45 protein-coding genes and 1 riboswitch are annotated in these 48,198 nt (G+C 61.9%); of the genes, 28 read left to right on the plus strand and 17 right to left on the minus strand.

The window, feature by feature from the left end; all coding sequences use genetic code 11:
• The 3 genes from gltX to VFI82_11885 all read left to right on the plus strand — a co-directional run.
• Positions 1–1,461 (plus strand): glutamate--tRNA ligase (gene gltX, locus VFI82_11875; GenBank protein ID HET7185376.1); only part of this gene is annotated, 1,461 nt, incomplete at its 5' end.
• A gap of 177 nt (positions 1,462–1,638) precedes the next feature.
• Entirely contained in the window at positions 1,639–3,357 is a 1,719-nt protein-coding gene (locus VFI82_11880) for a glutamine--tRNA ligase/YqeY domain fusion protein (GenBank protein ID HET7185377.1), read from the plus strand.
• Positions 3,358–3,581: 224 nt separating this feature from the next.
• Positions 3,582–6,965, plus strand: coding sequence for a diguanylate cyclase (locus VFI82_11885; protein HET7185378.1), 3,384 nt, complete (start codon positions 3,582–3,584; stop codon positions 6,963–6,965).
• 29 nt (positions 6,966–6,994) lie between these two features.
• Here the strand turns inward: VFI82_11885 and ispF are convergent, their stop codons facing one another.
• The 3 genes from ispF to VFI82_11900 form a co-directional block, all read right to left on the minus strand.
• Positions 6,995–7,570 carry a 2-C-methyl-D-erythritol 2,4-cyclodiphosphate synthase gene (ispF, locus tag VFI82_11890; protein ID HET7185379.1) on the minus strand — a complete coding sequence of 192 codons (576 nt, stop codon included), beginning with the start codon at positions 7,568–7,570 and terminating at the stop codon, positions 6,995–6,997.
• An 81-nt stretch (positions 7,571–7,651) separates the two neighbouring features.
• Positions 7,652–8,380: a 2-C-methyl-D-erythritol 4-phosphate cytidylyltransferase gene (ispD, locus tag VFI82_11895; GenBank protein HET7185380.1), complete on the minus strand. Its 729-nt coding sequence runs from the start codon at positions 8,378–8,380 to the stop codon at positions 7,652–7,654.
• Positions 8,381–8,548: 168 nt separating this feature from the next.
• Positions 8,549–9,667, minus strand: coding sequence for a PIN domain-containing protein (locus VFI82_11900; protein ID HET7185381.1), 1,119 nt, complete (start codon positions 9,665–9,667; stop codon positions 8,549–8,551).
• Positions 9,668–9,919: 252 nt separating this feature from the next.
• Between VFI82_11900 and VFI82_11905 the strand changes: the two genes are divergently transcribed.
• The 4 genes from VFI82_11905 to VFI82_11920 all read left to right on the plus strand — a co-directional run bounded on the left by VFI82_11905 (position 9,920) and on the right by VFI82_11920 (position 13,643).
• Positions 9,920–10,603: a zinc ribbon domain-containing protein gene (locus tag VFI82_11905; GenBank protein ID HET7185382.1), complete on the plus strand. Its 684-nt coding sequence runs from the start codon at positions 9,920–9,922 to the stop codon at positions 10,601–10,603.
• Positions 10,604–10,736: 133 nt separating this feature from the next.
• Positions 10,737–11,294 carry a bifunctional pyr operon transcriptional regulator/uracil phosphoribosyltransferase PyrR gene (gene pyrR / locus VFI82_11910; GenBank protein ID HET7185383.1) on the plus strand — a complete coding sequence of 186 codons (558 nt, stop codon included), beginning with the start codon at positions 10,737–10,739 and terminating at the stop codon, positions 11,292–11,294.
• Between the two features lie 95 nt (positions 11,295–11,389).
• Positions 11,390–12,238 (plus strand): aspartate carbamoyltransferase catalytic subunit, encoded by an 849-nt coding sequence (locus tag VFI82_11915; GenBank protein HET7185384.1) that lies wholly within the window; start codon positions 11,390–11,392, stop codon positions 12,236–12,238.
• Between the two features lie 34 nt (positions 12,239–12,272).
• Complete coding sequence (locus VFI82_11920) at positions 12,273–13,643, plus strand: dihydroorotase (protein ID HET7185385.1); 1,371 nt, start codon at positions 12,273–12,275, stop codon at positions 13,641–13,643.
• A gap of 42 nt (positions 13,644–13,685) precedes the next feature.
• On the opposite strand, the gene queA is transcribed toward VFI82_11920, so the two are convergent.
• Positions 13,686–14,825 carry a tRNA preQ1(34) S-adenosylmethionine ribosyltransferase-isomerase QueA gene (gene queA / locus VFI82_11925; GenBank protein ID HET7185386.1) on the minus strand — a complete coding sequence of 380 codons (1,140 nt, stop codon included), beginning with the start codon at positions 14,823–14,825 and terminating at the stop codon, positions 13,686–13,688.
• A 186-nt stretch (positions 14,826–15,011) separates the two neighbouring features.
• On the opposite strand from queA, the gene VFI82_11930 reads away from it, so the two are divergent.
• The 5 genes from VFI82_11930 to VFI82_11950 all read left to right on the plus strand — a co-directional run bounded on the left by VFI82_11930 (position 15,012) and on the right by VFI82_11950 (position 17,481).
• The gene (locus tag VFI82_11930; protein ID HET7185387.1) at positions 15,012–15,848 is read left to right on the plus strand and encodes a class II aldolase/adducin family protein; all 837 of its coding nucleotides are present in this window, start codon (positions 15,012–15,014) and stop codon (positions 15,846–15,848) included.
• A 145-nt stretch (positions 15,849–15,993) separates the two neighbouring features.
• Positions 15,994–16,293: an ethanolamine utilization microcompartment protein EutM gene (eutM, locus tag VFI82_11935; protein ID HET7185388.1), complete on the plus strand. Its 300-nt coding sequence runs from the start codon at positions 15,994–15,996 to the stop codon at positions 16,291–16,293.
• Between the two features lie 93 nt (positions 16,294–16,386).
• Positions 16,387–16,716, plus strand: a complete 330-nt coding sequence (locus VFI82_11940; protein ID HET7185389.1) for a EutN/CcmL family microcompartment protein — start codon at positions 16,387–16,389, stop codon at positions 16,714–16,716.
• Positions 16,717–16,786: 70 nt separating this feature from the next.
• Positions 16,787–17,188, plus strand: coding sequence for a EutN/CcmL family microcompartment protein (locus VFI82_11945; GenBank protein ID HET7185390.1), 402 nt, complete (start codon positions 16,787–16,789; stop codon positions 17,186–17,188).
• Positions 17,185–17,481 carry a EutN/CcmL family microcompartment protein gene (locus tag VFI82_11950; protein ID HET7185391.1) on the plus strand — a complete coding sequence of 99 codons (297 nt, stop codon included), beginning with the start codon at positions 17,185–17,187 and terminating at the stop codon, positions 17,479–17,481. The genes VFI82_11945 and VFI82_11950 overlap by 4 nt, the downstream gene beginning before the upstream one ends.
• Here the strand turns inward: VFI82_11950 and VFI82_11955 are convergent.
• The 5 genes from VFI82_11955 to VFI82_11975 form a co-directional block, all read right to left on the minus strand.
• Complete coding sequence (locus VFI82_11955) at positions 17,446–18,156, minus strand: ATP-binding protein (GenBank protein HET7185392.1); 711 nt, start codon at positions 18,154–18,156, stop codon at positions 17,446–17,448. The genes VFI82_11950 and VFI82_11955 overlap by 36 nt on opposite strands.
• A 42-nt stretch (positions 18,157–18,198) precedes the next feature.
• Positions 18,199–20,391, minus strand: coding sequence for a TonB-dependent receptor (locus VFI82_11960; protein HET7185393.1), 2,193 nt, complete (start codon positions 20,389–20,391; stop codon positions 18,199–18,201).
• A 117-nt stretch (positions 20,392–20,508) separates the two neighbouring features.
• Positions 20,509–20,702: riboswitch (cobalamin riboswitch) on the minus strand.
• Positions 20,703–20,762: 60 nt separating this feature from the next.
• Positions 20,763–21,470, minus strand: coding sequence for a lysophospholipid acyltransferase family protein (locus VFI82_11965; protein HET7185394.1), 708 nt, complete (start codon positions 21,468–21,470; stop codon positions 20,763–20,765).
• Between the two features lie 105 nt (positions 21,471–21,575).
• Positions 21,576–22,844, minus strand: a complete 1,269-nt coding sequence (locus tag VFI82_11970; GenBank protein HET7185395.1) for an ABC transporter permease — start codon at positions 22,842–22,844, stop codon at positions 21,576–21,578.
• Positions 22,837–23,742 (minus strand): ATP-binding cassette domain-containing protein, encoded by a 906-nt coding sequence (locus VFI82_11975; GenBank protein HET7185396.1) that lies wholly within the window; start codon positions 23,740–23,742, stop codon positions 22,837–22,839. The genes VFI82_11970 and VFI82_11975 overlap by 8 nt, the downstream gene beginning before the upstream one ends.
• A 235-nt stretch (positions 23,743–23,977) precedes the next feature.
• Here VFI82_11975 and VFI82_11980 point away from each other — a divergent pair, with 235 nt between their 5' ends.
• Positions 23,978–24,430 carry a hypothetical protein gene (locus VFI82_11980; protein ID HET7185397.1) on the plus strand — a complete coding sequence of 151 codons (453 nt, stop codon included), beginning with the start codon at positions 23,978–23,980 and terminating at the stop codon, positions 24,428–24,430.
• A 161-nt stretch (positions 24,431–24,591) separates the two neighbouring features.
• Here VFI82_11980 and fabF read toward each other — a convergent pair whose 3' ends face one another.
• From fabF to VFI82_11995, 3 genes are all read right to left on the minus strand, one after another.
• Positions 24,592–25,833: a beta-ketoacyl-ACP synthase II gene (fabF, locus tag VFI82_11985; protein ID HET7185398.1), complete on the minus strand. Its 1,242-nt coding sequence runs from the start codon at positions 25,831–25,833 to the stop codon at positions 24,592–24,594.
• Between the two features lie 91 nt (positions 25,834–25,924).
• Entirely contained in the window at positions 25,925–26,173 is a 249-nt protein-coding gene (gene acpP, locus VFI82_11990; GenBank protein ID HET7185399.1) for an acyl carrier protein, read from the minus strand.
• Between the two features lie 144 nt (positions 26,174–26,317).
• Complete coding sequence (locus tag VFI82_11995) at positions 26,318–27,184, minus strand: hypothetical protein (protein HET7185400.1); 867 nt, start codon at positions 27,182–27,184, stop codon at positions 26,318–26,320.
• A gap of 253 nt (positions 27,185–27,437) precedes the next feature.
• On the opposite strand from VFI82_11995, the gene VFI82_12000 reads away from it, so the two are divergent.
• Entirely contained in the window at positions 27,438–29,018 is a 1,581-nt protein-coding gene (locus tag VFI82_12000) for an FAD-dependent thymidylate synthase (GenBank protein HET7185401.1), read from the plus strand.
• A gap of 6 nt (positions 29,019–29,024) precedes the next feature.
• On the opposite strand, the gene VFI82_12005 is transcribed toward VFI82_12000, so the two are convergent.
• Positions 29,025–29,582: a YdcF family protein gene (locus tag VFI82_12005; GenBank protein HET7185402.1), complete on the minus strand. Its 558-nt coding sequence runs from the start codon at positions 29,580–29,582 to the stop codon at positions 29,025–29,027.
• Positions 29,583–29,881: 299 nt separating this feature from the next.
• Between VFI82_12005 and recA the strand changes: the two genes are divergently transcribed.
• The 7 genes from recA to VFI82_12040 all read left to right on the plus strand — a co-directional run bounded on the left by recA (position 29,882) and on the right by VFI82_12040 (position 38,054).
• Positions 29,882–30,973 carry a recombinase RecA gene (gene recA, locus VFI82_12010; protein HET7185403.1) on the plus strand — a complete coding sequence of 364 codons (1,092 nt, stop codon included), beginning with the start codon at positions 29,882–29,884 and terminating at the stop codon, positions 30,971–30,973.
• Positions 30,974–31,142: 169 nt separating this feature from the next.
• Complete coding sequence (coaD, locus tag VFI82_12015) at positions 31,143–31,718, plus strand: pantetheine-phosphate adenylyltransferase (GenBank protein ID HET7185404.1); 576 nt, start codon at positions 31,143–31,145, stop codon at positions 31,716–31,718.
• On the plus strand, positions 31,718–32,923 hold the full coding sequence (locus VFI82_12020; GenBank protein ID HET7185405.1) for a pyridoxal phosphate-dependent aminotransferase: 1,206 nt from the start codon (positions 31,718–31,720) through the stop codon (positions 32,921–32,923). Before coaD ends, VFI82_12020 begins: the two co-directional genes overlap by 1 nt.
• A gap of 167 nt (positions 32,924–33,090) precedes the next feature.
• Complete coding sequence (locus VFI82_12025) at positions 33,091–34,131, plus strand: type I phosphomannose isomerase catalytic subunit (GenBank protein HET7185406.1); 1,041 nt, start codon at positions 33,091–33,093, stop codon at positions 34,129–34,131.
• 4 nt (positions 34,132–34,135) lie between these two features.
• Positions 34,136–35,242: a mannose-1-phosphate guanylyltransferase gene (locus tag VFI82_12030; protein HET7185407.1), complete on the plus strand. Its 1,107-nt coding sequence runs from the start codon at positions 34,136–34,138 to the stop codon at positions 35,240–35,242.
• Positions 35,243–35,382: 140 nt separating this feature from the next.
• Positions 35,383–36,819, plus strand: a complete 1,437-nt coding sequence (locus VFI82_12035; protein HET7185408.1) for a phosphoglucomutase/phosphomannomutase family protein — start codon at positions 35,383–35,385, stop codon at positions 36,817–36,819.
• Between the two features lie 56 nt (positions 36,820–36,875).
• Positions 36,876–38,054 carry a M48 family metallopeptidase gene (locus VFI82_12040; GenBank protein HET7185409.1) on the plus strand — a complete coding sequence of 393 codons (1,179 nt, stop codon included), beginning with the start codon at positions 36,876–36,878 and terminating at the stop codon, positions 38,052–38,054.
• A gap of 358 nt (positions 38,055–38,412) precedes the next feature.
• On the opposite strand, the gene kdsB is transcribed toward VFI82_12040, so the two are convergent.
• The gene (gene kdsB, locus VFI82_12045; GenBank protein HET7185410.1) at positions 38,413–39,141 is read right to left on the minus strand and encodes a 3-deoxy-manno-octulosonate cytidylyltransferase; all 729 of its coding nucleotides are present in this window, start codon (positions 39,139–39,141) and stop codon (positions 38,413–38,415) included.
• A 47-nt stretch (positions 39,142–39,188) separates the two neighbouring features.
• The gene (locus VFI82_12050) at positions 39,189–39,545 is read right to left on the minus strand and encodes a cytochrome c (GenBank protein ID HET7185411.1); all 357 of its coding nucleotides are present in this window, start codon (positions 39,543–39,545) and stop codon (positions 39,189–39,191) included.
• Positions 39,546–39,606: 61 nt separating this feature from the next.
• Between VFI82_12050 and VFI82_12055 the strand changes: the two genes are divergently transcribed.
• The 3 genes from VFI82_12055 (at position 39,607) to VFI82_12065 (ending at position 41,276) form a co-directional block, all read left to right on the plus strand.
• On the plus strand, positions 39,607–40,035 hold the full coding sequence (locus tag VFI82_12055) for a DUF488 family protein (protein HET7185412.1): 429 nt from the start codon (positions 39,607–39,609) through the stop codon (positions 40,033–40,035).
• 1 nt (position 40,036) lies between these two features.
• Positions 40,037–40,840: a DUF3891 family protein gene (locus VFI82_12060; protein HET7185413.1), complete on the plus strand. Its 804-nt coding sequence runs from the start codon at positions 40,037–40,039 to the stop codon at positions 40,838–40,840.
• A gap of 88 nt (positions 40,841–40,928) precedes the next feature.
• Positions 40,929–41,276: a hypothetical protein gene (locus tag VFI82_12065; protein HET7185414.1), complete on the plus strand. Its 348-nt coding sequence runs from the start codon at positions 40,929–40,931 to the stop codon at positions 41,274–41,276.
• 3 nt (positions 41,277–41,279) lie between these two features.
• Here VFI82_12065 and dacB read toward each other — a convergent pair whose 3' ends face one another.
• On the minus strand, positions 41,280–42,875 hold the full coding sequence (dacB, locus tag VFI82_12070; GenBank protein HET7185415.1) for a D-alanyl-D-alanine carboxypeptidase/D-alanyl-D-alanine-endopeptidase: 1,596 nt from the start codon (positions 42,873–42,875) through the stop codon (positions 41,280–41,282).
• A 202-nt stretch (positions 42,876–43,077) separates the two neighbouring features.
• Between dacB and folP the strand changes: the two genes are divergently transcribed.
• Complete coding sequence (folP, locus tag VFI82_12075) at positions 43,078–43,974, plus strand: dihydropteroate synthase (protein HET7185416.1); 897 nt, start codon at positions 43,078–43,080, stop codon at positions 43,972–43,974.
• A 24-nt stretch (positions 43,975–43,998) separates the two neighbouring features.
• On the opposite strand, the gene dtd is transcribed toward folP, so the two are convergent.
• The gene (gene dtd / locus VFI82_12080) at positions 43,999–44,448 is read right to left on the minus strand and encodes a D-aminoacyl-tRNA deacylase (GenBank protein HET7185417.1); all 450 of its coding nucleotides are present in this window, start codon (positions 44,446–44,448) and stop codon (positions 43,999–44,001) included.
• A gap of 126 nt (positions 44,449–44,574) precedes the next feature.
• Here dtd and VFI82_12085 point away from each other — a divergent pair, with 126 nt between their 5' ends.
• The 3 genes from VFI82_12085 to VFI82_12095 all read left to right on the plus strand — a co-directional run.
• Complete coding sequence (locus VFI82_12085) at positions 44,575–45,918, plus strand: amidohydrolase family protein (GenBank protein ID HET7185418.1); 1,344 nt, start codon at positions 44,575–44,577, stop codon at positions 45,916–45,918.
• Positions 45,915–47,243 carry an amidohydrolase family protein gene (locus VFI82_12090; GenBank protein ID HET7185419.1) on the plus strand — a complete coding sequence of 443 codons (1,329 nt, stop codon included), beginning with the start codon at positions 45,915–45,917 and terminating at the stop codon, positions 47,241–47,243. The genes VFI82_12085 and VFI82_12090 overlap by 4 nt, the downstream gene beginning before the upstream one ends.
• Positions 47,244–47,392: 149 nt before the next feature.
• Positions 47,393–48,198, plus strand: an 806-nt coding sequence (locus VFI82_12095; protein HET7185420.1) for a polysaccharide deacetylase family protein, incomplete at its 3' end; no start/stop codon positions are given.

A 48,198-nucleotide genomic window follows, 5' to 3' on the forward strand; every position in this document is an offset into this window, starting at 1 on the left:
ATGCTCCGCGTTCGCTTCGCGCCGTCGCCCACCGGCTTTCTGCACGTCGGCAGCGCGCGCACTTTCATCTTCAACTGGCTTTATGCCCGCCATAACCAGGGCACCATGATCCTCCGCGTGGACGACACCGACGTGGAGCGCAACACGGAAGCGTCGCTCACCTCGATCTTCGAAGGCCTGACCTGGCTTGGCCTTGGCTGGGACGAGCAATATCGCCAGTCCGAACGACTCGCGCTGCATAAGCAGGTGGCGGAAGCCATTTTTCAGAAGGGCCTCGCCTACCGCGATTTTACCCCGGCGCACGCCGGCGACAGCCCCAAGCCGAGCGAGCAGGGGGCGTGGCTCTTCAACCCCGGCGCGCGCGAACTCTCACGCCAAGAAAGCGACGGCCGCGCCGCCGCCGGCGAGCCCTTCGCGCTGCGTTTCCGCGTGCCGCGCGACTCCGAGCGCATCGTTCGCTTCGACGACGCGGTTTACGGCGAGCAGGCAAAGTCCACCGCCGACATCGAGGATTTTGCCCTCCTGCGTTCCGACGGCATGCCGACCTATCACATGGCGTCGTGCGCCGATGATGCCGACCTGCGCATCAGCCACATCATCCGCGGCCAGGACCACCTCACCAATACCTTCAAACACGTGCTGATCTTTGAAGCCGCCGGCGCCGCGCCGCCGCAGTTCGCGCACCTGCCGCTGCTGGTCGCGCCCGACGGCACCAAGCTCTCCAAGCGCAAACACGGGCCCGTGGTGAGCGTCACTACCTATCGTGACGCCGGATTTCTGCCCGAGGCGTTCGTCAACTTCCTGTGCCTGCTCGGCTGGTCGCCCAAGAATGACCGCGAGTTCCTGACACGCCAGGAACTGGTTGGCCTGTTCTCATTGGAGGGCATCAACCGCGCCAACGCGGTGGTGAATTTTAAAGAGCCCGCCGCGACGCCGGAGGAGACCTTCGATCCCAAGGCGCTCTGGCTCAACGCCGAGCACATCCGTGCCCTACCCATCGAAGACCTATGCACGCGCTTGCTGACGGTTGTGCGCGAAGCCGGCTTCAGCGTCTCCCTTGAAGAGATGGCCAAGATTACGCCCCTGGTACGCGAGCGCATCAAGCTGCTGAAAGACGCGCTCGGGGTCGCCGATTTCTTCTTCGTGGAGCAGCTTCCGCCCTACGACCCCAATGAACTTGTCCCGCAGAAGGGCGACAAGGAGATGGCGCTCAGGGCGCTGCAGAAGGCGCGAGAGGTGCTGGGCAATATTCCAGCCGGCGAGTTCCGGCACGACCCGCTCGACGCTGCCCTCCGCGCCGCCGCCCAGGAGCTGAAGCTGAAAGCCGGGCAGATGTTCCAGCCTATCCGGGTTGCCGTCTGCGGCCGCAAGAATGCCCCGCCGCTGTTTGAAACCCTGGAAGTGCTGGGGAAAGAGAAAACACTGGCGCGAATCGAGCAGGCGATCGAGAAACTCAAGTAGGGGCAGCCGTCCGCGGCGTAACTTTCAGTTGGACGAGGTACCTCAGCGGCTAAAACCGGCTCATCTTGCTGCTGTTAATTCGCAGGCCTGAAGGCCTGCGCCACCCCAGCCCCGGATCGCGCACCGATTCGCGAAATCCACTAAAATGATGGATTCGGCATAGATTCTTAGTCAATCATGGCAACTCACCCTAAGCCTGGTGTCAACGCGCCCGATCCCGCGCCCGCCGCGTCGAATTTTCTGCGCGAGCGGATTGTCGAAGACCTGCGCACCAAGAAATTCGGCGACGCGGTCGTGCAGACGCGCTTTCCTCCCGAACCCAATGGCTACCTGCATATCGGGCACGCCAAGGCCATCTGCATCGACTTCGGTCTGGCTGACGAGTTCGGCGGGCGCACCAACCTGCGCTTCGACGACACCAATCCCGAAAAGGAAGAGCAGGAGTATGTGGATTCCATTCAAGAGGACGTGCGCTGGCTCGGCTTTGAGTGGGACGGCCTCTACTATGCCTCCGACTACTTTGACCAGCTCTACGAATGGGCCGTCAAGCTGATCCAAGACGGCAAGGCCTACGTTGAGGATCTCTCCGCCGACGAGATCCGCGAATACCGCGGCACCCTGACTGAGCCCGGCCGCGAAAGCCCTTATCGCAATCGAAGCGTTGACGAGAATCTCGACCTCTTCACGCGCATGAAGAATGGCGAGTTCCCCAATGGCGCGAAATGCCTGCGCGCCAAAATTGACATGGCGTCACCGAACATGAACCTGCGCGACCCGGTGATGTACCGCATCCTGCACTCATCGCATCACCGCACCGGCGACAAGTGGTGCATCTACCCGATGTACGACTACGCCCATGGGCAGTCCGACTCCATCGAAAAAGTCACGCACTCCATGTGCACACTGGAGTTTGCCGACCATCAGCCACTCTACCGCTGGTACATCGAGAACCTCGGCATCTTCCCGTCGCAGCAGATCGAGTTCGACCGCCTGAACCTGACTTACACGCTCCTCAGCAAGCGCAGGCTGCTGCAGTTGGTCAATGAAGGGTACGTAAGCGGCTGGAACGATCCCCGCATGCCCACCATCTCCGGCATCCGGCGCCGCGGCTATACGCCTGAGGCGATCCGCAACTTTGTGTGGTCGGTCGGCGTGTCGCGCACCAACGGCATCGTCGATCTGGCCATGTTGGAGCACTTCGTCCGCGAAGACCTGAATAAACGCGCCCCGCGCGCCATGGCCGTGCTGCGCCCGCTCAAGGTCGTGATTGATAACTACCCCGAAGGGCAGAGCGAAGAGCTCGACGCGGTCAACAACCCCGAGGACCCCGGCGCGGGCACGCGCAAGGTGCCCTTTTCGCGCGAGATCTACATTGAGCAGGACGACTTCCGCGAGGTGCCGCCGCCCAAGTACTTTCGCCTCTCTCCCGGACGCGAGGTCCGGCTGCGCTACGCATATCTGATCACCTGCACCGGGGTGGTGAAAAATGCGCAGGGTGAGGCGGTTGAAGTCCACTGCACTTACGATCCGGCCACGCGCGGCGGCAACACGCCTGACGGCCGCAAAGTGAAGTCCACCATTCACTGGGTGTCCGCTTCGCACGCTGTCGAGAGCGAAGTTCGTCTCTACGAGACGCTCTTCAACAAGGAAGATCCCAGCCAGGTCGAACCGGGCAAAGATTTCACTTCCAACATCAACCCCAACTCGCTGGAGGTCGTCAGCAGCGCCAAGCTGGAGCCGTCTCTGTCGGGCAGCGCTCCCGGCAGCCGCTACCAGTTCGAGCGGCTCGGCTACTTTTGCGTCGATCCGGACTCTACGCCGGGCAAGCCGGTCTTCAACCGCACCGTCGCCCTGAAGGACACTTGGGCCAAGATCGAGAAGCGCTCTTCGGGCTAGCCCATTTGCGCTTTTGCAAGTGACCTAAGTTACCTGTGCTTATGCATTTACCTCATTGACCGGCCCGGTCAAACCTCATATATTTGCGCCACCTTTAGCCGGCAAGGCGATTGGACCAGGTCGGAGCCGAAGGTGCGCCCCGCCTGGTTCGATCCACAGGATTGAACCTTGCCTGCTGGGCGCGTGAAACCGCCCAGCGATTCGAACGAGCAGCAGAGCGCGCCATGGACAACGTATTCATCGGGATTGTCATTGTCCCGGGCATCTTTGCCCTGCTGTTTTTCTTTGTCTTCAGCTATCTCTACGGGCAGGCCCGGGAACGTTATTTCCGCGCTTGGCAGTATGCCTGGGGCGCCTATTGCCTGCAGTACGCGGTGCTGGCCTGGACTTTTTTCGGTCACGAGAGTGTGTACGCCTACCTGGCTTCGAAGCTGCTGTTCTGCGGCGTAGCTTTTGCCATCTACATTTCTACTCGCCTGGTGCAGGAGGACGACCGTCTCCACTGGTCCGACGCACTGTTTGCCGCCGGCGCCATCCTGCTCATCGTTCACGACGTGCTCGCGCATTTCGACAACGGTCACTTTCAGGCCGCCGCGCGACCGCACCTGGAACTGGAAGCTGGCCTTGCCTTCGTGCTGGCGTTCAGCGCCGTCCGCTTTTACCGGCTGGGATCGCAGCGTGACGCGCTAGGGCTGCGACTGCTGGCGGCGTCGCTGTTGCTGTGGGTGCCGCTGCTGGTGGTGCGCCAGTTCCAGACTTTCTTCGAAGGCTACTTCGGCCGCGCCGGTCATTTCCTCGGCACCATGCCGCAGATGCTGGTCGGCGTCGCCATGATCATTGTGCTGTTCGAGCACGAACGCCGCCTGGTGCAGGAGAACGCGCTGGTCTTCTCGACACTCGACGTGGACAACACATCGTTGCTCAGTCCGGCGGAAGCTTCGCCGGCGATGCTAAAAGTGTTGGACCGCCTGATGCGGTTGTGCCACAGCGATCGCGCCGCGATGTATATCTCCGAGCGCTGGCGGACGGTGCTGCCGTCGGTCGCTCAAGGCTTCGATCCGCAATTCATGGCTGCCTTGGAGAACGACGGCACCGGCGAATATCTCAGCGACGTGGCCTTTCGGCGCGGCGGTCTTGCTACCTTTCGCGACATCGCAAAAATGAGTGAGCCGCTTCCGGCCGGCTCTCCCCGACGTTTCGAGCGCTGCCAGGAGTTGCTGCAAGGTTACGGAGTGCAGAGCGCCAGCGCCGTCAGCTTGCAGACCCGCAACCATAACTTCGGCGTCGTCGTGATTCCCCATCAATCGCGCAAGATGCTGGGCACCTCGCTGGTGCGGCTGTTGCTCGGCGTGACCATGCAGATCGGGCTGACCCTGGAAAATTACGTGGTCATGAACGACGCCAAGCGGCGTACCCGCGAGTACGAACTGCTCACCCAGATGGGCCAGGTCATCAGTTCACGTCTCGATCCCGACGAGGTTCTCCGCTCCATCCACAAGGAACTGGGTCTCCTTTTCGACACCGAGACCTTCTACGTCGCATTCCTCGACGGGGACGAAGTGCGTTTCGACTTCGAGTGTGTCAAGGGAGAGATTCGCCCCAAGCGCTCGCGCAAAGTCGGCAATGCCCTGCCCGACTCCGTAATCCGCAGTGGCCAGCCTTTGTTGGTCCGCTCTGACATGGAAACGGTTCGCGCTCGCCTCGGGCTCACCTTTGTGCCCGACATCCCGGCAAAAAGTTGTTGCGCGGTCCCCATCTTCACCAACAACCGCTCGGTTGGGATGATGGCGGCAGTGAACTTTGAGCGCGAGTTCGTTTACGAGCAGCGCGACCTCGAACTGCTCCAGACCGCGGCCGGCCAGGTCGCCGTCGCCATGGAGAACGCGCGCTTGTTCAAGGAAGAGCAGCGCCGCTCACGGTATCTCGACTTTCTGAACACTGTCTCCAAAACTGCCATTTCCAGCGAGGACGCCGAACAGATGCTGGCCGAGATGGCAGGCGAGATCCATAAGAACTTCGATTTCGAGCATATCGGCATTGGCATGCTCGATTATGTGACCAAGGAGATCGAGATTAAGGTGGAGGCGGGATCCACCGCGTCCTGCGCCGGCCGCCGCATCCCGCTGGGCGCCGGCATCATCGGCCGTTGCGCGCGCAGCAGCGAGATGATTCTCATCCAGGACGGAGACGCCAAGCACGCCGGCATCCTGCCCGACGCACGCTCTATTCTTTGTCTGCCGCTGACCTACGGCGAGAGCCTGCTCGGCATTCTGAATATCGAGGCACACCGCCCGAAGGCCTTTGCTGACCAGGAAGTGCTGATCCTCCGAACCCTCGCCGACCTGCTGGCCACTGCGCTGCATAATGCGTTCGTGTTCCAGAAACTGCAGCAGCAATCGATCACCGACAGCCTCACGGGCATCAAGACGCGCCGCTTCTTCCTAGAGAACCTGCAGACGGAGTGGAAACGCGCCTCGCGTTCCGGACGCCCCTTCTCGGTGGTGCTGGTTGACCTCGATAAGTTCAAGGAGGTGAACGACACCAGCGGCCACCTGGAAGGCGACCTCGTGCTCGCGAGAGTGGGCCGCTTGCTGGAGCAGAAGTCGCGACAGTCCAACGTCGTCGCCCGCTACGGCGGCGATGAATTCGTTATCCTCATGCCGGAAACCGGCGTCGAGCAGGCCCAGATTCTTTCCGAGCGCCTGCGCCTGTGGCTTGCAACGGATCCCATGCTGATGGAGCGCAACATTACCGGCAGCTTCGGCGTTGCCAGCTTCCCGCTACACGGCGCCTCCGCCGAGGAAGTGCTGCGCGTGGCCGACGCCGGCATGTATGTCTCCAAGCGCGGAGGCGGAAACTGTGTTTCGATCGCCGAGGAATTTCTCGGCGCCGGCAGCGCCGTGGCGCAACGGCAACTGCTCACCGCTTACATCGAAGGCTTTTTACAACGCGAGCACAGCGGGCCGGAGTCGGTCCAGGAACTGACCGCCACGCTGAAAAAGATGTGCGCTGCGGCTGAAAGCCGCGAATCGCTGATGGACGCGCTGTTTGCCCTCAGCCGGGCTTCGGAAGGACGCGAAGTGCACGCCTCCGGTCTCGGCGAGGCCTGCGCGCGCGAGGTCGAAGCCTTGGGACGCGAACTCGGCATGAGAGAGGACGAACTGATGGACGTCGTCTATGCCGCCCGCGTCCACGATCTCGGCAAACTCATCTTGCCGGAAAAGATTCTCTGCAAGCCCGGCCCGCTCACCGAGGACGAGTTCTACCTGGTGAAGATGCACTCGCAGGTCGGCGCAGAAATCCTCTCCAGCATCCCAGACAGCGACCGCCTGCGGGAGATCGTCAAGCACCATCATGAGCGCTTCGACGGAACCGGTTATCCCGACGGATTGCGCGGGGAAGAAATTCCTCTCGGATCGCGCATGTTGTCGGTAGTCGATGGTTATCTGACCATGATGACCGATCGGCCTTTCGCGCCTCGCTTGTCGCATCCGGAAGCCATGGCGGAACTGGAACGCTGCAGCGGCACCCAGTTCGACGGCATGCTGGTGCGGCTCTTCCTGTCACAGTTGCGGGGGAAGAGGAAATCGGTCGCCAGCAGCCAATAGCTGCCTTGGCAGGGCGCAGTGCAGCAGAATTATTTCTTCTTCCGCTGCGTGGACGCGCTTTCCACCAGCTCTTCCGCCACCGAATCCACTACCGGCTGCGGCACTGCCTCCATCGCTTCGGCGTGGCGGCGGCGTTTTCCAGGCTCCTTCGTAAGCAGCACGATGACGTGCGCGATGGCCGCGTTCTCCGTGCCCATGCCCTCCGGCGTCTTGGCTTTCACCCCGACCGAGTCGGAAGCAATGCCCAACAGTTCCGCAACCCGGCGTTGGATCAACGCCGCGTGCGGCCCAATCTTCGGCTCCTGCAGGATCAGCGTCGAATCCACGTTGGCGATCGAGTAGCCCGCCCGCCGCACGTGTTCGAGCGCCGTCTGCAGGAACACGCTGGAGTCGGCGCCCTTCCATCGCGCATCGGAGGGCGGGAAGTAGGTGCCGATGTCGCCGGCTGCGATCGCCCCCAGTAACGCGTCGGTGAGCGCGTGCAGCAACACATCACCGTCGGAGTGTCCCGCCAATCCCTTGGGGTGAGCGATGTTCACTCCGCCGATCCGCAGCGGGATGCCGTTCTTGAATTCGTGCGAATCCCAACCGTATCCAATACGCATGGCTAAGAAGAAACAACCGCGGATTTCCGCTGATTCGCGCGGATTTTTTTCTTTCGTTCTCTAATCCGCGAAGATCTGCGGTTAAGCCTTTGTTTTTTCCTGTTCGATGAAGAACTCCGCCAGTTCCAGGTCCGCCGGCGTGGTGATCTTGATATTTCGCGGCGACCCCATCACCACCACCACGTCGTGCCCGGACCGCTCCACCAGCGACGCCTCATCCGTCCCGGTGAATCCATCCGCGGCAGCTTCCTTGAAAGCTTGCTTGAGCACTTCGTAACGGAAGCCCTGCGGGGTCTGCGCCATCACGATCTGCGCCCGCGGAATGGTCGCCCGGACCACCGCACCTTCGGGCGTCCGTTCCACCTGCTTAATTGTGTCCACCGCGGGAACGCCGGCGATCGCTGCCCCGTGTCGCGCCGCCGCATCGATGACGTTGAAAATGATTTCTTCATCCACGAATGGGCGCACCGCGTCGTGCACGAGGATGATGTCGTCGGCCTTGGCCTGCACGGCGGCCAGCGCGTTCGCTACCGACTCCTGCCGATGCTCGCCGCCCTCGACCACGCGCACCGGTTTGCCCAGCCTCTCTTGTGCCAGCCGACCCTCGAAAACGGCGGCTTCCGGTTGTCGTAACGCCAGGTAGATTTCCCGCACCTGTGGTGCACCCGCGAACTTACGAAGGGTGTGGATCAGGATCGGTACACCGTCTAACTCCGTGAACTGCTTCGACGCAGCCGGTATCACGCGCGCTCCGGCCGCGGCCATGCGCGTACCCAGCCCTGCTGCCGGAATGATGACAATCACGCTCATAGGGGCTTGCAGTATAAGCTCTTGGCTTTCGCCTGTCAGCCCGGAGACTTTTTCTTGCTCGCGCAAACAAAAAGCCCGGCCACGGAGGCCGGGACCGCACTACAAATACCTGTTTCTGACCGCGAGAAGAAATGCTCTTGGTCCACACCCGCGGGAACAGGGAACTCTTTACCCTTCCAGCGGCCTCTCGGCTGCAACCGGCGCGGACTGGGTTCCGCTGGAAGGCTGCGGTGGGCCTGCGGGCTGAGGATGGCCCGGACGCGCGTTGACCGCTGCGCGCGGCGGCTCGGTTCTTGCTGCCGCCCGCTCGTCGAACTTGCCAAAGATCATCTTTCCCGCCGTGGTTTGCAGGACCGAGGTCACGGCGATGTCCACCGTCTTGCCGATCATCTTGCGCGCGTTGTCCACCACGACCATGGTCCCGTCGTCCAGGTACGCGACCCCCTGGTTGTATTCCTTGCCTTCCTTGAGGATGAAGACGCGCATGCCCTCGCCGGGCAGCACGATCGGCTTCAACGAATTGGCCAGTTCGTTGATGTTCAGTACTTCCACGCCCTGCAACTGCGCCACCTTGTTCAGGTTGAAGTCGTTGGTCACGATCTTCCCTTCCATCAGCTTGGCCAGTTCGATCAGCTTCATGTCCACTTCTCGAACCGCGGGAAAATCGTCTTCCACGATCTGTACTTGCAGAGTGGCGATCTTCTGGATGCGCTGCAGGATATCCAGCCCGCGCCGCCCCCGGTTTCGCTTCAGGGAATCGGCGCTGTCGGCCACCAGTTGCAGCTCGCGCAGCACGAATTGGGGGATCACCAGCACACCGTCGAGAAACCCGGTTTCGGCGATGTCGGCGATCCGGCCATCGATGATGACGCTCGTATCCAAGATCTTGTAGCTTCTCTTGCCCTGCTTTTCGCCGCCGAAGATCCCTCCCAAGGCCGACAGGTTCAGCAGGTCGCCCTTGTTGGCGCCAACAATCAGCCCTACGTATGCCATCAACAGAATGACGATTAATTGCAGAAAGCTCTGCGTCGCCCCGGGATGAATGGAATTGCGGATGACCAGGCTGAACAGGTAGGCGCCAAAGATTCCGAGAACGCTCCCAATGGCTGCGCCGATCAAGCGTTTCAGGCTGATTTGCCGCAGCCGCATCTCGAACAGCACGATGGCGAGACCGATGGCGGCGCCCACTGCCGCATCCATCACCGGCGATAGATTGAAGGGCCGCAGGAAGTAACTGACGGCGGCCACAACGATCACAAAAATTATGCGTATGAAGGCAATATCCAAGGGAACCTCCCCTAGCCGAATTACTATCGGCGGATATGCGGTCACGAATTCACCGGCTCGGGGCTTCCGGCAAACCCGGATAACACTATGAATGTCAGCATTTATATCACCAGAGTAGCTGCCTTGCACGTCACAATTGGCGTACCGCGACGATTCAGGCCCCGCTCCGATGCCCATTTTGACGTCCCCGCCCGCCCACTTAGACCCCTTCCTTGCCACCAGCCAAACCACCTGCTAGGTTGAACGGAAGCCATGGAACATCTTTGTCATCAGTGCGGGGCGGCGGTCGAAGATGGCACGGCCTTTTGCAAGCATTGCGGCGCTCCCCAGATTCGCATTGCCGGCGAAGAACCTTCCACCGAACCGCTGCCGCCCGGCACCCCGGATGACGTGCAACCGCCCGCGGAACCGGTACCCTTGGGCGCTGTGGCGCCGACTGGACCTCAAAGCCTGGATTGGTCACAAGCCGTGCCGTCGGCTGCCGCGGCTGGACTCTTTCTGGCTGTCTCGGCGGTCATCCCGACACTGGGGTTTCTTTTCTGGCTGGTTGCCGGCGGGACCCTCGGCGTCCTGATCTATCGCCGCCGGGCCAGTCACCCGGCGCTCACGGCCGGCCTCGGTGCCCGGATCGGCGCGGTCACCGGGCTCTTTGGCTTCGTTATCTTCGCCGTCATTGTTGGACTGGAGCTGCTGGCCACCCGGGGCAGTGGACATTTCCGCGAACTGCTCCAGCAGGTGGTCCAACAGGCCGCTGCCCGCAATGGCGACCCCCGGGCTCAGCAAGCCATTCAGACCTTGATGACCCCCGCCGGTCTTGCCCTTCTCTTCACCGTCGTTCTCGTGTTCCTCCTGGTTGCCTTCCTTGCCCTCTCCAGCATCGGCGGCGCACTCGGCGCCTGGCTGCTCGGCAAGGGTTCCGGCGATGCCGAGAGGTGAAGTTGAATGCACCCTTGCGGCGCTGCGCGAAGAGCTGGCCGCTAAGAACTAGAAGCCAATCATCCCAAGGAATTGCTAATTGCCAACTGCAATTGGCTTCTTTATGATTCCCCGCGCCATGAGTTCCACTCCCATGTCCACGCCAAAGCTGCGCCTGAAGGCCCAATTGATGTCCGCATCCGAGATCGAGCGCACCCTGGTGCGGCTGGCCCACGAAATCATCGAAAAAAATAACGGCATCAAGGACCTTGCACTGGTCGGGATCAAGCGTCGCGGCGTTCCCATCGCGCAACGGCTCGGCAGGATCATTCAGCGAATTGAAGGCACCACGGTCCCGGTGGGCATTTTGGACATCTCGCTCTACCGCGATGACCTGTCGACCGTTGGACCCAAGCCGGTGGTCCAGAAAGCGGATATCGGCTGTCCGGTCACCGATATGAACATCGTCCTCTGCGACGACGTCCTGTACACCGGGCGCACCACGCGCGCCGCGCTCGATGCCCTGGTCGACCACGGCCGGCCCAGCCGCGTGCAGCTTCTGGTGCTCATCGACCGCGGCCATCGCGAGTTGCCGATTGAAGCCGGCTTTGTCGGACGCACCGTGCAGACCACGCGCAACGAGATTATCGAGGTCAAGCTCCAGGAAACCGACGGCATGGAGAAAGTTCTGCTGGTGGAGAAGGAAACCTGACTGCCCACGCCGAAGCGCCGGGGCAGCGTCGCAAGCTCGCGCACGCGTCGCTGCTCGGTATCGAACAGCTCGAGACCGACGACATCGTCGCCATCCTGCGGCTCGCCAAACGCTTTCAACGCGCCCGTCCGCGCCCCCTGTTCAAGGAAAAACGCGTAGCCCTGCTCTTCTACGAGTCTTCCACCCGCACCCGCATTTCCTTCGAATTCGCCGCCAAGGTCCTGGGCGCCACCACCACCATCGTCCACGCCACTGCCTCCAGCGTCGAAAAAGGCGAATCGCTCATCGACACCGGGCTCACCATCCGCGCCCTCGGCGCGCAAGTCATCATCATCCGCCATCCCTCCTCGGGCGCGCCCCACGTCCTGGCGCGCCACGTGGACGTGCCGGTCATCAATGCCGGCGATGGCATGCACGAACACCCTTCGCAGGCGCTGCTCGATGCTTACACCATTTTGCAGCATAAGAGAATGCTGCGCGGCTTGCGCGTGGCCATCATCGGCGACATCTATCACAGCCGCGTCGCGCGCTCCGAGGTCCACCTGCTCGGCCGTTTCGGAGCCCGGGTGATGCTATGCGGTCCGCCCGAACTCGCGCCCGATTCCGCCGCCAGCCTCGCTCCCGGGATTCAGGTGACGCGTAATATCGGCGAAGCCATGCGCGGCGCCGACGTGGTCATGGTCCTGCGCATCCAGAAGGAGCGCCTCGCGGGCAAGCAAATCAGCTTGGATCAATACATCTCGCAATTTCAGGTCACTCCGGAGCGGTTGGGCCTGGCCAAACGCGACGCCATCCTGATGCACCCGGGTCCCATCATTCGCGGCATGGAATTGTCCGGGGAACTGGCCGACACGCCGCAGTCGGTGGTGCTGGAACAGGTCGCGAACGGTGTCCCGGTACGCATGGCGATCCTGGCCCGCGCGCTGGAAATCAAGGTTCCTTAGCTGGCGAAACTTGAAACGTGAAACCTGGTAGTTGATGGCCAAGAAACATAAACCCGCGCGCCGCGCAGCGCCTCGCCGCGAGCCCAGCCGTCCAACCCGCCGTGACGAGAATCCTTCGCCCAACTCTCTGCTCATCCGCGGCGGGCACGTCATCGATCCGGCCGCCAACATCGATGCCGAAGTCGATCTCCTTCTTCGCGACGGTCGCATTGCCGAGGTCGCGCCTCGTTCCAAGCTGATCGGACGCGCTGCGGAAACCCTCGATGCGCGCGGACTCATCGTGGCGCCCGGCTTCATCGATCTCCACGTCCACCTGCGTGAACCCGGCCAATCGCACAAGGAAACCATAGCCACCGGCACCGCGGCCGCGGCGGCGGGCGGATTCACCTCCCTTTGCGCCATGCCCAACACCTCGCCGGTGAACGACTCGGTCGAAATCACCACGTGGATGCAGCAGGCCGCTCGCGGCGCCGTGGTGAACGTCTTTCCCATCGCCGCCGCCACCAGCGGCAGCAACGGCGAACAGCTCACGGACTTTTTCGCTCTGCAGCGCGCCGGCGCCGTCGCCTTCACCGACGACGGACGCCCCATCCTCGATGAGCGCCTCATGCGCGAAGCGCTCAACCTGGGCGCGCGTCTGAGAATACCTGTCATTCAGCACGCCGAGGACACGCGCCTGACCGCTGGTGCAACCATGAACGAGGGGCCCACCGCGTTCCGTCTCGGCCTGCGCGGCATGACAGCCGAGGCTGAATCCAAGATCGTCGAGCGCGACATCGAACTGGCGCGCGCCACCCAGGGCCACCTGCACGTCGCGCATCTCTCGACCGCCGCCGCGCTCAAGGCGGTGCGGCGCGGAAAGCGCGACCGCATTCGGGTCACTTGCGAGGTAACGCCCCACCACTTCACACTGCTCGACGAAAACATCGGCGACTACGATGCCAACTTCAAGATGAACCCGCCGCTGCGCTCCACCGCCGATCGGGAAGCGCTTCTCGCCGCCCTGGTGGATGGCGCCATTGACGCCATTGCCACCGACCATGCGCCGCATGCCGCCCACGAAAAGCAGGTCGAGTTCGACCGTGCTCCCTTCGGCATTATCGGTTTGGAAACTGCGCTTGCCCTTGCGATCACCCGCCTGCAGCGCGAAAAAAATCTGCCGCTTCGCCGCATCGTCGAACTGCTTTCCACCAATCCGGCGCGCATCATGAACCTGCGCGGCCGCGGGTCACTCGCCCCCGGCTCCCACGCCGACGTCGTAATCTTCGACGCCAAGAAACGCTGGACCTACAACGCCTCCAACTCGCGCTCCAAGTCCCGCAATACTCCCTTCGACGGCTGGACCTTCACCGGCAAGGTGATGGCAACCATCGTGAGCGGGAATTTCGTGTACAGAAGTGAATAACTCTTGGACTAGCCTCCAACCGTTTTGGCCCGGGTCTCAGACTTATTCCACCAACATACAATCCCCGTACGAATAGAACCTGTACTTCCCCTCTACAGCGTGGCGGTATGCGTCCAGCACGACCTCCCTTCCCGCAAAGGCGCTCACCAGCATCAGCAGCGTCGATTTCGGCAGATGAAAGTTCGTCAGCATCGCCCCCACCACGAGAAACTTGAAACCCGGATAAATGAAAATATCGGCCTCACCGTTTCCCGGCTCGATCCGCTGAAGCCCGCGTCCTGACTCCTGGCTCCTGGCAGCCGCGTACTCCAGCGTCCTCACCGTGGTTGTTCCCACCGCCACCACTCTCCTGCCCTGCTTCAATGCCGCGTTGATCGCGCTCGCGGCCTTCTCCGAGATGCTGTACCACTCCCGGTGCAGCTGGTGCTGCTCCACCCTGTCCACGTGCACCGGCTGAAAGGTGCCTAACCCGACGTGGAGCGTGATCTCCGCCGTCTCAATTCCCCGCGCCTTCATCTGCTCCAGGATCTCCGGCGTGAAGTGCAGCCCCGCGGTCGGCGCCGCCACCGATCCGCGATTGCGCGCATAGATCGTCTGATATCGGTCCCGGTCCCCGCGCTCATCCGGCCGCGCAATGTAGGGTGGAAGCGGAACGTGCCCGATTTTCTCAATCACGCTGAAGAAATCCTCGATCGGCTCAAACCGCAATGTCCGCTCACCGAACTCCCCGCGCCCAACCACTTCCGCCCGGAGTTCGTCATGGTCGCCAAAGAAAAGCTTCTCCCCGACTCCGATTTTCCGGCCGGGCCTCACCAGCGCATTCCACACCAGAGGGCTGTCGGCCATCGACGGTTGACCGTCGACCGTCGACCTGGCCGGCCCCGTCAGCAGCGCCTCCACCCTCCCGCGCAGGAATTCCTTCGCTGCCCGGTTGTGGCTGCCTACCGCATGCGCCCTCGACCCGCTCCTCCTGCCATATAACCTCGCCGGAAACACGCGCGTGTCGTTGAACACCACCAGGTCGTCCGCCCGCAGGAGGTTGGGAAATTCGCGGAACTGCCGGTCCTCAACCATGCCGCACTCGCGTACCAGGTGCAGCATCCGCGAGGCCGCCCTGTCCGCCAGAGGCGCCTGCGCAATCAGCTCTTCCGGTAGGAGGTAATCGAACTCTGAGACCAGCACGTTCGCATTATAGAAAGCGCCTGGGCACTTCTGATCTCCCGATCAGATCGCCTGCTCTGCCGACGGTGTGTTTGCCGCCATCGCGTCCTTGGGTTACTATTCCCGGGCTTCGAAAAGCGGTTTATTTACTACATTTGTAGTGTTGCTGCACTCGAGCCTGCCTGTGGCTTGGGGTGGGAATTGGAAATGAAGAGCGAACGCCAGCAGCGAGAAGACATCGTCCGCTTCGGACGCATGCTGCACCAGCGCGGCTACGTCGCCGCCACCGACGGCAACCTCTCGGTCCGCCTCGATCACGAGACTGTCCTTTCCACACCTACTGGCATGAGCAAGGGCATGCTCGAGCCTGAGGACCTGGTGGTGGTGGACATGAAAGGCAAGCGGGTCACCGGCCGGCGCCAGGTCTCCAGCGAAATCGGCATGCACCTGCTCATCTATTCCGCGCGTCCTGACACACACGGCATCGTCCACGCGCATCCGCCGACCGCGACCGGCTACGCTGCCGCCGGCCTGCCGCTCAACCAGGCGCTGGTTTCGGAAATCGTGCTTTCGCTCGGTTGCATTCCGCTGGCGCGGTACGCCACTCCCGGCACGCCCGAACTGGTTAACGAACTGGAGCCGCTGGTCCCGCAATATGACGCGATCCTGATGGCCAATCATGGTGTCGTCACTTACGCTGACGACCTTGCGCGCGCCTACATGAAGATGGAAACGGTCGAGCACTTTGCGCAGATCGCGCTCGTCACCCACCTGCTCGGGCGCCAGCAACTGCTCACCCAGGATGAAGTCAGCAAGCTCATCGATGCGCGCGAGCGCTATGGCATCACCGGTCCGTCAAAATCCGTGCCCGCCTGCCCGGTGACGGCAGGACCGGCGCCCGCGACGTCGCGGGAGTCTGCGCCCGTGGCTGCCGCGGCCAGAGCGGGCGAAGCAAGACCGGATGGCAGAATTACGGTGACGCGGGAAGAACTGGCCGCCATCGTCGAAGACGCGCTTCGCCAGACCGGCAAGCGCAGATGGTAAGAAACGCGCCATGGGCCATTGGCCCTTGGCTTTTCAGGTTGGAATCTGGCGCCCGGGCGCATAAGATTCCGTCTTCTTGAACGCGAAAGGCCAACGGCTAATCGCCAAGGGCAATTTAACGAGCAACTCATAACGGGAGATCACAATGGGTGAAGCATTGGGAATGATTGAAACGCGCGGCCTGGTAGCCATGATCGAGGCATCCGACGCCATGGTGAAGGCCGCCAAGGTCACGCTGGTTGGTTGGGAAAAGATCGGCTCCGGTTACGTCACCGCTATCGTTCGCGGCGACGTCGCTGCGGTGAAGGCCGCTACCGACGCCGGCGCTGCCGCCGCGCGCCGCGTCGGCGAGCTGATCGCCGTGCACGTGATCCCGCGTCCGCATGCCAGCCTGGAAGACGTGCTGCCCATCGGACACGCCATCTCCAAGGCCGTCGGAGCCTAACTGCGATTGCCGAATTTGAGAATTGCCGGATTGCGGCCTGCTTGAGCAATTCTGCAATTCCGCAGTTCCGCATTCGGCGATGAAAGGTTTTTCATGCTTCTTGCTCGCGTAGTTGGCACGGTAGTTGCCACCCGCAAGGACGACCGCCTGCAGGGACGCAAGCTGCTCGTCTGCCGTCCCGTTTCGCCGGACGGCACGGTGGACGGCGGCTACGTTGTTGCCGTGGACACCGTCGGCGCCGGCGTCCAGGAGACGGTTCTGCTGGTGAGCGGTTCCTCGGCGCGGATGGCCGGCGGCAAGGACTCGCCGGTGGACAGCGCTGTCGTCGGCATCGTGGACGAGGTCCGGACGGAGAACGAATCCGAGTCGTCGTTCAACGGCAAGCGGGCCGCCACAGCCGCCACCGCGAAGTCGAAACACTAAACCGAATTGCCGAACTGCGGAATCGGCAAATTGGATTTCAATTCGGCAGTTTGGGAATTCCGCAATCCTTATGATGCTCGCCAAAGTCATCGGCACGGTCGTTTGCACGGTCAAGTTCCCGGCGCTGGAGGGAAGCAAGCTCCTGCTGTTGCAGCCGGTGAACAAGGACGGTGCGCCGCGTGGCAAGACCATGGTCGGCATTGACGCCGTCGGCGCCGGAGTTGGCGAGACCGTGTACTGGTGCCGCGGTCGCGAAGCCGCCCTCGCCTTCGATCCTGAGCGCGTCAGCGATTGCAGCATTGTCGGCATCGTGGACGAAATCAGTGTGGCGCGGGTCTCTGACCCAAGTGCCCGCGTCGAAGACCCAACCAGCAAGTCTTCCGGTCCAGCGTGCACTGCCGTCGGACCTGCCCCCGTAAACCCACGCAGTTCGAAGCCGCGAAATGGCCCCGAGAAGCGAGGCCGCCGATGATCATCGGGCGCGTTCTCGGAGAAGTCGTCGCCACCCGCAAGCATCGTTCGCATGAAGGACGGAAGATCCTGCTGGTGCAGCCGCTCGCTTTGGACGACTCCGCCAAGGGCGAGCCCGTTCTCGCCCTCGATGCCGTGGATGCCGGTGTCGGCGATCGCGTTTTGGTGGTGCAGGAAGGTTACAGCGCCATGACCTCGGTAGGGCGACCCGGCTCTCCCATCGACATGAGCGTGATTGGCGTGGTGGACGAGGTGGAACTAGCGGCCGATGAACGCTCCTTCACCGTCGGCTGACAACACTGCCGGTGCGTTGAGCTTCATGTCCGCGAATACAAACCCGTCTCTCTCCGCCACCTCGCCGTTTTCAATGCGCAGCTCGCGCGCGAACATCGGCCCCGCATACACGCAGGTGTGAAATTCCCCTTTCTCTCCGCACGGATCACAGGTGGCGGGCAGATCGGAAAGCAGCTTCGCATCGAACTCCCGTCCGGCAAACGAACTCGCAATCTGCTTCGGATCCACGCACGTCAGCCGCGCCCGTAAACCCGCGCTGATCATCTCCCGCGCAAGGTCGGCCGTGGGCTGCAGCCACAACGGGAAAATGGGTTCCAGGCCCGTACCCGCAAGTTGCTTCTCGCGATACGCGCGGATGTCAGCTAAGAACAGATCTCCGAAAACGAACCCGCTAGCGCCTTCGCTCAACGAGCGCTTGCACGCTTGCGACATCGCCGTCTCGTAATGCTGGTTGGAACAAGGCCATGGCAGCGGCACTGTCCACAGCGGCAATCCGGCGGCCCGCGCCTGCGCCTCCACCACTTCGCGACGAATCGCGTGCATGGCAACGCGGTCGAACGCGGCATTCATGGTGGTCAGCAGGGCGACAACCTCGCAGTCACCACGCGTCCGCACCAGGTGCAGCGCCCACGCGCTGTCCTTCCCGCCGCTCCAGGACACAACGACTCGTTTCACATTCACCGCCACGTAACGGATCGCAGGCAGCAATCCTGTCTTTTATTCTCCTCCGACTCGAAACCTCATTCCGGCCCGGAAGTTCGCTTTCAGCGCCGGAAAGCCCGCCGATTCTTCGTACTTCCGGTTGAGCGCATTCTCCACTTTCACGTAGGCCGTCATGTGCGGGTTGATCTGTCGCCACAGTCCCAAATCCACGCGCGCGTATCCGGCGCTGTGTGTCACAGGTGGAAGCAGGCCGAGAAAGTCCGAGTCAGCGCGAGGGCCCAGCGCGGTCACGCCCACATTTCCTCCCCAGCGACGCGATGTGTACAACGCCAACAGAGATGCGGCATGCCTGGGCCGGCGCAGCAGCGGCGCGCCCGCAACCAGCAGCGGATCGAACGCCAGCGGCGCACTCAATATCTGGGTCGAGGTGTAAGTGTAAGAGGCGTCCACGCTGATTCGCGCCCATGGCCACGCCCGGAACTCCACCTCCGATCCGTGTGCGATGGAGCGATTGATATTCTGGTACTGGCTGACGAACAGCACCGGGTCGAAGTTGAACTCGATCTGGTTGGTGAAACGGTTGTTGAAGTACATGGCGCCCAACCAGTACTTGCCCATGACGAAGCTCTGTTGCACGCCCGCCTCCAGCGACCGGTTCTCCTCCGCCTTCAAGTTCGGGTTGGGAATGATTCCGAAGCCTCCGATGCCGAACGATTCCTCCAGCCGCGGCTCCTTGATGCCGGTTCCGTAGGCAAATCGCAGGCGCGTGCCGGAAAAAATCTCTCCGCCCTTCCAAGCCAGCACGCTGGCCGCGACCCGAGGCAGGCCGCGATTGCCGAAGCTTTCGTTATGCTCGAACCGGGCGCCCGCAATCACCGTCAGGCGGCGCCAGGTCAGCATCTCCTGCCCGAAAACTGCGTGATTGCGCCTCAGCCCGTGCCCCAGCGGCGGCGAAGTCAAATCGCCGGCCCAGCCGTTTTCGTCCTCGAAGTGATAACCGAGCGTCGTGCGCGCCCAACTTCGAGCTACGTAATCGCCCTGATAATCGAAGCCGGCGCGATTCAGATTGGCAAAATCAGAGAATGGAAAATCAAAGTTGCCGAATGCGGGCGACTCACGTCCGGGATCCATAAACGTGTCCAGGTTCAAGCGCCGGTGATGGTACTCGAAGCCGCTGAAACTATGCTGCCACCGCGAGGGTCCCACGATAGTGAATTCCGCGCTCGCCAGGAAATTGTTCTGCCGGGCGCGCTCGTCGGTGTCCGGAGGAACCAGCGGCTGGCCGTTGAAGTTCCAAAATGACTGGACCCCGCTGCGGTCGGTGTAATGGCGCGTCCGCAGCCGGAAGGCGGCGCGCGGCGTGATTTGCACGCCGAGGTTCGCGCCCTCGAGCGAACTCGAGTAGGCGTCGTTGATACCTTGGCCTTCGGTGTTGAACTGCTCGCCGAACAGGTTGTAATCGAAGCGCCCGCGCGCCCCCGCAACCGACGCGTAGCCGCGCGCCGTATGGAACGTTCCGCCCTCGGCGCCGAAGCGCAGCTCCGGCATGCGCGTCGTGCCCGTCGCGCTCCAGGTCTGGATCACGCTCGTCATGGCATCGGATCCGTACAGCGTGCTCTCCGCGCCGCGCACAAACTCCATCCGATCCACCTGGTACATCGGTACCACGCCGAAGTCGAACGTTCCACCTGGATCGTTCACCGCAACGCCGTCGACGATGACCTTGTTGTAGCGCGAGTCTCCGCCGCGCACGAACAGCGACGACAACCCTCCGCGACGACCACTGGCGCTGACGATCGCTCCCGGCAGGAAGCGCAACATGTCAATCGCCGCAACCGGCTGCATGGAGGTGAGCGCCTCCGGGCCCAGCGACGATGTATCCGATCCTGTCTCCTGGGTCGGCAGGGGCGTGCGCTCGGCGCTGATTACGACGGTTTCCGCCGCGGTCGGTAGCTTTAGCGTGACCTCCGCCTGCGGGGGCGAGGCGAGGGCCTTTGCCGGCGCGAACCCCGGCGCCAGGACTTCGGCGCGATAAACGCGTGCGCTCAATCCGCTGAATTCGCAAATGCCTTCCGCATTCGTGCTCCGCACCGCGACGGCAGTGGAACTGTTCTGGAGATAGAGCGTAACGCGCGCGCCCGGAATCACCGCAGACTGCGGATCGACAACCCTGACCTTAAGATCAGAGGCGGAGCTGGCGGCGGTCAGCAGCAAGCAGAGCGCGGCAAAAAATCCTGCGCGCGGCACGAACTCTAGCCTGGCAGTCGTGAAACGTGAAACTGGAAACGTAAAACGTGTTCCTGGAGATTGAACAATCGAGAGTGGAAATTCCGGCACGGCCATCCTCCTTTGCACGCGAAAGAGGTTGTGGTTGGCAGTTCGCGCCGGTCTCCTGGCTTGCGACTCTTCCAGCAGGCCCGCCTTCCCATCTTTCGACAGTGGCAGCGCCGACGAACAGCGTCGCTTACAGTTGCGCGGCAGCGCGGGTCTTTCACCCGCTTCCCGTTACACGCGAACCAAGATTGTCAAAGAACGTCACGCGAAAGCGCGAGGACCAAGACTCTATGGCGCCATCAGCAGGTTGTCAACTTCAGCTCAGGAAAGACCTGCCTGGCGCGTCAGCCTTGCGCGGAATTCTGTCCGAATTCGGCTTCGGCCGACTCGCGGGCGCGATCGAGCGCGGCCTGCATTTCCTTATGACCGTCCTCCAGGGCCGCGCTGCCGGCATCGGGAGCAATGTTCACCGGGCGGCTGACGCGGAGCACGACGCGGGAAAACGGCTTGGGGATGATCAACCGATCCCAGGAATTGAGCACCCAGGCACGCTCCACCGCGCAGTGGAAAGCGAGCACGGGCAGCTTGACGTTGCGGGCCAGCAGCACCGGGCCGGGCTTGGCGACGTAACGCGGGCCGCGGGGTCCGTCGATGGTGAAGGCGACGGCCCGCCCGGCTTCAATTTCAGTGTGCATGCCGAGCAACGCTCGAACGCCGCCGCGCGTGGAGGATCCACGGATGGCATTGAACCCAAACTTTTCGATGATGCGCGCAATGTATTCGCCATCGAAGCTGTTGCTGGTCATGACCGAAATGTCTTTGCCGCGATACCAGTAGAGCGCCGGGATGACGCAGCGGTGCCAGAAGACGTAAACGGCGGGGCAGACCCATTCCGAGGGCGGCCCATCGGCTTCAATGGAAATGGTGTAACGGAGGGTGGGGCCGATGAGGCGAACCAGCACCGAGCCGGCGGCGGCGATGAGCGCCAGCGCAATCCGCTGGCGGAGGGTGAAGCGCTCGATAACATCGTCGGCTAAGGTGGGCGCGGGCAATTTAGTAATTTCGTAAATTGGTAATTTCGTAATCTTGCACACGCGAGGACGCGTGCGCCACCGACGCGAGCCGATTACCGGATTACTAGATTACCAATTGCCAAGTTACGCGTACTTCACCCACTTCACAATTTCCGGCAGGGTGGGCCGTTTGCCGTACATGAGGATGCCGACGCGGTAGATACGCGAGCAGAGCGCGACCACTGCCCACAAGGTCGCCAGCAGCAGCGCGATGCACAGGGCGATCTGCCAGAACGGCGGCGGCCCGACCACGACCCGGATGTACATGAGGATGGGAGCGAAGAAAGGCACCAGCGACATCCACATGGAAAGCGGCGCGTTCGGCTGGCGAATGACGTAGGTCATCATCATCACCGGAATCATTACCGGCAAGATCACGAAGAACTGCCACTGCTGCGCTTCCTGCTCGGAGTTGACCATGGCGCCGAGCGCGGCGTAGAGCGCGCTGTAGAGCAGGAACCCGAGGACGAAAAAGACGGCGAAGGCAGGGAGCGCGGCGGGCGACAGATTGATCTGGGACAGGCGGCTACGGGCGGCGAGCATTCCGGGCGTAGTGCCGGCGAGGGCGATGGCGACCCAAATCGCAATCTGGGTCAGCCCGACGGCGCCCACGCCAAGAATTTTTCCCGCCATCAATTCCCTGGCGGTGGCGGACGACAAGACGACCTCCATGACGCGCGAGGTTTTTTCCTCGAGCACCGAGCGCATGACGGAGACGCCGTAGAGGATCAGGGTTATGTAAAGCATCATGACCAGCACGATGGCGCTGATCAACTGCAGCGGCCCTCCGGCTTTTTTCTCCCGCCCGCCCTTGATGCTGATGGTCTCCAGTTCCACGCCCTTCATGAGTTTGTCGGCATCTGCGGCAGGGACACCGCGAGCGCGCAGTTCCTGGCCAAGCAAGGCCGTCCGAAGCGCGCTCTGCATGGTGGCAGCCTCGATGAAGTCGCTGGTCTCGCGCGCGGCGTACGAGATGTGGCGCGAAGCGACGGCCTCGTCGCTGAGCCAGACATAACCGTCCAACGTTCCGGCCGCAACGCGGCCCTTGAGCGCCGCGCGCGTCGCGTCGTCAGGAGTGGAAACGATTTCAATTTCGTAGCGGGGAGAGGAGTCGAGCTTGTCGGATTCCGTCTTGCTGCGTTGAAATTGCGATTGCACGGCGCGGGCGAAATCAGCATTGGCGCAGACCAGCGCCACCCGCCGCGTGCCCGACGCCTTGAGCGTTGCCAGTTTGCCGGGCAGCACCATCAGGGCAATCATCAGCGACGGCAGCAACAGGGTGGAGACGATGAACGACCGAGTTCGCACGCGCTCCAGGTATTCCCGGCGAAGGATCAGCCAGGTGTTACGCATTCGGCCTCCCGACAACTTCGAGGAAAATTTCTTCCAGCGAGGGTTCCATGAGCTCGAACTTGTTGACCCGGGCGCGCGCCGCAGCCATGCGCAGCAGCTCTTGCGGATCGGCGCCAGGCTGGAGGCGCACCTCGACGTAATTGCCGTAGTTGTTGAACGACTGCACCAGCGCGCCGTCGGCAAGGAAATTGTCCTCGCCTTCGTACTCCAGTTGCACGTCGTGCCGGCCGAACTTCGACTTGATCTGCTTCAGGTCGCCCTGGAGCACGGCTTTTCCGTGGTCGACCAGGCAAATGGAGTCGCACAGGCGCTCCACCTGGTCCATGCGGTGGGTGGAGAACAGGATGGTTTTGCCCGCCTGCTTCATTTCCAGGAGCACGTCCTTGAGGGCGACGGCATTGGCGGGATCCAGTCCGGCGAAGGGCTCGTCGAGGATGAGCAGTTCGGGATCGTGCAGCAGCGCGGCGATGAACTGCACCTTTTGCTGCATGCCCTTGGAGAGCTCTTCGACCTTCTTGCTCATCCACGCGCCCAGTTCGAGGCGCTCGCACCAGAAGGTGGCCTGGCGCACCGCGTCGGTGGCGGACACGCCCTTCAACTCAGCGAGGAAAACCAGCTGGTCGAGCAGCTTCATGCGCTTGTACAAGCCGCGCTCTTCCGGTAGATAGCCGACGCGGGACAGCTGTCCACGACGGAAGCTCTCGCCGAAGAGGCGGATGGCGCCCGAGTCGGGCACGGTGATGCCGATCATCATGCGCAGGGTGCTGGTCTTGCCGGCGCCGTTGGGACCAAGCAGTCCATAGACGCTGCCGGCCCGGACGTGGAGCGAGAGTTTGTCCACGGCGACGAAGTGGTCATAGCTCTTGCAGACGTTTTCCAGTTCCACCGTGTTGGTCATGGGAAGGTTATTGCTCGCGCAAGGGAGTCGGGCTAGACGACGGACGTGCGCGGGCGATCCCTTAGCCTGGGGGGACTAAGGCCGTGGCGTTGGTCCTTTGGCACTGCCATCGCGGGGCCGCATTCACTTCAGCGGTAGCTTAACCCGCGTTGCCGCAGCGCACAACCATCAAAAGTGGCGAGGCATCTACTCGCCCCAGATGGTCTTCCTGTTGAAGAAACACAAGGAGAGGAATATGAAGAAACTGATAGTGCTGCTGGCGATGGTCATGGCGTTCACGCTCACCAGCGTGGCCCAGACCAGCCCGTCGAGCAGCGGTCAAACGGACCAGACAACTTCCGGCAAGACGAAGTCGAAGTCGGACCAGGGCATGTCGGATATGAACATGGGCAAGTCCGGCAAAGCAAAGAAGGAAGCGACACTGACCGGATGCCTGAATTCGGATGCCAGCATGCTGACCAACGGGAAATATAAGAACGGTGTCAAGGTGGGACCGGCCGACAAAGTCAAGGAACATGCCGGACACCAGGTTGCGTTGAAGGGCCAGTGGTCGGGCACGGGAGCGGACAAGAATTTTGAGGTCGCAAGCGTCAAGCACCTCTCCGAAACCTGCTCTGCCGCGAAGGGCGGCGGCACTACCGGCACCACCAAAAAGGGCAAGGATACGGGCGCCACACCCAAATCCTAGTTTCTGTCCTGTGGCGTCGCGCGCAGCTCAAACCGGGCTGCGCGTTTTTTGTGGGGGAAGGCAAGCGCGTCCTCAAGCCTATTGCCGTCCGAGGGGCTTCAATCCCGAGGAACCTCGGGTTTTGTTGGGATAGAAGCGTGGCGCCCGGGATTGCAAAAAACTCAGTCCTCCCAGCGGCGGAAGATGAGGCAGCCGTTGGTGCCGCCAAAGCCGAAGGAATTGGAAACCGCGAACTCGATCTCGGCTTGACGGGAGTGCAGCGGAACGTAGTCGAGATCGCAACCTTCGTCGGGATCTTCCAGGTTGAGCGTTGGAGGAAGTACCTGGTCACGCAGGGCGAGCACGGTAACACCGGCTTCCAGGCCGCCGGCGCCTCCTAGCAGGTGACCGGTACTCGACTTGGTGGAACTGACGGCCAGCTTGTAAGCGTGGTCGCCGAAGGCGCGCTTGATGGCCTGCGTTTCCAGCTTGTCCCCGAGATCGGTGGAGGTTCCGTGGGCGTTGATGTAGCCAATCTGATCGGGGCGCAGCTTGGCGTCGTTGAGGGCGTTCACCATGACGCGGTATCCGCCTTCCCCTTCGGGCGCCGGCTGAGTAATGTGATTGGCGTCGGCGCTCATGCCGTAGCCGACAACCTCGGCCAGGATTTTCGCGCCGCGATTGCGGGCGTGCTCCAGGTCTTCCAGGACCAGGATGCCGGCGCCTTCGCCGATGACGAAACCGTCGCGTCCCTTGTCCCATGGGCGGCTGGCTTTCCCAGGATCATGGTTGCGGGTGGAAAGGGCGCGCATGGCGGAAAAACCGCCAACCCCCATGGGAGTAATGGCGGCTTCGGTGCCGCCGGCGATCATGACATCAGCGTCGCAGCGGGCAATGATTCTGAAGGCGTCCCCGATGGAGTGGGCGCTCGAGGTGCACGCTGTCGAGGTGCACTCATTGGGTCCCTTGGCGTTGTAGCGGATGCTGACGTGACCGGCGGCAAGGTTGGCGATGGCGGCGGGAATAAAAAAAGGCGAAATCTTGCGCGGGCCGCCGTTCAGCAGGTTGGAGTGCTCACGCTCGATGACGTCGAACCCGCCGATGCCGCTGCCGATGTGCACGCCGACGCGGCCGGCATTCTCATGCGATATCTGCAGGCCGGAGGACTTGATCGCTTCATCCGAGGCGGCGAGGGCAAAGTGGATGAAGCGCCCCATTTTCTTGATTTCTTTTTTCTCGATGAATTGAAGCGGGTCGAAGTTGCGGACTTCCCCGGCAATCTGCGAGGCGAATTGCGAGGCGTCGAACTGCTGGATTTTTTCGATGCCGCTCTTGCCGGCCAGCAGGTTACGCCAGACTTCCTCGGTGGTGTTGCCGGTCCCGCAGATAAGACCGATGCCGGTAACTACGACCCGCCTTCCCAAATTGCATGCTCCCTGAAGCTATCAAGTAGCTCCCGGCGATCGGCGATCGGAGCAAGCCGAGCCGACAGCCGAGAACCGACGCCCAATCGCACTACTGCTTGCTGACCTTGGCGTTCTTGCTGATGTAGTCCACGGCGTCCTGGACGGTGCGAATTTTCTCGGCGTCCTCGTCGGGAATCTCTATGTCAAAAGCTTCCTCGAAAGCCATGACCAGTTCGACGGTGTCGAGCGAATCGGCGCCGAGGTCGTCCACGAAGGAAGCGTTGGCGGTGACTTCGGCCTCATCGACCCCGAGCTGCTCCACGATGATCTGCTTCACTTTTTCTTCTACCTGCGCCATCTGGCGGCCCTCCCTGCACTCAATAAACTTCTAAGTCTATCTGGCGATGATTCCGCCTGTAAAGCGAATGGGGATGGTACATGGGAAAGCGACTAGTGGCTAGTGGGTTGATGCCGGACGCACTTCCTGGCCACCAGGTAAGACTCAGTTGCTGGCGCCTGAGCTGCCGGAGGCGGAACTGGCGGAGTTCAGCTCGGTCAAGGTGATTGCCCGGTAGTCGCTATGGGAAACTTCGACGACGGCTCGGCCGACCAGGCGGGTCCTGGCCTCGGAATGGATGTGCACCGGCAGGCTGAATTCCCCGCATTCGCCGTATTCCTGGACGAATTCGATTTTCTTGATGAAGAAGGACGGAGACTTCACCATCTGGCCCTCGGCACGGTGCAGGCGCCCGGTGGCGGAGTCCACGAAGATGCGGCCCTTGAACAAACCCGGCTCTTTGTGGCGTGGTTTTACCTGGTAAATGTATTCGACGTGGCCGTCACTGGTTTCCGTTCCCTTATAGCTGAACTTGTAGTTTTCCCCGGTGATCGCGGTACGCGCACCTTCACCTTTTTGGACGTGATCGACCTCGGACTGCAGAATCCGGGAAATGACATTGGTCTTCACGAAGCCGTCGCCGGCGAAGTGGAGAGCGGCGAATGCCATCGAGCGCGGCGCTTGGAAGTAACGCCGCAATTCGAACTTGCCGTGCTGCTTGGTGTCGGGGAGATCGGCTTCGACGATGGTGACGTCACTGTACGCGCCGAGTTCCGCAAGCTGCCGTTTCGCCAAGCCGAGATAAGAAGTCAAAGCCAGCTCGGGCGACATGCGGACCGTAGGCACGGGGGGAGTCAAGACATCTGGGCTCGCCGCGGAGCGGGCGCCTTCGGCGGCAGCGTCGGCAGTGATGGCATGAGCACGCATCATGCCGCTGGCACGGGGATCGGAGAAATCGGAGTCCTGGGCGAGCGCGGCGGAGGTCGCCAGCAGAAACAGAAAGGCCCCTACGATGGTTATGACACGTCGCATGAAAAAGGCCCCACCCCGTCAATATAACCGCATTAGGGTACCGCAAAATCGGCAGGCAGTGAAGTCTCGAAGGTAACTAGAAGTAGTCCGAAATTCGCGCCTGCGTTCTTTACATTTCATTAGAGTCGGCACACGAAGATTTGATTCATGCAGGCTGACGCGCCAGGATGCGACAGGGCGATTTTGCGAGTCGCTGCCCGGCGTGCGTTGTGTGCTTGCGCCTTGCGCCCGAGCCTGCGATGATGCCGCCGCCATGTCCGATGCGAACAACCTCCCTTCCCACCAGAAAAATACCGCTCCGGCGATCGAGGTTTACGCGGTGTATGGCGCGGATCCGGAGATCCAGGCCTATGCCATGGCGAAGTACTCGCGCTCGGCATTGTCGATGAAGGAGTCGCTGCGAGAGATCAATGAACAGCGCGCGGAAAAATTTCTGAACACCTTTTACTTTCAGTATGGACACCGTTCCATCGCGGACCTGGCGCACCTGGCGATTGCAGTGGAAAAGCTTTCCATCCTGGCGGCGATCGCCCTGGTGGACGAGCAGCGCTGGGATGGACAGGAGCGCTCGACGAGGTACCAGGATTTCAAGCGCGGCGGCTACTTCACTCCCGATTTCAGCCGCCTCGAAATGTGCGAGCTGCGATACCGCGACACCGTTGCAATGCTGATGGCCGAGTACGAGGCGCTGTCGGAGACCACCTGGCGCTACCTTGCGGACAAAACTCCGAAGCCGCCGGAGATGAAGCCGGAGGCGTACGAACGAACGCTGCGGGCGCGGGCATTTGACATCTCGCGCTATCTGCTGCCGCTGGCGACCAACACGTCGCTGGGGCAGATCGTGAACGCGCGCACGTTGGAGACGCAGATCTCGCGCCTGTTGTCGCATACGCATCCGGAAGTTCGGCACCTCGGGGAGCTGCTGAAACAGGCAGCGAAGGAGCCGGCATACAACGTGAACGAGGTGCGTTACCGCCAGCTGATCGAAGACGCCAAGGGATACGACGAGGCCTGGGGCAAGCAATTGCGGGACGACATTCTGAAACCGGTGCGGGTAGCGCCCACACTTGTGAAGTACGCGGAAGCGAACCCCTACGAGATGGAAACGCGGCGTGAGCTGAAGCAGGCGGCGGCGGAGATCATGGCCGAAGCGCCAATTGCCCCCGCGCCGCTGGTGGATTTGCTGGAAGACGAGCCCCTGGAAATTGAACTGGCGACGACGTTGCTGTACGAGCACTGCCACCATTCCTACCGGCAGGTGCGCGAGCGCGTCGAGGGAATGGGAGCGAAGCGGCGCGACGAGATCATCCACCTGGGCCTGAAACATCGCGGCCGGCACGATGAGCTGCTGCGGCCGTTCCACGCCGGACAAAGCTTCCGCTTCGATATCCTGATGGACATCGGCGGCTTCCGTGACATGCACCGGCACCGTCGCTGTACGCAGATCGGACAAGCCTTTACCACGGTCCACGGCTTTGACATGCCGGAGGAGGTGCGCGCGGCGGGCGTGGAAAAGCGTTACGCCGAGACCATGAAGCGCGCAGCCGAAGCGGCGCAGCATGTGGAAGCAGAGTTGCGGCGCGCGGGGTGCGATCATGCCGAGGCCAGCGCGCTATACCTCATCCCGCTGGGGTACCGCAAGCGAACCCTGTTCAAAATGGATTTCGCCGAGGCGGTGTACGTTGCGGAACTTCGCACCGGGCCGGGCGGGCACATCTCTTACCGCCGGGTGGCGTATCAAATGTACGAGGCCGTGGCAAGCCGGCACCCGGCGCTGGCGCACTATTTCCGCGTCACCGACATCAAGCAGGAAGTGGACCTGCTGCAGCGATAACGGGGCTCATTTGTGACTCTCCACCAGACGCCACCACAAGAACTTCTGCCATTCGAGGAACACTTCCTTGACGACGGCGCGATTGCTCCACCAACGAGGCGTTGAAAGCAGCCCATTGTCGGCAGCGGCGGCGCTCCAGGTGTAGGCTGGCAATCTTGCCTGCGCTATGGAAAGGGCGCGGCGGGTGTGGTAGTCGGAGGTGACGATCAGCACGCTGCGGGCGCCTGCGGGCGCGAAACACTGCTGCGCAGACTGCAACTCCAGCAGCGTGGAATCCCCCACCGTGGGGCAAACGTGAACAGCGAGATCCGGCGCGGAGCGCTGGATAAATTCCGTTTCCAACTGCGCGGGCGAGCGGCCGAAGGCGATGGTGTCGGCACGGGCGTTCACCAGAACCTGGCGAGCGTATCCGGCGCGCAGCAATTCGATACCTTTCCAGTAGCGGACATCATTGCCGTCCCCCGCCAGCACCATGATGACGTCCGACCGCTGTGGCTGGTTCACCACCAGCGCGGGTCCGGCCCGGCGCAGCCCGAAGACGACCAGCGCGATGAAGGCGAGCACAAGCCCGGCTTTACGGAGGAAACGCACGGGGACGAAACGAAGAATAACAGTGGCTGACGGTCTCAGGTCAGGTGGCTAGCGGCGGTCAGCACGCGCGCGAACTCAGAATGACAACAGCACCGGGTCAGATATTCGCTTTTTGTTCGCTCTACGAGGTGCCGTGCGCGTATACTCGCCGAAGTTTAGAATGGGAATTTGCAAGCCAGCCAAGCCAAGATTTTGCGAATGACGTTTGCGGTTCTGCGTTACCCTGCAAGGTCTTCTGAATTACAAAGTTTCAGCGGTAGGAGAGCGTACTCATGGCAGACGAGAAGGCACGGGCACTGGATTTGGCGATGTCGCAGATCGAGAAGCAGTTCGGCAAAGGGTCGATCATGCGGCTGGGCTCCAAGGAAGCGATTGTTCCCATCGCGGTGATACCGACAGGCGCGATTTCTTTTGACGCGGCGCTGGGAGTGGGCGGCTTCCCTCGCGGGCGCGTAGTTGAGATTTTCGGGCCGGAATCGTCGGGCAAGACGACGATCGCGCTGCAGGTGATCGCGGAGGCGCAGAAGACCGGCGGCATGGCGGCCTTCGTGGACGCCGAGCACGCCCTCGATCCGCAGTACGCGAAAAAGCTGGGCGTGGACGTCGACAACCTGCTGGTATCGCAGCCGGATTATGGCGAGCAGGCGCTGGAGATAACCGAAGCGCTGGTGCGCTCCGGCGCCATTGACGTGCTGGTAGTGGACTCGGTGGCAGCGCTGGTGCCGAAGGCGGAACTGGACGGCGAGATGGGTGACAGCCACGTCGGGCTGCAGGCCCGGCTGATGTCGCAGGCGCTGCGCAAGCTGACGGGCACGGTCTCGAAGTCGCGCACCTGCTTGATTTTCATCAACCAGATCCGTGAAAAGATCGGGGTGATGTTCGGCAACCCGGAAACCACCACGGGCGGCCGGGCGCTGAAGTTTTATTCGTCGGTACGCATCGACATCCGGCGGATTGCCGCGATCAAGGAAGGCGACGTTGTGGTCGGCTCGCGCACCAAGGTAAAGGTGGTGAAGAACAAGGTGGCGGCGCCGTTCCGCGAGGCCGAGTTCGACATCATGTACGGCGAAGGGATTTCGCGCGAGGGCGACATGCTTGACCTGGCGGCCAACAACAACATCGTCGAGAAGTCGGGCTCCTGGTTCAGCTACAAAGGCGAGCGCATCGGACAGGGACGCGAGAACGCCAAGCAGTTCCTGAAGGAGAACACCGACATCGCGGCGAAGCTGGAGGCCGAGGTCCGCAAGACGCTGAACATCGGCGTGACGGCTGGCCCGACGCCAGTGCCGGCTCCGGAGAACGGGCGCACCGCGCCCGTCCCGCCGGTGATTGCGGCGAGAGCAATGGCGCCGATGAAGAAGTAAGCCGGTCCGGAGTCCGAAGTTATCGAGAAAAGCAGGCCCGTTTTAGTCGGATACGTTTTCAGGCATCCGGCCACACGGGCCGCTTTTGTTTGCTCCCGGCGTAGGGGCGGGCTTAGAATTTGCCTTCCATGCAAGCCCACCGGAATTACAAGACGCACCCCGAGGCCAATTGAAGCCAGTCATTGCCATCTATCCCGGCACTTTTGATCCGCCGACCAACGGTCACCTCGACCTGATTCAACGGGGTGCCAACATTTTTGATGAGTTGGTGGTTGCCATCCTTCGCAACCCGGAAAAGGAGCCGGCCTTGTTTTCGCTGGCCGAGCGAAGGGCGATGCTGGAGTCGCTAACCAAGCGGTTCGACAACGTGCGCGTGGATACCTTCGACGGCCTCCTGGTGGACTACGCGGCGCGCATGGGCGCGGGAGCGCTGCTGCGCGGTATCCGGGCGATCAGCGATTACGAATACGAGCTGCAGATGGCGCTCATGAACCGCAAGCTCGATCCGCAAATGGAAACCGTGTTCATGATGCCGGCCGAGGCGTATTCCTACGTCAGCTCGCGGTTGGTAAAAGAGATCGTGCAACTGGGCGGCTCGGTGCACGGGCTGATTCCGGAGCTGGTCGAGAAGAAACTGTACGAAAAAGTGAACGGCCGGAAACAGAGCCTGGAGCCGGCGGCCGCTGGACATCACGGAAATGCCGCTCACAACCACAAACGCCAGCGGCGAGGAAGAAGGAAGTAATGTCAGTGGGAACGCAGGTGAAAACGTCTTTGACCGAGCGCATCAACCGAATTGAGATTTCCGCCACGCTGGCGGTGGTGAATGAGGCTGACCGCATGCGACTGGCGGGGGCCGACCTGGTGGACTTCGGCGCCGGAGAACCGCATTTCAATACGCCGCAGCACATCAAGGACGCGGCGATTGCGGCCATCCAGGCCAACTTCACCAAGTACACGCCAGTGGGCGGCACCGCCGAATTGCGCGATGCGCTCGTCAAACGGCACGCCCAGGATTTCGGGTCGGACTACAAGCGCGAAGAGTGCATCGCCTCGACCGGAGGCAAGCACGCCCTGTTCAACGCCATCCAGGTACTGGTCGAGCACCACGACGAAGTCATCGTGCCGGTGCCGGGGTGGGTGTCGTTCAAGGACATCATCCGCTACGCGGGCGGAAATCCGGTGTTCGTAGAGACCGACGAGAGCAAAGGATTCAGCCTCTCGCCGGCGATGATCGAAAGCGCCATCACGCCCAGGACAAAAGCAATCATCATCAATTCGCCGTCGAATCCGACCGGCGCGGTGCTGCCGCAGGAGGACTTCAAGGCCATCGTGCGCATGGCCGCCGAACGCGGCATCTGGGTCATCTGCGACGAGTGCTACGTCTATCTCGACTACAGCGGGAGGCGCTTTTCCGGCGGCGCGGTGACCGGAGCGAAAGAACGGATCGTAGTTATCGGCTCGCTCTCGAAGACGTACGCGATGACCGGCTGGCGCCTGGGTTACGCGCTGGCGCCCAAGGAAGTCGTCAGCGCCATGCAAAAATTGCAGAGCCAATCTACTTCGAACCCGACATCGATCGTGCAGAAGGCGGCGGTGGGGGCGGTCACCGGGCCGCAGGATTGCATCCAGGAGATGGTCGAGGAGTACATTCGCCTGCGCGACCGCATGGTGGGTGGACTCACCGCGATTCCCGGCGTCAAGTGCAATGTTCCGCAGGGAGCATTTTACGCGTATCCGAACGTGTCCGCATTTTTTGGCCGCAAGGGAATCAATTCCGCCAGCGATGTTGCCGGACGATTGTTGCGCGAGGCGGAGGTGGTCACCGTGCCCGGCGAGGCCTTTGGCACGACGCAGCATATCCGGATCTCCTACCCCACTTCGCCGCGCGAGATCGATCGCGGGCTGGAGAGGCTAAGGAAATTCTTTGGAACAGTAGCTGGTAGCTAAGAGCGGGAGTTAGGAGTTAGCCTGCTCTGCCAACCGTGAGAGCTCGGCAACTGGGCCATGGTCATACGCCTCTAACCAGAGTAGCCGGCCGGATTGTCTTTCCGGCTCGAGTCGCGCCACCGATTCGTTATAGTACTGCGTGCCTGTAGCTGCGGTGCCATTCACGCATGTCCGAACTCTATCCGCTGCTGTTGAAGCCGCAATTTGTCGAGCGCATTTGGGGCTCGCGCGATCTGTCGCCACTGTTCGGACCGCCGCCCGGTGAAGCGCCCATCGGAGAAGTATGGCTCACCGGCGATGACTGCCAGGTGGCCAGCGGCCCGCTGGCGGGCGCGTCGCTGGGCGAGCTGTGCCGCCGGTTTGGGCGCGACCTGGTGGGCGAGACGGCGAGCGAGACCGACCGCTTCCCGCTCCTCGTCAAATTTCTTTTTCCGCACGGCAAGCTGTCGGTGCAGGTCCATCCTGACGACGAGACTGCCCTCCGCGCCGGCTTACCCTGCGGAAAAACCGAGTGCTGGTACGTGCTGAAGGCCGAGCCGGGGGCGAAGGTCGGGTTGGGTCTGAAGCTGGGGACCACTCGCGAGCAGTTTGCTCGCGCCATCGAGGAAGTCCGCGCCGAGCAATTGCTGAACTGGATCGAGGTTCGCGAAGGAGAAATGATTTACGTGGACGCGGGCACGGTGCACGCGATCGGGCCGGGCGTGATGTTGTTGGAGACACAGCAGAACTCCGACACCACCTACCGGCTGTATGATTACGGGCGTCCGCGCGATTTGCACGTCGAGCAAGGGATGCAGGCATTGAAGGAAAGGACGAAGGCGGGCAAGGTCGAGCCTTGGGTAAGAGACGAAAATCTTGTCGTGCTGATTTGGTCACCCAGTTTCCTTGTTGCGAAACACAGGCTCGGCAAGGACGCGGGTTCTAGCATGGAGGAGTACAACGCAGGAGAGTTCAAACCGGGGCATAAGACTTACCGCAAGACCGTCGTTTGCGTTGCCCTGAAGGGGTGCGGGATTATAGAGACGCGTAACTCCGAACCAGTGACATTTGCTTCCGGCGAGGCTGTTGTAGTTCCCGCCGGTCTCGATTGGTTCCGAGTGGTACCGCAGTGGGAAGTTGAGTTTCTTACAATGAAGTTACCTTCGAAAGAACATAAGGAAGAATTGGTGCGAACGGAGATCCCTCTCATCGATTCTCTCGGCACCTAATTACGTGGCTACGAAACCCCATTTCTATCCCGTCATTCTCGCCGGCGGACGTGGCACGCGCTTCTGGCCGCTAAGCCGCAAGCGCCGCGCCAAGCAGATGCTCGCCCTCGACGGCGACCGGACCATGATCCAGCAAACCGTCGAGCGTTTGCGGCGGCTCGCTCCGGTGTCCTGCTTCTGGATCGTCACCAACAATGACCTGCGCGGGGGGATCGCCAAGCAGATTGCGGAGGTCGCAAGCAGACAAATCATCGCGGAGCCGATAGGTCGCAACACCGCTCCCGCGATCGGGCTGGCGGCGTTCATCTTGCAACGCCAGGACCCGCAGGCGGTGATCGGGATGTTCCCCTCCGATCACGTCATCACCAATGAAGCCGGATTCCAGAAGAACCTCAAGGCGGCGATCCGGCTGGCGGTCGAAGACGGATACATCGTGGTGATAGGCATCGGGCCGACGCGGCCGGAGACCGGATACGGTTACATCGAGGTGGGCGAGAAATTGCCGGGCGACATTCGCCGCGTGCGCCGCTTCACCGAGAAGCCCAACGCCGAGCGCGCCGAGGAATTCGTTAGCGCTGGAAATTATTTCTGGAACAGCGGCATGTTCGTGTGGAGCGCCGCCACGCTGGTCAACGCCTTGCGCGAGCACCTGTCGGAAACCGCTCCGTACCTGGAAAAAATCGCGGCCGCCTATGGGACCAGGAAGTTCGAACGCACCTTCCGCGCGCTGTACCCGAAGTGCGAAAACATCAGCGTCGATTACGCGGTGCTGGAGCCGCGCTCGGCCAAAGGCGAGCACGCTTCCAACCTGTACTGCATTCCGGCGGAATTCGGATGGAATGACCTGGGGTCATGGGCGGCGCTGTACGAACATCAATCGCGGGACGGCCGCGACGGCGGCAATGTCATCCAGGCAGAGAAGAATTTCACGTTGAACGCGAACGGCAACTACATTCATGCGCCGAGCAAGTTCGTCGCCGCGGTCGGGGTAAGGAACCTGGTCATCGTCGAGACCGAAGACGCGCTGCTGGTGACCACGCGCGAGCACGCGCAGGACGTCGGCAAAGTGGTGCAGTACCTGGACACGAAAAAGCTGTCAAAGCTGGTTTGATAAAGTGATCGGTTCCCGGTGATCGGCCGTCGGTAAAGGCGGTTTGTGGGATCGCTTCCGCCACCCGATCTTCTCGTTGCGTCAACTGGCAGGGGTGCTCGTTCCGCAACCGAGGACTGATAATTAAATACCGACAACCTATGCCAGATATCAAGTTCGGCACCGACGGCTGGCGCGGCGTAATCGCCGACGACTATACCTTCGAAAACGTGCGCCGCGCTGCCGGCGCCACCGCCTCATACATTCTCAAGAATGAAGATGCGCGCAAGGGCGTGGTGGTGGGTTACGACACCCGCTTCGGCTCCCGCAGCTTCGCCCGCGCGGCGGCCGAGGTGCTGGCCGACGCCGGCATTGCGGTGCGATTCTCCAACGACTACATTCCCACGCCGGCGATTTCCTACATGGCAAAAGCGCTGGATACCGCCGGCGGGGTGATGATTACTTCCAGCCACAATCCGTGGAGCTGGAATGGGTTCAAGTTCAAAGAGAAGTTCGGCGGATCGGCGCGGCCTGCGATCATCCAGCAGATCGAGGCGGAGCTGGCCGCCGGCGCCATGCCGAAAGGCACGCGCGCGAAGATCGAAGAGATGGACTTCAAGCCGCCCTACGTTGCGGCGATCACCAAGTTTGCCGACCTGGAATTGATCGGCCGCGCCGGCTTCAAGGTGGCAATCGACTACATGTATGGGGCGGGGCGGCATGTGCTGGGCAATATCCTGCGCCAACGTGGCGTCAACGTGGTGGAGATCCGCAGCGAGGTCAACCCGCTGTTTCCCGGCATCAATCCGGAGCCGATCGAGCCGCACGTGCGCATGCTGCAGGACACGGTGTTGCAAGAGCGTTGCCATGCCGGGTTCGCCAACGACGGCGACGCCGACCGCATCGGCGCGGTGGCGGAAGACGGCAGTTTCGTGGACGCCCACAAGTGTTACGCGATCCTGTTATGGTGGCTGCTCGAATACAAGAAGTGGCCGGGGGCGGTCACGCGCGCGTTCAACACCACGCGCATGCTGGACCGCATCGCAAAGAAACATGGGCGCGAACTGATCGAGCACGGCATCGGCTTCAAGTACGTCTGCGACGTGGTGCTGAGCGGAAAAGAAGTATTGATCGGCGGGGAAGAATCGGGCGGCATCGGCATTCCGCGCCATCTGCCGGAGCGCGACGGCGTGCTCAATGCCTTGCTGCTCGCCAATGCCATGGCCGAGTCGCGCATGACGCTGGGCGAGATTGTCGCGCACCTGCAAAAGGAATTCGGCGCCCACTATTACGGCCGCCGCGATCTGCACATCGCCGAGGACATCAAGCAAGCCGCCATCCGCCGGGCCGATTCCGGCGACGTGCGCCAACTCGGCAGCTACCGAGTGCTGCGGAAAGAGAACCTGGACGGCGTGAAGTTCTTTCTCGACGCGCCGGCCAACGGCAATGGCGCCGAAGCATGGGTGCTGATGCGCGCCTCGGGCACCGAGCCGCTGATGCGCATCTATTGTGAAGCGGCGTCGCCGGAGCTGGTCACAGAAATTCTGGACGCCGCGGTGGGGTTCGTGGAAGAGAAGGCGGCTGCGTCCAAACTCTAGTCGGCCGGCTTCGGGGGCCAGCAAATCGACCTCATCAAGAAAAGCGAATTGCGCTCATGACCTTTGCCGCCACCAGTTCTGACCAGCGTCCCGACACGCCGGAAGCGCGTGCTTACAACCGTATCCGGCGGCGTCTTAGCGTGTTCGACTTTCTCCTCGGACTGGGTTTCCTGCTGGTGCTGCTGTTCGCGGTCACTCCGCGCGGGGCGCGATGGAGCGAGGTGCTGCGCGATTGGGCCTGGCAAGGCGCGCGCCAGCATTACGTCCAGGCCGTCTTTCTCTATCTCGCCATGCTGCTGCTGATTGGGAAACTGCTTGGATTCCCGCTCGATTTTTATGGCTTCCGCCTCGAGCATCGCTACAACCTGTCGAACCAGAAGCTGCGATCCTGGCTATGGGACGAGGTGAAGGGCTGGCTTGTGGGACTGGTGCTGGGCGGGATCGTCGCCGAACTGGTGTACTGGACCATCCGCGCTGCGCCTCAACGATGGTGGCTGATTGCGTGGGCGGTATTCATCGGGTTGACGGTTTTCTTCGCGCAGATCGCTCCCGTCGTGTTGTTTCCGCTCTTCTATAAATTTCAGCCGCTGGAGAACGAGGAGCTTTGCGAGCGCCTGGTGCAATTGAGCCGGCGCGCCGGAACGCGGGTCCGCGGCGTGTACGAGTGGAAGCTCTCCGAGAAGAGCAAGAAGGCGAACGCGGCGCTCACCGGCCTGGGGCGCACGCGCCGCATCATCCTGGCCGACACGCTGCTGGAAAACTATTCGCCGGACGAGATTGAATCGATTCTCGCGCACGAGCTCGGACACCACGTCCACCGCCACATCGTGAAAGGGATTCTTATCCAGGTGGTAATCACGTTTTTTGGTTTTTGGGCGAGCGCCGCGATTCTGCGTTATGCCGTCGAGCAGCGGCAGATGTTCGACACGCTTTCCGATTTTGCCAACCTTCCGCTGCTGGCGCTGGTGTCCACGCTCATGTCGCTGCTGCTCATGCCCGCCCTGAACGCGTATTCGCGTTACAACGAGCGCCAGGCGGACCGTTACGCATTCCAGTCCATACCCGACGTCGCGCCGTTCATCTCGTCAATGGAAAAACTGGCGCAGCAGAACCTGGCGGAGCGGCGTCCTTCCCGGCTGGTGGAGTGGCTGTTCCATTCGCATCCCGCAATTTGGCGGCGAATCCGGGCGGCGGAAGCATTCCGCCGGAAAAGAACACTGGCAGCGGAAAGGTAAGACGGACCTCCGCAAGGCGCGCAGGAGCCAGCGGGCAGCCGGTCACGCGGACTGGCGCGGCTAAAAATCCCTATTCGCCGAGACCATTGGTGGAGCCGTTTCTTGCGGCCAGTAGAGCGCGCGATGGCAAACCGGAATGTAGCACCGCCGATAACAAGCGCGGCATCGCACCGGCCGGAAGAAAGACAAGGGCAGAATGAGTTCGGAGACGCGAAAGCGCGACTTCATCACCTGGTCGGAATAGCACCACGGACAATCGTGCTTGAAGCCAAGATGCATTGCGGCCTACGGCAACCCTAATTATAGGAAAAACCCAGGCCGGGCTGCCGTTTATTTTCTTGCCGCCGGCACTTGGGTTTTAGCGCTGCAAAAGGAATTGTTCGACGCGACGCAAGTCTTCTTCGGTATCCACTCCAACCGTATCAAAGGGCGTCTCCGCGACATGGATGGGAATTCCATTGGCCAGGAACCTGAGTTGTTCCAGGCGCTCGCTCCGCTCCAGCGGCGACTCCGGCAGGCTGCAGAAACGAGCCAGCGCCTCCGGGCGGTAGGCGTAGAAGCCGAGGTGTTTGAAGTAGCGGATTTCGCCGGCGCCATCGCGATCGAAAGGAATCGTCGCGCGCGAAAAGTACAGAGCGCGCCCGGCCGCGTCGGTGACGACCTTTACGGCATTGGGATTGTGCACGTCGGCGGCAGCGGCGGCAGTCTTAAGGGTGCCGACCTGCACCGCGGGGTCGCCCATCAGGGATATTAATCCCGCGATGTGCTCCGGGCGAGTCATGGGTTCGTCGCCCTGCACGTTGAGGTACACGTCGGCGGCGATCCGGCCGGCGACCTCGTGGACCCGCTCGGTGCCGCTGCGATGCTCCGCTGAAGTCAGCAGGAATTTCCAATGGCGCGCGCGGCAGAGAGCGGCGATTTCCTCCGCATCGGTGGCCACAAGCACGTCCTCAGCATGCAGCAGCGGCGACGACCGCACCGCTTCGTAGACGCGAGCGAGCATGGGCTGGCCGGCGATTTCGCGCAGGGGCTTGCGCGGCAGCCGCATGGACGCCAGTCGCGCCGGAATCACGGCGAGGACACGCATCGCACTACAGTTTCAAGTCTGCAGTTTCAACTTGCAAGGTGAATCGCTTACAGGGTGTGCAGGTAGGAGAGCAAGTCGGCGGTCTGCTGTTCATTGAAAACCTGGCCGAAGGCGGGCATCTTGCTGCGGCCGAGTCTGATGACTTCGCGCACGCGTTCGTCATTCGCGGGCGCGCCGCTGGGCATGAATTGTTTCTTGAATATGCCCTCCAGGCTGGGGCCGCGCAGCGAGCGCGAACTGTAAGCCTCGTGACACGTCGCACAATAGCGGTCGTAAACATGGCGTCCGCTTGCCTGCTGCGGATTGAGCCCAAGTTCCGCATCGCTTTTGCGGAGCTGTGCGGTGCAGGCAAGCTGCAAACCGGCGCCAATAGCCAAGACAATGCTGAAAAAACGAGTGCGCAAATTCCTACTTCCTCAAGCTGAACTCTGACAGGAGGCGTCCGAGAGCTACAATATCAGAGCCATGCCCATCGGCCTCAAGCGCGCCTACGACAAGCCCTCGTCCTCCGACGGCGCGCGGATTCTGGTGGACAGGTTGTGGCCGCGCGGGGTGAGCAAGCAGGCGGCGCGCTTCGATGCATGGCTGCGCGACTTGGCGCCCTCCGACCAACTGCGCCGCTGGTTTCATGCGCGTCCGGCAATGTGGCAGCTCTTCCGCAAAAAATACCTGGAGGAATTGGCTGAACCGGCGGCCGCAAAGGCGCTAGGTGATCTGTATGACTTGGCTCGTAAGCGAAAGAAGCTGACCTTGGTGTTTGCCTCGAAAAACCAGGAATACAACAACGCGGTCGTGCTGAAAGAACTGCTGGACGGCATGCGCAAGCCTCCGCATAGTTCAGGACCGGAGAAAGCGGCAGCCCGTCCGATGCGCGCCCGCCGAAGCGTGAGATAAAGTGGTCCTCCACCCGGTGCTCGACGAAGCTCCAAACTCTGCCGGCGGATGTGTACCCGCATGGCAGGTCATCGAACGCACCCAGAAGCAACTTGCAAACGAATACTGGCTGGTGACGCAGCCCGACCATGCCGCCCTGGCAGGAGCGCTGGCGTCACGCATGACGGCACCCGGATTTCCGACCGTGGATCCGCTCGTGGCACGTGCCATCGAGGTCCACGATTCCGGCTGGGCGATCTTCGATTCCGAGGACAGGAGCGGCCCCGCCCCGATCGTCAACCGGCGCGGGAAGCCGGTGTCTTTCTTGGAAATCGAGCCGGCGGACTTCCTGCACGCCTGGACGGCTTCGATTGACCGCGCCGAAAGCGTGTGCCCGGCCGGAGGCTACACGGTTTCGCGACACTTTTGCGCGCTCGGAGAAGGGCGGCTTGGCGCGAGAATCGATACCCCGGAAGATTCCGCCCTCATCCAGGCGTTCCTGCACTATGAAGGCAAGCGCCGCTGCCATCTCCAGCCGTTGACCGGACGTTCCACCGGCGAACTGGAGAATATTCTGCTCGTGTTGCAATTCTGCGATCTTTTGTCGCTCTACCTGTGTTGCGGCGCATCCGACGCGGTGGAATTTCCGCAACCGTTTGCGCCCGGCAGAATCCGGGCGCGCCGCGAGAAACAGGTGTTCATCCTGGAGCCGTCGCCTTTTCGCAAAACCAAGGACGATGCGGAACTCAGCCTGGCAGTGGAAGCGCGGCGGTGCCCTTCCCGCGTCGCACCCAATACCACCACGCTCGCATTCCTGTTGTGCTGACCCGGACGGCCGCTGGCCAAAGGGGAATTGTCAAAGCGCCCAACATCGTGCAATATGCGCGGGAATGGCAACGTCGCACAAAAGACAGATGCCGCACAACGTCCTGCAGGAATACCTGCAAGCGCTGGCCGACACTTCGGATGAGGACCTCACCCAGCGCCAGCACCGGCTTCTGCTTTCCTATGCGGAATTGCAGTACCAGTTGCACGGAGGCGGGCGCTGCGCGGTCTGCCAAACCTCGGTGCGACACGTGCTTCCGGTCCGGGCCGAGCACCGGGACGGAACCATCGCGGAGTTCCAATGCCTCTGCACGCGATGCCTGGAGGGCGAGCGGATGATCTCAACTCGGGTGACCCTCACGGTCGGTCAAGCGCACCTGGAATACACCGCTGGCACCGGCGTTCCACGCAACAAGACTTTCCGCGCCTACACCTGACTTTTATTTTTTCTTGATTTCCGAGACGAGCTCATTGGCGATCTGGTCGATCGTCTGCAGCGCCGCGCGGCTGCTGATGTTGTGATTGTTCACCATAATCGAGAACGCAATCAGCTGTCCTCCCAATGTGGTCGCGTAACCGGAGAGGGCATTCACGTTCTTCAGCGACCCCGTCTTGCCGTGAATTCTTCCCTGCGCCGGCGTGCCGCGGAAGCGCTCGGTCAGAGAGCCATCCACGCCCGCTACCGGGAGCGTATCGGCAAACTGCGGTCCCCAACTCTGCTTGCCGTCATAAACCAGCAGCTTGACGATCGCGTGCGGCGTGACCAGGTTCTGCCGCGACAGCCCCGAACCATCGTAGAAGGCATACTCGTCAGAGCGGATGTCGGCCTGCGACAGGAAGCCGCGCACGACTTCCGAACCCGCTTCGATGGTGCCGGCGGTGCCTTTCTCCCGCCCCAACAGCCGCAGCATGAGTTCGGCGTGCAGGTTTTGGCTGATTTTGTTGATCAACCTCAGGTCCGAGAGTAGGGGCTGGGATTGGTACTCACCCAGAACCAGTCCCGGAATCATCGGCCGCATGGTGCGCGGAATGTCGCCGCCGCCCGCCGACGCGGTCGCGGTCACACTGAACGTCGAAAGGCTTGCCAGTTCCAGGTGTTTGGCGCGAGTGCGGCCATACACCACAATGCCGCGCTGTTCCAGCATGGTGCGAAAGAGTTGCGCCGTAAACTCGGCTGGGTCCTCAATGGCGAGCGACTCGCGGAACCCGGGGTCGTCCAGCGGCATGTTGCCCCAGAGGGTGAGCGTATTGGAGCCCGGCTCGCGGCCGATGTTAATGCTGCGCGGCCCGGTCCCCACCGGAGTCGTCATGATCCGGTTTTCCAAGCGGTAATAATCGGGGAAGGGCGTGATGTTGATGAACGCCTTGTCGCCAGAGTGATCGGCCGGCATCACGGTGACCATGATCAGATTGTCGTTGATGGTGAGCGCTGAAACCGGCGCCCCCCACTCATATCGCATGTCTTCCTGCGACCAACCGTCTCCGTAGCGCTCAAAGGCAAAGTAAGAATCATCTCCGACCACGTCCCCGTCAACAAACTTCACGCCTCGCTGCACCAGTTGATCGGCCAACTGCTCGAGCGCGCGTGCCCGGGGCGCGGTCCGCTCCGACCGCGGGTTGTACGCCAGCGCACCTCCGGTCAGGTTCGGGTCGCCACGGCCGACCAGCACGACGTCGCCGCTCAGCCGACCGTACTTGTCCAGCGTGCCCGTGGTCTCGACGGTGGTGCGGTACTTGTAATCCGGACCGATCAGCGCCAGCACCGTTGAGGTGGTGAACAGCTTCGTGTTCGAGGCCGGCGTGAAAAGCTTGTCGGCGTTCAGCGTGTACAAGGTCTCACCGCTGGCGACGTCCACGGCCTCAATGCCCCAAAAAGCGCGAGCCACATCCGGCTGCGAAAGGATCTTATCGATGCGGCTGGCAAGCGTCTTGGATTCGTGGGGAGGCTTCTTCTCTTTCTTGGGAGCGGCAAATGCGGCTTGCACCAGCAGAAACAGAATGCAAAAGCGGGCAACGATGTTGCGGGTACGCACCATGGAAGTAGCAAGTCGAGTGTAGCACTTTTGCGGACCAGCTCAAGATGGAAGAATTTCCGTCTCAGACTTGCGGCGCAAAACCAAAAAACTTGGGAGGTGCGGCAGATCAAGAAAGCAAACCAGTCTTCCCGCAGTGCCGAAAAAGCAATGCCTTGCTGCTGCGCCTTGCGCCTTGCGCCTCAAGCCTGTTTAATCAGCGCGCATGAACCGACCACGCTTTACCTGGGACCTGGGCTCGCGGCAGCTGGCGCTGGGCGGGCGTACGCTGGTCATGGGCGTACTGAATGTCACCCCCGATTCGTTTTCCGACGGCGGGCGTTACTTCGACACATTCGCCGCGGTGGAGCACTCTCTTCGCCTGCTGGAGGAGGGCGCTGACATCCTGGACGTTGGCGGAGAATCGACGCGCCCGAACGCAGCCACGGCGGGCTCCAAGGCCGAGTTTGTTTCCGAAGAGGAAGAGCTGCGCCGGGTGCTGCCGGTGATACGCGAAATAAAGAGACGCAGGGCCGACGCCATCATTTCCATCGATACCTACAAGTCCGGTGTCGCGCGCGCGGCGGTGCAGGCTGGAGCAGAAATCGTCAACGACGTAAGCGGCTTCCATTGGGACGCGGCCATGCCCGCCGCCATCGCCGAACTGCGCTGTGGTGCTGTGCTCATGCACACCCGCGGGCGCCCGGACGAATGGAAGACACTCCCGCCCGTCGAGGACATGGTCGCGATGGTATCCCGCGAACTGGGCGGCAGGGCCAATGCCGCGCTGCGCTCCGGCATCGAGCGTGCCCGGCTCGTGCTCGATCCCGGTTTCGGCTTCGGCAAGCGCTTGGACGAGAACTATCCGCTGCTCGCCCGCTTTGAGGAATTCCACGCGCTCGGGTTCCCGCTGCTGGCCGGACCCTCGCGCAAGTCCTTCGTCGGCCGGGCAACCTCGCGCGGCGGAGGCGCTGCACCCGCTCACGAGCGCATGGCAGGAAGCCTGGCCGCGGCCGTGCTCTGCATTATGAAAGGCGCGCACGTCGTGCGGGTGCACGATGTCAAGGAAACGGTGGATGCGGCGGCAATGGCAGACGCGGTCTTGAATAACGCGACGAAATGAAGTTGGCAGTCCGCCGCCTTGGTCTCAGAAGTTCTTTTTCGAATCCAGCAGAATCGTTACCGGGCCGTCGTTGACCAGTTCGACCTCCATCATCTCCTGGAATTTTCCGGTCTCCACGCGCAGGCCGGCGGCGCGAATGGCGCCCACCAGGTATTCGTAGAGGCGCACCGCCTGCTCCGGGCGCGCGGCAGCATCGAATGACGGGCGTTTCCCGCGGCGCACGTCGCCCAACAAGGTGAACTGCGAAACGGTGAGCACCGCGCCCCCAGCTTCCTCAACTGCGCGGTTCATCTTGCCATCCGCATCCTCAAAAATTCGCAACCCGACGATCTTGTCGGCAAGGTAGTCGGCATCGGTTTCCGTGTCGTCTCGCGCGACGCCCAGCAGCACCAACAAGCCAAGTCCGATCTCGCCGACCGTTTCGCCGGAGACTTTCACGCGCGCGCGCGTCACGCGCTGCACAACCGCTCGCATGCCATCAAGGTACCAAATTGCAGCGCCTCGGCGAGATTCGTCCCTGCGATGTCTTATCGGCAAATTGACGCTGTTCTCGCGCCAGCCTAGAATCGGCGGCTGCTCACATCACACCGGAGTGTGACCATGTCCGACGGCGCGCCGAAAACCTGGATCGTAATCCTGCTCTTCGTTTCCGCAGCGATGGCGCAAGCACCGCCGCCATCCCGCGACCTGGTGATCAGGAATGCCGTGCTGCTGACTGCGACCCACGGCCGCATTCCTAACGGCAGTGTTGTCATCCACGAAGGCAAAATCGCGGCCTTCGGGGCGAGCGTCGCCGTTCCCGCCGGCGCGACCGTGGTCGATGCCGGGGGTAAATACGTGACCCCCGGACTGATCGATGCCCACTCTCACATCGCGCTTGATGACGACATCAACGAGGCTACCAGCCCCATCGTTCCGCAGATGATGATGGTGGACGCATTCGAGTACACCAGCAAGCAGATCTATCGCGCGCTGGCCGGCGGCGTCACCTCCGCCATGCTGCTGCATGGCTCGGCCGACATGATCGGCGGCCAGGCCGTCATCATGAAGACCAAGTACGGCCTCGGCCGCGACCAACTGCTCTTTCCCAATGCGCCGCGTTCCATTAAGTTCGCCAGCGGTGAAAATCCCAAGCGCGTATTCGGCGCGCGCCAGCAGACCCCCTCCACGCGCATGGGCAACTTCGCGGTGCAACGGCAGGCGCTGATCGACGCGCAGGACTACATGAGGCAATGGGACGATTACAATGCCAAGCTCCAAAAAGGCGAAAAGGACGCCAAGCAGCCCAAGCGGGACCTCAAGCTGGAAGCCCTCGCCGACGTGCTGCGCGGCAAGCTCTACGTCCAGATCCACTGTTATCGCGCCGATGAGTTCCTGACCGAGATGGCAATGGCGAAGGAATTCGGCTACAAGCTGCGCGCGTTTCATCACGCGTTGGAGGCTTACAAAGTCGCCGACAAGATCGCGGCTAACAATGTCGGCGTCGCGACCTGGGCCGATTGGTGGGGTTTCAAAGAGGAAGCCTGGGACGCCACCCCGTGGAATGCCGTGCTGCTGATGCGTCACGGCGTGCGGGTTGCCATCAAGAGCGACTCCGACGATCAGATCCGCCGCTTGAATGTGGAAGCCGCCAAGACCATGCGCTACGGCGGCGCGACTGAAGATGAAGCGATCAAGATGGTGACCCTGAATGCGGCATGGATTATTGGCGTAGACGACCGCGTCGGTTCCATTGATATCGGCAAGGATGCCGATCTCGTGATCTGGAACGGCTACCCGCTCTCCAGCTACGGTGTGCCGGAAAAAGTCTTCATCGATGGCGAACTATTCTTCGACCGCATGCTTCCCGGCTATGGCTTGACGCAATTTGCCGGGGCGCCGGAAAGCCTGCCCGCGCCACCCCGGTCCGGTGACGCGCCCGAAGCGTCGGAGGTGCGCCAGTGAACAATTCCCCGCGCTGCGTCGCGCCTCTGGTGGTGGGGCTGCTCTGTGTTTCGGCGGCGTTCGCGCAGCAGCCCTCGCGCGCCAAAGAAACCCGCACCGAAGCCGCTGTGGTAGCGATCAAGGGCGGCAAGCTGCTGACCATCACCCATGGCGTCATCGAAAACGGGGTCGTGGTCATCGAGAACGGCAAGATCGTGGCCGTCGGGCCCGCGGCATCCACCCGCATTCCCGCGAACGCGCGCCTGATCGACGCCGCCGGCATGACCGTCTATCCCGGTCTGATCGATTCAGAAACCCGCCTCGGGCTCACCGAGATCTCCGCCGTTCAATCGACCAACGACCTGGTCGAAACCAGCGACGAGATCATGCCCCACATGCACGTCGCCGACGCGTTCCACGCCGAGTCGGAATTGATTCCTGTCAGCCGCGTCAACGGCATCACCAACGCGATCGTCGCGCCGGCGTCGCAGGACACCCTCCCCGGCCAGGACTCGTTCATCCAGTTAGCCGGGCCGTCGGCTGAAGAAATGCTGATGGTCCGCGACATCGCTATGCCGTTGAATTTCAGCGGCGGCCAACGCCGCAAGATGGATTGGCAGACCGGCCGCGGCACCTATCCGACGACGCGCATGGGCATGGCCGCACAACTGCGCCAATCCTTCGCCGACGCACTGGATTATCAGCAGAAGCTTGCCGACTACGAAAAGCGCAAGGGCGAAAAGGGGGTGCAGCCGGTCAAGCGCGACCTGAAACTGGAAGCGCTGATTCCGTACCTGGAAGGCAAGAAGCCGATCGTGCTTGCCGCCAGCGAGCCCAGCGATCTGCAGACTGCGGTCGCGCTCGCCAACGAGTTCCACCTGAAGTTCGTGCTGAACCACGTCACCCATTCGCGGTCGGTGCTCGACTACATTGCGCGCCTGAAGGTACCGGTGATCGTTGGCCCCATCTACGATTTCCCGAAGGACAACGAGCGCTATGACGCGGTGTACGCTCTGCCCGCCGAACTGGTGAAACGCGGCATCAAGATCGCCTTCGCCTCCTACGACTCGCACCAGGTACGCAATCTGCCGTATGCCGCTGGATATGCCGTGGCGTACGGCCTGCCTTACGACGAAGCTCTGAAAGCGCTCACCATCAATGCCGCCGAAATCTGGGGCATGGCCGACAAGCTGGGTTCGCTCGACGCCGGCAAGATTGCGAACGTGGTGGTTGCCAATGGCGACCCACTGGATGTGAAAACCGACGTAAAGCATGTTTTTATCAACGGCCGGGAAGTGCCGATTTGGGACCGGCAAATCGAATTGCGCGATCAATACTCGAAATAGCGCCGGTTTGCAGTTCAGCCGAAGATGGCAGGCTTGCTGCACATCGATCGGAGTACAACCTAGGTAACGGGCGTCAGCCGCAAAACATCACGACGTAAACGCCATCCGCAGTAACATCGGATCCAGAGTTCCTGAAAAAAGAGGGTCCGATGAAGCGGTGCTTTGCCGCAGTCCTGTTGGTTTCTTTCGCGACCGCCGCCTTGGCAGCCGACCAGAAATTGATCGCGCTCACCTTCGACGATGGCCCCCGTCCTTACATACTGTACGGCTATACCCAGCCCGGGCACGCACCCACGCCGGGGCTGCTCGCCCTGCTCGATCACGAAAAGGTAAAGGCCACGTTCTTCGTCATGGGCTGGCGACTGTTGCCCAACACCTACGGCAACCCGCACGAATTCAGGACGGACAAAACCTGCCTCGATGCCGCGAAAGACTTATTCAGTCGCGGCCACGAGATCGAGGACCACACCTTTAGCCACGTTCAATTCAAGCTGTTCGCCAAGCAGCACGGCCCGGATGGCATCGTGGGTGACGTGGACCGCGCCTCGGACCTGATCAAGGGAGTCACCGGACACCGCGCGGAATTCGTGCGTCCCCCCGACTGGATCACCTGGGACGCTCTCAACCGCCAACTGGAAGGTCGCGGATATCGCGTGCTCAGCATCTCCTCCGAGAACCCGCTTCCCATGCGCGACGTAAACAGCGCCGACTATCTCTGCGCCGGCATGCACCCGGTGAACTGTCCCAGGCCGTCGCTGAACGCATTCGTGCTGCAGCAAATCGAACAGCGCGAGAAGAAGGGCGTCTCCACGCACATTCTCGCTTTTCACGAGTTATCCACCACGGTGATCGCGCTCGAGACGCTGATCCCGGAACTGAAATCGCGCGGTTACCGCTTCGTGACCATGCAGGAGTACGTACGATTGGTGGGACCGCTGGCGCCGGTGAAGCGCGC

It is taken from the genome of Terriglobales bacterium (genome assembly GCA_035691485.1).
Classification (GTDB): Bacteria; Acidobacteriota; Terriglobia; order Terriglobales; family Acidobacteriaceae; genus JAIQGF01.

Coding starts and splice junctions, on each gene's coding strand:
- VFI82_11880 (HET7185377.1), top strand. CDS start 1,639: ATGGCAACTCACCCTAAGCCTGGTGTCAACGCGCCCGATCCCGCGCCC.
- VFI82_11885 (HET7185378.1), top strand. CDS start 3,582: ATGGACAACGTATTCATCGGGATTGTCATTGTCCCGGGCATCTTTGCC.
- ispF (HET7185379.1), bottom strand. CDS start 7,570: ATGCGTATTGGATACGGTTGGGATTCGCACGAATTCAAGAACGGCATC.
- ispD (HET7185380.1), bottom strand. CDS start 8,380: ATGAGCGTGATTGTCATCATTCCGGCAGCAGGGCTGGGTACGCGCATG.
- VFI82_11905 (HET7185382.1), top strand. CDS start 9,920: ATGGAACATCTTTGTCATCAGTGCGGGGCGGCGGTCGAAGATGGCACG.
- pyrR (HET7185383.1), top strand. CDS start 10,737: ATGTCCACGCCAAAGCTGCGCCTGAAGGCCCAATTGATGTCCGCATCC.
- VFI82_11920 (HET7185385.1), top strand. CDS start 12,273: ATGGCCAAGAAACATAAACCCGCGCGCCGCGCAGCGCCTCGCCGCGAG.
- VFI82_11930 (HET7185387.1), top strand. CDS start 15,012: ATGAAGAGCGAACGCCAGCAGCGAGAAGACATCGTCCGCTTCGGACGC.
- eutM (HET7185388.1), top strand. CDS start 15,994: ATGGGTGAAGCATTGGGAATGATTGAAACGCGCGGCCTGGTAGCCATG.
- VFI82_11940 (HET7185389.1), top strand. CDS start 16,387: ATGCTTCTTGCTCGCGTAGTTGGCACGGTAGTTGCCACCCGCAAGGAC.
- VFI82_11945 (HET7185390.1), top strand. CDS start 16,787: ATGATGCTCGCCAAAGTCATCGGCACGGTCGTTTGCACGGTCAAGTTC.
- VFI82_11950 (HET7185391.1), top strand. CDS start 17,185: ATGATCATCGGGCGCGTTCTCGGAGAAGTCGTCGCCACCCGCAAGCAT.
- VFI82_11970 (HET7185395.1), bottom strand. CDS start 22,844: ATGCGTAACACCTGGCTGATCCTTCGCCGGGAATACCTGGAGCGCGTG.
- VFI82_11975 (HET7185396.1), bottom strand. CDS start 23,742: ATGACCAACACGGTGGAACTGGAAAACGTCTGCAAGAGCTATGACCAC.
- VFI82_11980 (HET7185397.1), top strand. CDS start 23,978: ATGAAGAAACTGATAGTGCTGCTGGCGATGGTCATGGCGTTCACGCTC.
- acpP (HET7185399.1), bottom strand. CDS start 26,173: ATGGCGCAGGTAGAAGAAAAAGTGAAGCAGATCATCGTGGAGCAGCTC.
- VFI82_11995 (HET7185400.1), bottom strand. CDS start 27,184: ATGCGACGTGTCATAACCATCGTAGGGGCCTTTCTGTTTCTGCTGGCG.
- VFI82_12000 (HET7185401.1), top strand. CDS start 27,438: ATGTCCGATGCGAACAACCTCCCTTCCCACCAGAAAAATACCGCTCCG.
- recA (HET7185403.1), top strand. CDS start 29,882: ATGGCAGACGAGAAGGCACGGGCACTGGATTTGGCGATGTCGCAGATC.
- VFI82_12020 (HET7185405.1), top strand. CDS start 31,718: ATGTCAGTGGGAACGCAGGTGAAAACGTCTTTGACCGAGCGCATCAAC.
- VFI82_12025 (HET7185406.1), top strand. CDS start 33,091: ATGTCCGAACTCTATCCGCTGCTGTTGAAGCCGCAATTTGTCGAGCGC.
- VFI82_12035 (HET7185408.1), top strand. CDS start 35,383: ATGCCAGATATCAAGTTCGGCACCGACGGCTGGCGCGGCGTAATCGCC.
- VFI82_12040 (HET7185409.1), top strand. CDS start 36,876: ATGACCTTTGCCGCCACCAGTTCTGACCAGCGTCCCGACACGCCGGAA.
- kdsB (HET7185410.1), bottom strand. CDS start 39,141: ATGCGTGTCCTCGCCGTGATTCCGGCGCGACTGGCGTCCATGCGGCTG.
- VFI82_12055 (HET7185412.1), top strand. CDS start 39,607: ATGCCCATCGGCCTCAAGCGCGCCTACGACAAGCCCTCGTCCTCCGAC.
- VFI82_12065 (HET7185414.1), top strand. CDS start 40,929: ATGCCGCACAACGTCCTGCAGGAATACCTGCAAGCGCTGGCCGACACT.
- dacB (HET7185415.1), bottom strand. CDS start 42,875: ATGGTGCGTACCCGCAACATCGTTGCCCGCTTTTGCATTCTGTTTCTG.
- folP (HET7185416.1), top strand. CDS start 43,078: ATGAACCGACCACGCTTTACCTGGGACCTGGGCTCGCGGCAGCTGGCG.
- dtd (HET7185417.1), bottom strand. CDS start 44,448: ATGCGAGCGGTTGTGCAGCGCGTGACGCGCGCGCGCGTGAAAGTCTCC.
- VFI82_12085 (HET7185418.1), top strand. CDS start 44,575: ATGTCCGACGGCGCGCCGAAAACCTGGATCGTAATCCTGCTCTTCGTT.